The organism is Xanthomonas sp. 60, from assembly GCF_011761925.1.
The window spans coordinates 1-57,521 of the sequence record NZ_JAASQW010000008.1; the positions used below are offsets into that span (position 1 = coordinate 1).

General features: G+C 67.4%; 50 protein-coding genes (1 of these 50 running past the window's edge). 28 read left to right on the forward strand and 22 right to left on the reverse strand.

Going from position 1 to position 57,521, the window contains the following annotated elements:
- Window positions 1-262: 262 nt before the first annotated feature.
- Entirely contained in the window at window positions 263-1,474 is a 1,212-nt protein-coding gene (gene tyrS / locus FHY09_RS14725; RefSeq protein WP_166927661.1) for a tyrosine--tRNA ligase, read from the reverse strand.
- 170 nt (window positions 1,475-1,644) lie between these two features.
- On the opposite strand from tyrS, the gene FHY09_RS14730 reads away from it, so the two are divergent.
- Both FHY09_RS14730 and FHY09_RS14735 read left to right on the forward strand, forming a co-directional pair.
- Window positions 1,645-3,093, forward strand: a complete 1,449-nt coding sequence (locus FHY09_RS14730) for a peptidoglycan DD-metalloendopeptidase family protein (RefSeq protein ID WP_166927662.1) — start codon at window positions 1,645-1,647, stop codon at window positions 3,091-3,093.
- Between the two features lie 63 nt (window positions 3,094-3,156).
- The gene (locus FHY09_RS14735; RefSeq protein ID WP_166927663.1) at window positions 3,157-4,284 is read left to right on the forward strand and encodes an anhydro-N-acetylmuramic acid kinase; all 1,128 of its coding nucleotides are present in this window, start codon (window positions 3,157-3,159) and stop codon (window positions 4,282-4,284) included.
- A gap of 67 nt (window positions 4,285-4,351) precedes the next feature.
- On the opposite strand, the gene FHY09_RS14740 is transcribed toward FHY09_RS14735, so the two are convergent.
- The 4 genes from FHY09_RS14740 to FHY09_RS14755 form a co-directional block, all read right to left on the reverse strand.
- Entirely contained in the window at window positions 4,352-5,725 is a 1,374-nt protein-coding gene (locus FHY09_RS14740; RefSeq protein ID WP_166927664.1) for an AmpG family muropeptide MFS transporter, read from the reverse strand.
- On the reverse strand, window positions 5,722-6,522 hold the full coding sequence (locus FHY09_RS14745) for an exodeoxyribonuclease III (RefSeq protein WP_166927665.1): 801 nt from the start codon (window positions 6,520-6,522) through the stop codon (window positions 5,722-5,724). The genes FHY09_RS14740 and FHY09_RS14745 overlap by 4 nt, the downstream gene beginning before the upstream one ends.
- A 280-nt stretch (window positions 6,523-6,802) precedes the next feature.
- On the reverse strand, window positions 6,803-6,946 hold the full coding sequence (locus FHY09_RS16370) for an integrase core domain-containing protein (RefSeq protein ID WP_208407929.1): 144 nt from the start codon (window positions 6,944-6,946) through the stop codon (window positions 6,803-6,805).
- Between the two features lie 662 nt (window positions 6,947-7,608).
- The gene (locus tag FHY09_RS14755) at window positions 7,609-12,249 is read right to left on the reverse strand and encodes an RHS repeat-associated core domain-containing protein (RefSeq protein WP_166927666.1); all 4,641 of its coding nucleotides are present in this window, start codon (window positions 12,247-12,249) and stop codon (window positions 7,609-7,611) included.
- A 426-nt stretch (window positions 12,250-12,675) separates the two neighbouring features.
- Here FHY09_RS14755 and pyrE point away from each other — a divergent pair, with 426 nt between their 5' ends.
- The 8 genes from pyrE (at window position 12,676) to FHY09_RS14795 (ending at window position 22,144) form a co-directional block, all read left to right on the forward strand.
- On the forward strand, window positions 12,676-13,335 hold the full coding sequence (gene pyrE / locus FHY09_RS14760; protein ID WP_166927667.1) for an orotate phosphoribosyltransferase: 660 nt from the start codon (window positions 12,676-12,678) through the stop codon (window positions 13,333-13,335).
- A 24-nt stretch (window positions 13,336-13,359) separates the two neighbouring features.
- The gene (locus tag FHY09_RS14765; protein WP_166927668.1) at window positions 13,360-14,025 is read left to right on the forward strand and encodes a hypothetical protein; all 666 of its coding nucleotides are present in this window, start codon (window positions 13,360-13,362) and stop codon (window positions 14,023-14,025) included.
- A 194-nt stretch (window positions 14,026-14,219) separates the two neighbouring features.
- Entirely contained in the window at window positions 14,220-14,318 is a 99-nt protein-coding gene (locus FHY09_RS14770) for a potassium-transporting ATPase subunit F (RefSeq protein WP_208407931.1), read from the forward strand.
- Window positions 14,319-14,330: 12 nt separating this feature from the next.
- Window positions 14,331-16,043, forward strand: a complete 1,713-nt coding sequence (kdpA, locus tag FHY09_RS14775) for a potassium-transporting ATPase subunit KdpA (protein WP_166927669.1) — start codon at window positions 14,331-14,333, stop codon at window positions 16,041-16,043.
- A complete protein-coding gene (kdpB, locus tag FHY09_RS14780; RefSeq protein ID WP_166927670.1) occupies window positions 16,040-18,085 on the forward strand; it encodes a potassium-transporting ATPase subunit KdpB in 2,046 nt (681 codons plus the stop codon). The genes kdpA and kdpB overlap by 4 nt, the downstream gene beginning before the upstream one ends.
- An 8-nt stretch (window positions 18,086-18,093) precedes the next feature.
- Window positions 18,094-18,741: a potassium-transporting ATPase subunit KdpC gene (kdpC, locus tag FHY09_RS14785; protein ID WP_456362839.1), complete on the forward strand. Its 648-nt coding sequence runs from the start codon at window positions 18,094-18,096 to the stop codon at window positions 18,739-18,741.
- 36 nt (window positions 18,742-18,777) lie between these two features.
- Window positions 18,778-21,429 carry a sensor histidine kinase gene (locus FHY09_RS14790; protein WP_166927672.1) on the forward strand — a complete coding sequence of 884 codons (2,652 nt, stop codon included), beginning with the start codon at window positions 18,778-18,780 and terminating at the stop codon, window positions 21,427-21,429.
- Window positions 21,419-22,144 (forward strand): response regulator transcription factor, encoded by a 726-nt coding sequence (locus tag FHY09_RS14795; RefSeq protein ID WP_166927673.1) that lies wholly within the window; start codon window positions 21,419-21,421, stop codon window positions 22,142-22,144. The genes FHY09_RS14790 and FHY09_RS14795 overlap by 11 nt, the downstream gene beginning before the upstream one ends.
- A gap of 30 nt (window positions 22,145-22,174) precedes the next feature.
- Here FHY09_RS14795 and FHY09_RS14800 read toward each other — a convergent pair whose 3' ends face one another.
- From FHY09_RS14800 to coaBC, 3 genes are read right to left on the reverse strand one after another with little or no spacing between them, the layout of a single operon-like run.
- Window positions 22,175-24,508, reverse strand: a complete 2,334-nt coding sequence (locus tag FHY09_RS14800; RefSeq protein ID WP_166927674.1) for a phosphomannomutase/phosphoglucomutase — start codon at window positions 24,506-24,508, stop codon at window positions 22,175-22,177.
- A gap of 17 nt (window positions 24,509-24,525) precedes the next feature.
- Window positions 24,526-24,999 (reverse strand): dUTP diphosphatase, encoded by a 474-nt coding sequence (gene dut, locus FHY09_RS14805; RefSeq protein WP_166927675.1) that lies wholly within the window; start codon window positions 24,997-24,999, stop codon window positions 24,526-24,528.
- A complete protein-coding gene (gene coaBC / locus FHY09_RS14810; protein ID WP_166927676.1) occupies window positions 24,996-26,252 on the reverse strand; it encodes a bifunctional phosphopantothenoylcysteine decarboxylase/phosphopantothenate--cysteine ligase CoaBC in 1,257 nt (418 codons plus the stop codon). Before coaBC ends, dut begins: the two co-directional genes overlap by 4 nt.
- A gap of 187 nt (window positions 26,253-26,439) precedes the next feature.
- Between coaBC and FHY09_RS14815 the strand changes: the two genes are divergently transcribed.
- The 4 genes from FHY09_RS14815 to FHY09_RS14830 all read left to right on the forward strand — a co-directional run bounded on the left by FHY09_RS14815 (window position 26,440) and on the right by FHY09_RS14830 (window position 30,536).
- Complete coding sequence (locus FHY09_RS14815) at window positions 26,440-27,084, forward strand: response regulator transcription factor (protein ID WP_166927677.1); 645 nt, start codon at window positions 26,440-26,442, stop codon at window positions 27,082-27,084.
- A gap of 58 nt (window positions 27,085-27,142) precedes the next feature.
- Window positions 27,143-27,856: a RadC family protein gene (gene radC / locus FHY09_RS14820; RefSeq protein ID WP_166927678.1), complete on the forward strand. Its 714-nt coding sequence runs from the start codon at window positions 27,143-27,145 to the stop codon at window positions 27,854-27,856.
- Between the two features lie 95 nt (window positions 27,857-27,951).
- On the forward strand, window positions 27,952-29,640 hold the full coding sequence (gene argS / locus FHY09_RS14825) for an arginine--tRNA ligase (RefSeq protein WP_166927679.1): 1,689 nt from the start codon (window positions 27,952-27,954) through the stop codon (window positions 29,638-29,640).
- Window positions 29,641-29,660: 20 nt separating this feature from the next.
- Window positions 29,661-30,536: an SPOR domain-containing protein gene (locus FHY09_RS14830; RefSeq protein ID WP_166927680.1), complete on the forward strand. Its 876-nt coding sequence runs from the start codon at window positions 29,661-29,663 to the stop codon at window positions 30,534-30,536.
- 74 nt (window positions 30,537-30,610) lie between these two features.
- Here the strand turns inward: FHY09_RS14830 and FHY09_RS14835 are convergent, their stop codons facing one another.
- Entirely contained in the window at window positions 30,611-31,363 is a 753-nt protein-coding gene (locus FHY09_RS14835; RefSeq protein WP_166927681.1) for an SDR family NAD(P)-dependent oxidoreductase, read from the reverse strand.
- A 110-nt stretch (window positions 31,364-31,473) separates the two neighbouring features.
- Between FHY09_RS14835 and FHY09_RS14840 the strand changes: the two genes are divergently transcribed.
- Together FHY09_RS14840 and FHY09_RS14845 are read left to right on the forward strand one after the other, a co-directional pair.
- Window positions 31,474-31,947: a DUF1456 family protein gene (locus tag FHY09_RS14840; protein ID WP_166927682.1), complete on the forward strand. Its 474-nt coding sequence runs from the start codon at window positions 31,474-31,476 to the stop codon at window positions 31,945-31,947.
- Between the two features lie 50 nt (window positions 31,948-31,997).
- Window positions 31,998-32,387, forward strand: coding sequence for a DUF6165 family protein (locus FHY09_RS14845; RefSeq protein ID WP_166927683.1), 390 nt, complete (start codon window positions 31,998-32,000; stop codon window positions 32,385-32,387).
- A 99-nt stretch (window positions 32,388-32,486) separates the two neighbouring features.
- On the opposite strand, the gene FHY09_RS14850 is transcribed toward FHY09_RS14845, so the two are convergent.
- Window positions 32,487-33,059, reverse strand: coding sequence for an OmpO family porin (locus tag FHY09_RS14850; RefSeq protein WP_166927684.1), 573 nt, complete (start codon window positions 33,057-33,059; stop codon window positions 32,487-32,489).
- Between the two features lie 227 nt (window positions 33,060-33,286).
- The gene (locus FHY09_RS14855; protein ID WP_166927685.1) at window positions 33,287-34,015 is read right to left on the reverse strand and encodes a histone; all 729 of its coding nucleotides are present in this window, start codon (window positions 34,013-34,015) and stop codon (window positions 33,287-33,289) included.
- A 404-nt stretch (window positions 34,016-34,419) separates the two neighbouring features.
- Between FHY09_RS14855 and FHY09_RS14860 the strand changes: the two genes are divergently transcribed.
- The 7 genes from FHY09_RS14860 to FHY09_RS14890 all read left to right on the forward strand — a co-directional run bounded on the left by FHY09_RS14860 (window position 34,420) and on the right by FHY09_RS14890 (window position 40,585).
- Complete coding sequence (locus tag FHY09_RS14860; RefSeq protein ID WP_166927686.1) at window positions 34,420-35,847, forward strand: Do family serine endopeptidase; 1,428 nt, start codon at window positions 34,420-34,422, stop codon at window positions 35,845-35,847.
- 140 nt (window positions 35,848-35,987) lie between these two features.
- Complete coding sequence (locus FHY09_RS14865; RefSeq protein ID WP_166927687.1) at window positions 35,988-36,353, forward strand: hypothetical protein; 366 nt, start codon at window positions 35,988-35,990, stop codon at window positions 36,351-36,353.
- 5 nt (window positions 36,354-36,358) lie between these two features.
- Window positions 36,359-36,829: a phage holin family protein gene (locus tag FHY09_RS14870; protein WP_166927688.1), complete on the forward strand. Its 471-nt coding sequence runs from the start codon at window positions 36,359-36,361 to the stop codon at window positions 36,827-36,829.
- On the forward strand, window positions 36,826-37,299 hold the full coding sequence (locus FHY09_RS14875; RefSeq protein WP_166927689.1) for a protein sip-5: 474 nt from the start codon (window positions 36,826-36,828) through the stop codon (window positions 37,297-37,299). The genes FHY09_RS14870 and FHY09_RS14875 overlap by 4 nt, the downstream gene beginning before the upstream one ends.
- A 67-nt stretch (window positions 37,300-37,366) precedes the next feature.
- Window positions 37,367-38,464, forward strand: a complete 1,098-nt coding sequence (locus FHY09_RS14880) for an AI-2E family transporter (protein WP_166927690.1) — start codon at window positions 37,367-37,369, stop codon at window positions 38,462-38,464.
- Between the two features lie 31 nt (window positions 38,465-38,495).
- Window positions 38,496-39,221: an HAD family hydrolase gene (locus FHY09_RS14885; RefSeq protein ID WP_166927691.1), complete on the forward strand. Its 726-nt coding sequence runs from the start codon at window positions 38,496-38,498 to the stop codon at window positions 39,219-39,221.
- On the forward strand, window positions 39,218-40,585 hold the full coding sequence (locus FHY09_RS14890; RefSeq protein WP_166927692.1) for a leucyl aminopeptidase family protein: 1,368 nt from the start codon (window positions 39,218-39,220) through the stop codon (window positions 40,583-40,585). Before FHY09_RS14885 ends, FHY09_RS14890 begins: the two co-directional genes overlap by 4 nt.
- Window positions 40,586-40,629: 44 nt before the next feature.
- Here FHY09_RS14890 and FHY09_RS14895 read toward each other — a convergent pair whose 3' ends face one another.
- The 6 genes from FHY09_RS14895 to FHY09_RS14920 form a co-directional block, all read right to left on the reverse strand.
- The gene (locus FHY09_RS14895) at window positions 40,630-41,163 is read right to left on the reverse strand and encodes a cytochrome b (protein ID WP_166927693.1); all 534 of its coding nucleotides are present in this window, start codon (window positions 41,161-41,163) and stop codon (window positions 40,630-40,632) included.
- Window positions 41,160-42,263, reverse strand: coding sequence for a catalase family peroxidase (locus tag FHY09_RS14900; protein ID WP_166927694.1), 1,104 nt, complete (start codon window positions 42,261-42,263; stop codon window positions 41,160-41,162). Before FHY09_RS14900 ends, FHY09_RS14895 begins: the two co-directional genes overlap by 4 nt.
- A gap of 113 nt (window positions 42,264-42,376) precedes the next feature.
- Window positions 42,377-42,979: a response regulator transcription factor gene (locus tag FHY09_RS14905; RefSeq protein ID WP_166927695.1), complete on the reverse strand. Its 603-nt coding sequence runs from the start codon at window positions 42,977-42,979 to the stop codon at window positions 42,377-42,379.
- Window positions 42,976-44,211: a sensor histidine kinase gene (locus FHY09_RS14910; protein ID WP_166927696.1), complete on the reverse strand. Its 1,236-nt coding sequence runs from the start codon at window positions 44,209-44,211 to the stop codon at window positions 42,976-42,978. Before FHY09_RS14910 ends, FHY09_RS14905 begins: the two co-directional genes overlap by 4 nt.
- A 6-nt stretch (window positions 44,212-44,217) precedes the next feature.
- Window positions 44,218-45,009, reverse strand: a complete 792-nt coding sequence (locus FHY09_RS14915) for an ABC transporter permease (RefSeq protein ID WP_166927697.1) — start codon at window positions 45,007-45,009, stop codon at window positions 44,218-44,220.
- Window positions 45,006-45,911, reverse strand: a complete 906-nt coding sequence (locus tag FHY09_RS14920; protein ID WP_166927698.1) for an ABC transporter ATP-binding protein — start codon at window positions 45,909-45,911, stop codon at window positions 45,006-45,008. The genes FHY09_RS14915 and FHY09_RS14920 overlap by 4 nt, the downstream gene beginning before the upstream one ends.
- 200 nt (window positions 45,912-46,111) lie before the next feature.
- Between FHY09_RS14920 and FHY09_RS14925 the strand changes: the two genes are divergently transcribed.
- The 4 genes from FHY09_RS14925 to FHY09_RS14940 all read left to right on the forward strand — a co-directional run bounded on the left by FHY09_RS14925 (window position 46,112) and on the right by FHY09_RS14940 (window position 50,683).
- Window positions 46,112-47,350 carry an efflux RND transporter periplasmic adaptor subunit gene (locus FHY09_RS14925; protein ID WP_166927699.1) on the forward strand — a complete coding sequence of 413 codons (1,239 nt, stop codon included), beginning with the start codon at window positions 46,112-46,114 and terminating at the stop codon, window positions 47,348-47,350.
- Between the two features lie 142 nt (window positions 47,351-47,492).
- The gene (locus FHY09_RS14930) at window positions 47,493-48,182 is read left to right on the forward strand and encodes an ABC transporter ATP-binding protein (RefSeq protein WP_166927700.1); all 690 of its coding nucleotides are present in this window, start codon (window positions 47,493-47,495) and stop codon (window positions 48,180-48,182) included.
- A gap of 14 nt (window positions 48,183-48,196) precedes the next feature.
- The gene (locus tag FHY09_RS14935) at window positions 48,197-49,354 is read left to right on the forward strand and encodes an ABC transporter permease (protein WP_166927701.1); all 1,158 of its coding nucleotides are present in this window, start codon (window positions 48,197-48,199) and stop codon (window positions 49,352-49,354) included.
- Between the two features lie 9 nt (window positions 49,355-49,363).
- Window positions 49,364-50,683 (forward strand): ABC transporter permease, encoded by a 1,320-nt coding sequence (locus FHY09_RS14940; protein WP_166927702.1) that lies wholly within the window; start codon window positions 49,364-49,366, stop codon window positions 50,681-50,683.
- 12 nt (window positions 50,684-50,695) lie between these two features.
- Here the strand turns inward: FHY09_RS14940 and FHY09_RS14945 are convergent, their stop codons facing one another.
- The 3 genes from FHY09_RS14945 to yedA all read right to left on the reverse strand — a co-directional run bounded on the left by FHY09_RS14945 (window position 50,696) and on the right by yedA (window position 53,473).
- On the reverse strand, window positions 50,696-51,559 hold the full coding sequence (locus tag FHY09_RS14945) for a hypothetical protein (RefSeq protein WP_166927703.1): 864 nt from the start codon (window positions 51,557-51,559) through the stop codon (window positions 50,696-50,698).
- Window positions 51,560-51,668: 109 nt separating this feature from the next.
- Window positions 51,669-52,577, reverse strand: a complete 909-nt coding sequence (gene rarD, locus FHY09_RS14950) for an EamA family transporter RarD (protein ID WP_208407937.1) — start codon at window positions 52,575-52,577, stop codon at window positions 51,669-51,671.
- Window positions 52,574-53,473: a drug/metabolite exporter YedA gene (yedA, locus tag FHY09_RS14955; RefSeq protein WP_166927704.1), complete on the reverse strand. Its 900-nt coding sequence runs from the start codon at window positions 53,471-53,473 to the stop codon at window positions 52,574-52,576. Before yedA ends, rarD begins: the two co-directional genes overlap by 4 nt.
- Window positions 53,474-53,596: 123 nt before the next feature.
- Here yedA and FHY09_RS14960 point away from each other — a divergent pair, with 123 nt between their 5' ends.
- Window positions 53,597-54,907: a uracil-xanthine permease family protein gene (locus FHY09_RS14960; protein ID WP_456362840.1), complete on the forward strand. Its 1,311-nt coding sequence runs from the start codon at window positions 53,597-53,599 to the stop codon at window positions 54,905-54,907.
- A gap of 33 nt (window positions 54,908-54,940) precedes the next feature.
- On the opposite strand, the gene FHY09_RS14965 is transcribed toward FHY09_RS14960, so the two are convergent.
- Both FHY09_RS14965 and FHY09_RS14970 read right to left on the reverse strand, forming a co-directional pair.
- Window positions 54,941-56,593 carry a M28 family metallopeptidase gene (locus tag FHY09_RS14965; RefSeq protein ID WP_166927785.1) on the reverse strand — a complete coding sequence of 551 codons (1,653 nt, stop codon included), beginning with the start codon at window positions 56,591-56,593 and terminating at the stop codon, window positions 54,941-54,943.
- Window positions 56,594-56,668: 75 nt separating this feature from the next.
- Window positions 56,669-57,521, reverse strand: partial view of an MBL fold metallo-hydrolase gene (locus FHY09_RS14970; protein WP_166927786.1) — the 3' portion only. It continues 83 nt past the right edge of the window; 853 of the gene's 936 nt are visible here — the last part of the coding sequence; its start codon lies beyond the right edge, outside the window; it ends in the stop codon at window positions 56,669-56,671.

Sequence of the window (57,521 nt, forward strand, 5' to 3'; positions counted from 1 at the left end):
CGAAGGCGTTTCGTCGTTGCGAGCCGCCTATTATGCCGGACTTTTCGAGTCCGTCAACACCTTCGTTCGATCAGATCGTCCGGCGGTGGTGGCGTCCCTCATGCCGCTGAAGCCCCTTGGTGGCGACCCCTGCGACGGGGGAGGTGAAGTATGTCCCTTTTGTGGCGCCTTGGGAAGGGGGTGTGACGATTTTTTTCACACCCCCTTCTCGCCCGGCGCGGCGGAGGCTCACCCGCCGACGCTACGCCCCTACGTGAGGTGATCAGGCCGCCACGAGACGCACCCGTGCAAAGGTGCGCTTGCCCACCTGCAGCAAACCTTCAAATCCCGGTTGCAGGACACGCTGGCCGTCTTGCACCACCTCGCCTCCGATCTTCACCGCACGCTCCTTGAGCTTGCGGTTGGCTTCGGAATTGCTGGGCGTCAGGCCGGCCGCGGTCAGCAGGGCGGCGATGCGCAGGCCGTCGGCGGGGACTGCCACGTCCTGCAGCGGCAACTGGGTGATGTCACCCTGCCCGGTAACAGCCGCTTCCCAGCCCGCCACGGCCTGTTCGGCCGCCTCGCCGTCATGGAACCGGGCGGCCAGTTCGCGCGCCAGGCGCAGCTTCACCACGCGGGGGTTGAGGGTGCCGGCTTCTACTTCGCCGCGCAGCGCGGTGGCCTCGTGCTGGCTGATATCGAAGGACAGCAGTTCGATCCAGCGCCACATCAGCGCATCGTCCACCTTCATGGTCTTGGTGACGATGTCGATGGCCGGCTCGCTCACGCCGATATAGTTGTTGAGCGACTTGGACATCTTATTGACTCCGTCCAGGCCTTCCAGCAGCGGCATGGTCAGCACCACCTGGGGCTTCTGGCCGTGGTGTTCCTGCAGCCCACGGCCCATGAGCAGGTTGAACTTCTGGTCCGTGCCGCCCAGTTCGACATCCGCCTCCAGCGCGACCGAGTCATAGCCCTGCACCAGGGGATACAGGAACTCGTGGATGGCGATGGACTGCTGGGCGGCATACCGCTTGGCGAAGTCGTCGCGCTCGAGCATGCGCGCCACGGTGTGCTGGCCGGCCAGGCGGATCATGTCGGCCGCACTCATTTTCCCGAACCACTCCGAGTTGAAGCGCACTTCGGTCTTCTCCCGGTCCAGCACCTTGAAGACCTGCTCTTCATACGTACGTGCGTTGGAGAGCACGTCTTCGCGGCTGAGCGGCTTGCGGGTGAGGCTCTTGCCGGACGGATCGCCGATCATGCCGGTGAAGTCGCCGATCAGGAAGATCACCTGGTGGCCGAGGTCCTGGAACTGCCGCAGCTTGTTCAGCAGCACGGTGTGGCCCAGGTGCAGGTCCGGTGCGGTGGGATCGAACCCGGCCTTGATGCGCAGCGGCGTTCCACGCTCCAGGCGCGCGCGCAGATCATCGACCTTGAGGATCTCGTCGGCACCGCGGCTGATCAGGGCGAGGGCTTCATCGATGGAGGACACGTTCTTCTACTCCCGGCAATGCCGTATTTCGTGTGGGGTGTTAAGAGGTAGTTAACCGCATCGGCTTCACAAAAGCCAATGGGCACAAGGGTTTGACGCGCTTTTCATACCCCTCTAAGGTACCCGACGTTCAAGCCCGCGCTCCCGGGCATGCAAGGAAACCCCGTCTGATGCTCAATACCGATCATGGCCGCGCGCGCAAACAGCGCTTCAAGGAACGGCTCCACGTCCTGCACGACAACGCCCTGCACCGGAAACTCAGGCAACATCTCCCCGCCGCGTTCAATGAGCGCTGGACCCGCCGCCACTGGATGCACGCCAGCCTGTTTGCGACCATCGGCGCGCTCGTGGCCACGATCGTCCCGGGTTTTTCGAGCACCATCGATGCCTCGCCCTTCCCCGCCGCCCACACCAGCCTGGCATTGCCGCTGCCGCCGCTGGCCGATGCGCGCCGCCAGGCCATCCCCGGCGACAGCTGGCAGGTGCTGCAGGTCAAGCGCGGCCAGACCCTGAGCGATTTGTTCGATGCGGCCGGCATTCCGGCCACCACACTGCACCGTGTGCTGGACCACCCCGGCGTGCGCGACGCGCTGGTCAAGCTGCGCCCGGGCACCGAGATCGCCTTCGACGTGCCGCTGTCCGGCGAGCTGCGCAGCATCCGTTTCAACCGTGATGGCGACCACCGGGTGGAGCTGTCGCTGGTCGGTGACCAGATCCGCGAGACGGTCAGCAAGCGCGAGACCAGCACCCGTACCGTGGTCACCAGCGGGGAGATCACCAGTTCGCTCTACGCGGCCGCGCGCAAGGCCGGCCTTTCGCCCTCGGCCATCGCCACGATGACCGACGAAATCTTCAAGTACGACATCGATTTCTCCAAGGAAGTGCAGCCGGGCGACCGCTTCAGCGTGGTCATGGATGAAACCTGGCGCGAAGGCGAGCGGGTGGATACCAGCAAGATCCTGGCGGCCACTTTCACCAGTGGCGGCAAGACCTATTCCGGCTTCCGCTTCGATCGCAACGGCAAGTCCGAGTATTTCGATGCCGATGGCCGGCCGCTGAAGAAGAGCTTCATCCGCATGCCGATCCAGTTCGCGCGGCTGAGCTCCACCTTCGGCGCGCGCCGCCACCCGGTGCTGGGCAAGATGCGCATGCACAAGGGCGTGGACTACGCCGCACGTACCGGCACGCCGATCATGGCCGCCGGCGATGCGCGCGTGCAGTTCGCCGGTACCCAGCGCGGCTACGGCAACGTGGTGATCCTGGACCACGGGCGCGGCCACACCACCCTGTACGGGCACATGTCGCGCTTTGGCAAGATCAAGACCGGCCAGCGTGTGGAGCAGGGTACGGTGATCGGGTATGTCGGCTCGACGGGCTTGGCGACCGGGCCGCACCTGCACTACGAATTCCGCGTCAATGGCGAACACCGTAATCCGCTGAGCGTGACCATGCCGCCGCCGGAGCCGCTGAAGGGGGCCGAACTGGTGGCGTTCCGCGCGCAGACCAATCCGGCGCTGGCGCGTATCCAGGGCATGGAGAAGATGATGTACGCCGAGGCCAAGCCGGCGACCCGCGTGGCCAGCAAGCCCGCCGCCGGCAGCGGCAACAGCCGCGGCTGAGCACATTGACGGCAGGACCGGAGGGCGCCCAAGCTGGCGCCCTTCTCTTTTCCGGTAACCGGCATGGCGATGGCGTTCGATCCACGGGCTGATCTGTATCTGGGGCTGATGTCGGGCACCAGTGCCGACGGTATCGATGCGGCGCTGGTGCAGTTCCCGGCAGCGGGCGGCTGCCACTTCGTCGATGGCCTCACCCATGCCTGGCCCGCTGCGCTGCGCGAGCGCCTGGTGGACCTCGGCCAAGGCGGCGAGCTGGCTTCGCTGGACGAGCTCGGTGATGTGGACGCGCGGATCGGGCTGCACTTCGCCGAAGCGGCCAACGCGCTGCTCGCACAGGCCGGGGTGCAGGCTTCAGCCGTGCGTGCGATCGGTTCGCACGGGCAGACGGTGCGGCACCGGCCAGGTGCCCTGCCCGCCTTTACGTTGCAACTGGGCGATGCGAACCGGATCGTGGAAGCCACCGGCATCACCACGGTCGCGGACTTCCGTCGGCGCGATGTGGCCGCTGGCGGCCAGGGCGCTCCGCTGATGCCGGCCTTCCACCTGGCGATGCTGGGGACGACCGATGAGGACCGCGCCGTGCTGAATCTGGGCGGCATCGCGAACCTGAGCCTGATCCCGCGCGATGGCCGCCTGCTCGGCTTCGATACGGGTCCGGCCAATGCGTTGCTGGATGCCTGGTGCCAGCGCCATACCGGTGCCACGTTTGATCGCGACGGGGCGTTCGCCGCAAGCGGCAAGGTGGACGAGGCGCTGCTGGCGCGCTGGTGCAGCGATCCCTGGTTCGCCCTGCCCCCGCCGAAGAGCACCGGCCGCGAGCAGTTCCATCTGGCGTGGGCGGAGGGGTTTGCCGGCGACGATGTGCGTGCGCCGGCGGATGTGCAGGCGACGCTGCTGGAACTGACGGCAGCAACGGTGGCCGAGGCCCTGCTGCGTGGGCTGCCGTCGGTGCACCGGGTGCTGGTCTGCGGGGGCGGGGTGCGCAATGCGCAGCTGCTGCGCCGGCTGGCGGCGCGGCTGCCGGGGGTGGTGGTGGAATCCAGTGCGCTGCATGGGCTGGATCCGGATTACATGGAGGCGATGGGGTTTGCGTGGCTGGCGCAGCAGACGCTGGCCGGCCTGCCAGGCAACCTTCCGAGCGTGACCGGCGCGCGCGGTCCGCGGGTTCTCGGGGCCATCCACCCCGCTTGACCTGGCTGCGCCGCGGGTCAGGTAGCCGCCGCGCAGGTACAGGCAGCAAGCCTGCGTACAGCGCGCGTCAGCTCGCCAGCGCGCGGTTCTGCCGTCGCTGCTGGGCGATCAGCAGGGCACACAGGATGACCACCGGAATGGCGATCAGCGCCGTTCCGATGAAGAACAGTGCGTAGCCCTCCATCAGCGTGCGTCCCTGTGCGAGTGTCTGCACGGACCAGCCGGACAGGCCCTTCAGTGCCTTGCCGGGCATGGCGTAGAACGAGCTCAGCAATGCGTACTGCGTGGCCGTGTAACCGATGCTGGTCAGGCTGGACATGTAGGCGATCAGTGCCGTGCCGGCGAAACCGCCGGAGATGTTGTCCACGGCCATGGCGATGGCGAAATGCGTGGCGTCCGGGCCGCTGTAGGCCAGCCAGGCGAAGGCCAGGTTGGATGCCGGGCCGAGTACGGCCCCGACCATCAGCGCGACGAGCACGCCCCAGCGCACCGAGACCAGGCCCGCGGCAGCGATGCCGATGAAGGTGGCCACCAGGCCCACCGAGCTGCGCACCGTACCGACGGTGTCTTCGGCAAGACCGAGATCGACATAGAACGGGTTGGCCATCGGTCCCATGACGAAGTCCGCCATGCGGTACACACTGATTGCCAGCAGGATCAGGATCGCTCCGCTGCGGTGCTCGCGCACGAAGGCCACGAACGGCCCGACGATCGCGTCGAACAGGCCGCGCGGCGTCCACAGCGCAACCGCCTGCCGGCTCACCGCGATCTGCGCGCGGACCGGTTCACGGGCCATCACCACCGCGGCCACGCCGAAGGCCATCAGCACGGCCATGATCTCGTAGGACAGCTGCCAGCCCACGCGCGCGGCGATCAGCAGGATCAGGGCATCGGTGACCAGCAGCGCGGTGCGGTACCCCAGCGCGGCCGAGGACGTGAGCAGGCCGAGCTGCTCACCGTTCTCGGCGCTTTCAATGCGCCAGGCATCGATGACGATGTCCTGCGTGGCAGAGGCGAAGGCCACCACGGTGGCCATGATGCCGAACACCAGCAGGTGCTCCCAGGCCAGACCGAGGAACATGAAGTGCCCCCCTTTGGGCTGCACCAGGGCCATGCCGACCAGGGCCGCGGCAACCACCAGCTGCGAGAGCAGCATCCAGCCGCGGCGGCGGCCGAGACGGGCGAACAACGGCACATCGGTCTTGTCCACGACCGGCGCCCAGATGAACTTCATCGAGTACGCCAGGCCCACCCAGGACAGGAAACCGATGGTGCTCAGATCGATGCCTTCCTTGCGCATCCAGAAGCCGAGCGTGTTGCCCACCAGGTAGATCGGCAGGCCGGAGCTGAAGCCGAGCAGCAGCATGGCCAGCACCTTGCGCTGGCGCAGGTTGGCCAGCACGTCGCGCCATGTGCGCCGGGGCCTGGCCGCGGCGGTCACGGTGCGTAGTCCACGGTGAAGGGCGCATGGTCGGAAAAGCGCTGTTCGCGGTAAATCGAGCAGCCGCGCAGGCGGTCACGCAGGCCGGGGCTGACGAACTGGTAATCGATGCGCCAGCCGACGTTGTTGGCGCGTGCGGCGCCGCGGTTGCTCCACCAGGTGTAGTCCTCGCCGGTGGGGTGCAGCAGGCGGTAGGCGTCGGCCCAACCGCGGCCGCTGTCCAGATCGGTGGCCTGGCCATGGTCGGCGCACAGCGCGTTGAGCCAGTCGCGCTCTTCGGGCAGGCAGCCCGAGTTCTTCTGGTTGGACTTCCAGTTGCGGATATCCAGCGCCGATCGGACGATGTTCCAGTCACCGCACAGCACGTAATCGCGGCCGCTGTGCAGCCACTGGTCCAGGATCGGCCGCAGCCATTCCATGACCTCGAACTTGAAACCCTGGCGCAGGTCGCCTGAGCTGCCGGACGGAATATAGAACGACACTACGCTGAGGTTGCCGTAGCGCGCCTCGATGTAGCGGCCTTCCTCGTCGAAGGGCGCCCAGCCGAGGGAGGTGATCACCTGGTCCGGCTCGCGGCGGCTGTAGATCGCCACGCCGCTGTAGCCCTTCTTGGTGCTGGCGTCGCGGTAGAAACAATGGTGGCCGTCCGGGCGGAACATCGGGTCGGACAGCTGCGCCTCCTGGGCCTTGGTTTCCTGGAGGCACAGGACATCGGCATCCTGTTCGCCGAACCAGTCCAGGAACCCCTTGGTGGCGGCGGAACGGATGCCATTGGCGTTGAAGCTGATGATGCGCAAAATTATCGCAACCTCTTGTACGTGAGAGAGTTTTCAGTCTGCCTTGGCCGCGCATTGACAGCACGACCCGCTACGCGTGTGGTCGCGCAAGCGCCGCCGTGGCGGTAAGCCTACTTCCCGCGGTTCGCCATTTCCACAGCCGCCCGGCACTGCAGCCGTCAGGCTTGCTGCTAAGGACGCTCTGAACAATCCCCCGGTAGTGCCGGCCACTGGTCGGCAGCTTGATAGACAATAGCGGCATGTTGAGGAGCCTGTAATGATCCACCGGCTTCTGCTCAGGTCATGCAACTAATGTAGCGACATAGGCCGCATCCGGGGTGATCACCTTCAGCGACTGCTGAGGGCGCTGTTGATTGTAAAAGTTGATCCAGTCAGCCATCACCCGCATGGCATGGGTCTGGCTCTCGAAGCGATGCCGGTGCACTCATTGTTCCTTCAGTGTGCCCGCCGCACGCGGCGCCAGGAAGCGCGGCCCGGCACCGAAAGTTCAGTAGCAGCTCGAATAGATCGAAGCGCTGCCCGAGGCCAAGCAGCGCGTCGTCAGCCAGATGATCAACGCCAGCGGCTAAAGCAGAAGGCCCGCACTTGGCGGGACTTCGGGGAAGTCATTTCCCACCGCATACCTCAGCTTGATCTGGATATGTCGAATGGCACCATTCAGCCCATTTATCGCGATTTTCTTCGCGATTCTGGTGCGTAGCGCCATTGTAGACAAAGACGAAACTCTGACCTGTAATCTGATTGAGGATTGCGGCCAAGGCATCGTGCACCGTATCAGGACTGTAATGTCGAAGCCCCTCAAACGAATTTAAGGCGCTATTGGTAAGGCTAATTTCCGATCTAGTCAAGGGCCGCATGTCGCCGAGGTGACCAACAAGATAAGGCACCGCTGGCTGTCCGAGCCTTCCAAGTTCCGACAGTGCCTTTTCTTGTGATCTTGCCGACATGGTTGCTTCATTAACAAGCCTAGAGACGCGATTCGATAGTGAGTCGTGAGCACTACTACTTGCGCACCCTGACAAGACACTCAGCACTATGAGCGCTGCAGAAAATCTATTGATCATTCTCATTGGTTGTCGTCGCTCCTTACTTGCAGCCGAATGCATCTAGTATTCCTTGTCGATCAGCCGGCGTTACCGCGCCCATGTGTTCGGCCATGATCGTTCCGTCCCATCCAGGTTGTGGGGTAGTGACTCCGGGGCTGGTCTCGGTGTAGCGATCATCCAACCTCATGAGGTGGCCCGCCTCATGTGCTGAAACCCAAGGGTCTTCGCCTCCATACCACGTCCCACCATTTCCTTGAACGAAAGAACGGCCAGGCCCAGCTGGGACATTGATCGTTGAGGCGCGCCATCCGCCAATGCTTGTCGTGACATTGAATCCAGCCGCAGACCAGCGGCTTTCAATCGACGACCTCATGGCGGCGATTACTTCGGCTGTTGCACCATCCCCTCTGAAATTGAGATTGATATTAATATTGGCTCTACCGCTGCCCGTGCATTCGCACTTGGCGCGTAAACCCAACGGATCAATGCGGCTAAGCGGATTCCCCCCAACGTAAGTATACGTACTGAGTCCACCCGCCAATCCAATCGGATCACTCTGCACATACCGGCCAGCCTGCGCATCATAATCCCGCTGATAGTTGTAATTCAGCCCAGTTTCCGCCGTGTAGTATTGTCCGGGGAAACGCAGCGGGAATTCGAACTGCACCCCATCACCATCCGGATCCTCGTTGGCCACGTCTGCGCCAAAGGGCTCACCCTGCAAGTCCCATTGCCATATCGAGACATTCCGCACTGCATCGATGATGTTGCGTGGCGTGCCGAGATGATCGGGCTGGATATAAGCCAATGCGGGCGCGGCTGTGCTCTCCGGCCCAAACACTGCGATAGGGTAATTCTCCAGCCAGACAACCTGCTGACGCGCCTGCCCTGACGGCGTGTAATCGCCCAGCCACTGAGCGTCCTCATCGTAAAGCGTCAACACTGTCGTCCCATGGGACTGTCGCAGGACGCGCTCGCCGCGGTGGTTGTACGCGTAACGCGCAACCACCGCCCCGGCCTGCCTCACCTGGCTAAGGCGTCCTGCATTGTCATGAACCAAGTCCTGCCCGTCTCTCCGGATCGTGCTACCGTCGGCGTTGTAGACCCGCATCTGGTCGCCAACGCTTATTAGGTGATGATTGCCGTCAGCGTAGTGGTATGCCTCAGTGCCGGCGCTGCCACCGGCCTGCAATCGGTTGCCGGTCGCATCCCAGCCATACGTGTGAGTTGGCATGCCTGCAGCATCTACTGAGTTCAAAAGGCGTGCCATTCGGTCATACGCATACTTAGACAAGACAGCATTGGTATCAGCGGATCGAAGCTCGGTCACTGACCCCGCCGGATCGTAGCCCAAGGCTATCGAAAGACCCGCGCTGGCCATGTCATGCACAGCCGTCGGACGGTAGTTCTGGTCCACAGGACGATCCAGGCGCCGTCCATTGCCCAAGGTCCAACCGGTGATCGGACCAAAAGGGGCATGGGTTATGGTGTTAGCGATGACATGCCGCGCCGCGCCGGCCCGCTGGAGTCCCACTTCGGTGACGCGGCCTTGCTTATCGCGAACGTAATCTGCAGTGCTGCCATCCGGATAGGTCACCGACTTCACGCGCCCGCCGGCGTCATGCCTGTAGCGCACCGTCAGTGAATTGCCATTGAGGATCTGCACCTTGCGCGTGAGTTGGCCAAAACGGTCATGACAGTACTGCGTGCTTCCGTTCTGGTGGATCACGCTGCCGAGACGGCCGACATTGAAGCGCTCGCCGCTGCCGCAGGCGCTGGCCGAGACGTCATAGGTCAATGCGACGTCCTGGGTCGGATCGGGGAAGGCGATCGAGGTCAGGCGGTTGAGCGCGTCGTAGGCAAACGTTGCCGTCACGCCGCGTGCATCCGTCCGGCTGATGGTATTTCCGGCTGCGTCCACGACCATGTTGACGGTTCCCGTGTCTGGACTGATGACCTGTAACAGGTCGCCAAAAGCGTTATAAGTGTAATGTGTGTGAAGTCCCTTGGGATCAGTCACGCGTTTCAACTGGCTATCGGCGTTGTACTGCACTTGGGTGACGGCCGCTATGCCGTCCGCGTCCTGCACGTTTTGCTTAAGTCGATTCAGTGAATCGTAAGCGGACTGGCTCACGCTGCCTGACGCATTTGTTACCGTACTGAGGTTGCCATTTACATCGTGTCCGAGGTCGAGCGGATTACCCGCCGCATCCGCTTGCGTGGTCAACTGACCCAGCTGATTGAAGATTCGCGAGAGCGTGCGCGTGATGACGCCATCGTTGCCAACTGTGTCCTCTCTCAGGCGATTTCCGGCCTTGTCCAAGGTATAGACGATATGGTTTCCGAAGCCATCTTCGACGCGGACCAGGCGTCGCGCTCCGTCGTACGTGAGAGTGATCATGCTGCCATCCGGCGACGTGACTGTTTTGACATCACCGACGTTCCAATAGCTGATGCGGGTGAGGCGGTCGTCTTCGCCCGTACCGTCATTTCCATGAATCCTCTGTGTCGTCATCCAGCCCCTGGGATGGTATTCAAGGTCGGTGACCACGCCATTGACGTCCTTGCTGGAAAGAACCCTTCCCAGCGGGTCATAGGCCAGAATTTCAGTCACTCGACCCAGGGCGTCGGTCGTCTTCCAAAGGTCGCCTCTACGGTAACGGCAGTTCGCGCCTCCCGCCAACGCGCACCCGGCGTCATCCGCAGCGCGGTAAGCGAATTCGACGACGTCACGTACATCAGAGCGAGGTCCGTCAACGGATCTCAAGAGCCCAACGATTGGGCAGCTCCCGTTCGACGCTGACGCGTCGCCGGATTCACAGTATGAAAGCGTCGTGGTGCGCGTTACATTGGACGCCAGGTCACTGACGGTGATCGCCGTAGGTTGGAGGCGGTCGTTACGAAGGATGTCGACGAGACGATCTCCACTTTGCACAAAGAGCACCCGGTTTGACAACGCGTCTGAGCCCGTGACCGTGGTCCGCTCCTCCGGCAGTCCAAATGCTTCCTGCACCGTGTTCATGTCCACCGCCATGCCACCCTCATCGGCCGCAGTGTAGCCGTATCTCGTAACTACACCGGCGCGATCTGTTGAGGTTTCAAGCCGACGCCGGAAGTCTTGGGAGGCACGGTGGTATGTGTAAGTCTCGGTGCCCGCCTCGGTTGTCACTGAGGCTACTTTGGGGGATCCGCCGCCCGCTGTTGTCATCATGTACTGGGTCTGCGAACCGAGTGCATCAGTCACCTGTGTGCCGTTGGGGCTGTATGCCAAGGTGACGCCTCCCGCACCACCGGCGCGGTAACTGGCAACCGCCCTACCACGGGTGTCGTACACAAATGTACTGAAGCGCTGACCGTCCTCTGCCGTGATGCCGGTGAGGTGACGCGGGAAGCGCGCATCCTCGTAGTGGTAGATACGACTGCCAGCTTCTGGGTACGCCACCGATTCAAGGCGACCTCCCTGGTAGGTGTAGCTGGCAAGCGTGACGCCGGCGGAGGTGATGGCGGTTATCAGGCCGCTGTAGGTCTCCGCCGCGTAATGAATTGCAATGGAGCGACCTTGCGATGAAGTGATGCTCCGCAACCGATCGAGGTGATCATAAGCATAGGTCAAGCCACTTCCGTTTTCGCCCACGCGCGATAACAGCTTTCCAGTCTGATCAAATGTGTACATGGCATCTGATCGGTACAGGTGCCACCGGTTGCCACTGGCAAAAATACGCTCGCCGGTGCCATCCGCAGCGAGATAGTTGTCGCCTTGCTGCGGGAGTGTTGCAACGTAACCGCTACCTTCGATCACGCTGATTGAAGACGGGCCGAAGCTGAGTTGTAGCTGATGGGAGTGCGACCATCCGCCACCGAAACCGCCAGAGCGCAATGAGGCGCCTGAGCGATAGTGGCGCACGAAGTCGACCCAGCCCAAATTGAAATCGACCTCACTTTCCAGTTTTTCACCGGTTTTGACGTCACAGGGATTGCCGACCCGTCCGCTGGGCGCAGAGGTGCCGCGATCACAGGATGGTTTTTGCGTGACGATGGTGGCGACTGCCCAATCGTTCACGCATGCGCTGTGCGCATCCATCCAATACGTAAAGTCCTGTTCAGGGGGACACTCGAAATACCTTGATCTTGTAATTGAGGTCCGACCCGACGATTCATTGCAGTTCTCATCCCGGTAGTTTACCTGGTAGTCCTTGAACTCGGCTTTCCCGCCGGATTCACTAGGAAATTGAGGATGCCAGACGTTCAATGGCGTTTTCGTGGCCGCCCCGCATCCAAAGTTGTAGGTTTGAAGAACATCCGCCAATGCGTCATCTTCGCTATCAAAGCCGCGCTCCGCCTCGCCCCGATAGACCCAGTCCTTGTCGGCAGGCTGGAATTTTCCCATCCAGTAATTTATGCGGATTGTCCCGTCTCCCGAGTCTTCTATATCCTTGATCTGCGTGACGTAGGAAAATATTCCCTCGAAGAATGGGAAGGGAGCAGGAAACGTGGAGATACGTGAAACCGCTTCATCCTGGGAGTCGTAGACACCCACCTGCCGGCCTTCATCATCGAAAAGCGTAAACGTCTGCTCGCTCTCCTGCGCCATCAGCGGGTAGAGGACCATCAAACCCAGCAAGCTCAGCGCCAGGCGGCACGCCCGGCTGCAGGCGAAGAGACTGAATTGCAATCCTTGCATCGGATGACTCCTGTGATTTTTCACTGCAGTGGTGAGCGCTGCCACGCGCAAGGCGATGCGCAAACTCGGCCTCTCTGAGACGGGACGCGACAGACCTGTCGAAGACGGATGGGTATTCGTTACTGGGGTTGACGGCGGAACTCACCTGGGGCTTCTGCTCCTACGTCCTGTGGGAACCGGAACCAGCCGAGGCCGGCCAATGCCAGTGACCTAACCATTGCATTCAGGCAGACATCAGCGATGAGATGGATCTCTCAATTACGGGTCGGGTCCGGCTTTTCCTACACGATTTCGCACCGGTAAGACAAAGACCTGGCCGGTGTCACGCGGGCGGGAGCCAACGGCGTCAGTGCAACCCCACCAGGGACGACCGCCGCGTCCATGCGATACCCTTCACACTCCAAAGACGAAGATAGATCGAGTTAGATGAGCGACCATCGCCACCGTTTCCTGCAGCTGGCCCTGACCGCCGACGCCCTGCGCTTCGGCCAGTTCACCCTGAAGTCCGGCCGCATCAGTCCCTATTTCTTCAACGCCGGCCGTTTCGATTCCGGTTCCAGCCTGGCCCAGCTCGGCCTGTGCTATGCCGACGCGGTCGATGCCGCCGGGCTCAAGTACGACGTGGTGTTCGGCCCGGCCTACAAGGGCATCCCCCTGGCCACCGCGATGGCCTGCGAGCTGGCCCAGCGCGGCCGTGACCTGCCGGTGTCCTTCAACCGCAAGGAAGTGAAGGATCATGGCGAAGGCGGCCAGCTGATCGGTGCCGACATGACCGGCAAGCGCGTGCTGATCGTCGACGATGTGATCACCGCGGGCACGGCCATCCGTGAGGCGCTGGCCATCATCCGCGCCGCCGGTGGCACGCCGGCCGGCATCGTGGTGGCCCTGGACCGCCAGGAAATCGCCTCGGAGGCGGACACCCGTTCGGCGGCACAATCGGTTTCCGAAGAAGCCGGCATTCCCGTCGTGGCCGTGGCCACCATGGCCGACCTGCTTGATTTCGCCTCCGGAAACCCGGAACTTGTCGGCTACCGGCAGCCGCTGGAGGCCTATCGCGCCACATACGGCAGCCGTCCCGCACGCTGAACAGACCCAAGGGGAACGGTCGCCATGTCCAGGGTTGTGTCCTTCCTGACTGCCGCGCTGCTGCTGGCCACACCGTGGCTGGCCGAAGCCCAGCAGCAACAGCGTCGCCCGGCCCGCGCCGAGGTGGCCAAGAAACTGTACTGCTGGAACGAGGGCGGCGGCCGCATCTGCAGTGATGCACTGCCGGCCGAGGCGGTGAACAACGCACGCGAGGAATTCAGTGCGTCCACCGGGCTGCGCCGCGGGGAAGTGCAGCGCGCGCTCACCGAGGACGAGCGCGCTGATGCCGCAGTGGCTGCTGCGCAGGCCCGGTTGGACCTGATGGCGCAGCAGACCCGTCAGCGCACCGAGCAGGCGATGCTGTCCAACTACGCTGACGAAGCGGCCCTGCGCCGGGTGTTCAGCGAACGCATCGCGATCTTGGACAACAACGTCACCACGGCGCGGTTCAACGTGGCCAGCATGCGCGATGCGCTGATCAACGCGCTGGCCGTGGCCGGCGACCGCGAACTGGCCGGGGGCAAGGTGACGGACAAGCAGGCCGCCACCATCGGCGAACGGCATGGTGAACTGGTGGCCCAACGGCGCATGCGCACGACCTTCGAGCGCGAACGTGCGGCCCTGGCGGTGGAGATCGAGGAGACCGTGCAGCGCTTCCGCCTGTTGAAGGGGCTGCAGCCGCCGGTCTGACGCACGGCCCGGTGCGACGGGACGGCGCGTTGTTTACGCCGACTTTATGCGCGGGCGCGCGCGGTGCCATGGCCTCTTTACGGCGGCCGGGCGGAGGATGACGACCTCCGGTGGAGCGGTTCCACCCAGGTCCTTCTTCACATGAAACCTTCCTGTTTCCCGCTCTCCTGCCTGCCCGCCCTGCGGGCCGGGGGTTGAGCATGCCGTTCCGGCTCTCGCTGCTGTGTGGTTTCCTCGTGCTGCTCGCCGCCGGCTACCTCGTGTACGTCGTGCTGCGGCCCGACGCGTTCTGACGGAGCCCGCAGATGACCGAACTTCTTCTTCTGCTGGCCGCCAGCGTGCTGCTGGCGTGGCCGCTGGGCCTGTATCTGGCGCGGGTGATGCGCGCAGCGCCCATGCGCGTGGATCCGCTGTTCCGCTGGATTGAAACGCCCCTGTACCGCGTGCTGGGCACCGACCCGGCAATGCCGATGTCCTGGCGCGGGTATGTCGGCGCGTTCGTGCTGAGCAACGTGGTGATCGCGCTGCTGGTGCTGGCCGTGTTCATGACCCAGGCCTGGCTGCCGCTCAATCCCGACCACGTGCCGAACATGCGCTGGGATACCGCGCTGCACACCATGATCTCGTTCCTGACCAACACCAACCAGCAGCACTACTCGGGTCAGGCGCAGCTCTCCTATCTTTCGCAGATGACCGGCATCACCGGGCTGCAGGTGGTGACGCCGATGATGGGGCTGGCATTGGCGGTGGCAACGCTGCGTGCGTTGTTCAGTGCGCCCGGCAGCGGGTCATCGGTACAGGGGGACCGGCACATCGCCGTGGGCAATTACCACGCCGACGTGGTGCGCCTGTGCGTGCGGGTGATGCTGCCGCTGTGCCTGCTGTGGACGCTGTTGCTGGCCAGCCAGGGCGTGCCGTCCACGTTCGCTGCCGGGCCCGAGGCCGTCCCGCTGGACGCCAGCGCGGGCATGGCGGTGCAGAAGGTGCCGCTGGGCCCGGTGGCGGCGATGGTGGCGGCCAAGCAGCTCGGCGCCAATGGCGGCGGCTGGTATGGACCCAACAGCGCGTTTCCGCTGGAGAATCCGACCCCGCTGTCCAATGCCCTCGAACTGATCGGCATCCTGCTCATCCCGATCGCGATCATCTTCATGATCGGCGCGTTCACCGGACGGCGCCGCTTCGGCTGGCTGGTGTTCGGGTGCATGGCGAGCATGTCGGCAGTCTCGGTGGCGGCGACGGTGTGGTTCGAATCCCACGCCCCGGCCGCTGCCTCATCCCTGTTGATGGAGGGCAAGGAAGTCCGCCTCGGCGCTGATGCCACCGCCCTGTGGGCTGCGGTGACCACGCAGGTCTCCAACGGTTCGGTCAACGGCATGCTGGATTCGCTGGCTCCGCTGGCCGGTGGGACGGCGCTGGTGAACATGCTGGTCAGCGCCATCTGGGGCGGTATCGGCTGCGGGCTGCAGCAGTTCATCGTCTACCTGCTGCTGGGCGTGTTCCTTGCCGGGTTGATGACCGGCCGCACGCCCGAACTGCTCGGCCGCAAACTGGAAACACCGCAGGTGCGGCTGCTGGCCGTGCTGGTGCTGCTGCAGCCCATCACCCTGCTGACCCTCACGGCGATCACGCTGGCTGTTCCGGGCCTGTCCGGCATCTCCAACCCTGGTTTCCACGGCATCAGCCAGGTGTTCTACGAGTACGCCTCGGCGTATGCGAACAATGGTTCGGGCTTCGAGGGGCTGGGCGATGCCACGCCCTGGTGGAACCTCACCTGCAGCCTGGTGCTGTTGCTGGGCCGCTTCCCGCTGCTGGTGATTCCGCTGGTCATCGCCGCACAGCTGGCGGCCAAGCGGCAGGCCCCGGAGTCGCCGGGAAGCCTGCAGATCGAAACGCCGACCTTCGCCCTGACCCTGCTCAGCGTGATCGTCATCCTGACCATCCTGCAGTTCCTGCCGGTACTGGTGCTTGGCCCGGTGGCCGACCACCTGAGCCTGGGCCTGCTTCGAGGCACACCATGAATCCCGTCGCTGCATCCGTTCCCCGCCGGCCTGCGCTGCTTGATGCAGCCGGCCTGCGCCAGGCCCTGGTGGCCTCGCTGCGCAAGCTCTCGCCGCTGCACCTGCTGCACAGCCCGGTGATGGCCGTGGTGATGGCCGGTACCGTGCTGGCCTTCGTCGTCACCCTCAGTGGCAGCGCACCGATGGGCTTTGGCCTGGCCGTCAGTGCGATCCTGCTGCTGACCGTTCTGTTCGGCAACTTCGCCGAGGCCGTGGCCGAAGCCCGCGGGCGTGGCCAGGCGGCCTCGCTGCGGCGCGCACGCAAGGACCTGATGGCGCACAGGCTGCCTGATGCCGACCCTTCGGCGGCCCATGAGGTGGTCGCGGCGGCCACGTTGCGTCCCGGCGATCATGTCCGGGTCGGTGCGGGCGAGGTGGTGCCGGCCGATGGCGAAATCGTGCAGGGCGTAGCGACCATCAACGAAGCGGCGGTGACCGGCGAGTCGGCACCGGTGCTGCGCGAGGCGGGCACCGACCGCTCCGGTGTGATCGGCGGCACAACGGTGCTGTCCGACCAGATCGTGGTGCGCATCACCGCCGAGCCGGGGCACAGCTTCCTGGACCGCATGATCGCGCTGGTGGAAGGGGCCAACCGCCAGAAGACGCCCAACGAGGTGGCGCTGACGCTGCTGCTGGCAGCGATGACCTTGACCTTCCTGGTAGTGGTGGCCACGCTGCCGGCCATCAGCGCGGCGGTAGGCGTACAACTTGATCCGCTGCTGCTGATCGCCTTGCTGGTATGCCTGATCCCCACCACCATCGGTGGGCTGCTGCCGGCGATCGGCATTGCCGGCATGAACCGTGCACTGGCGGCCAACGTGCTGGCCAAGTCCGGCAAGGCGGTGGAAGTGGCGGGTGACGTGGACGTGCTGCTGCTCGACAAGACCGGCACCATCACCCACGGCGACCGCCAGGCGACCGCTTTCCATGCCCTGGCCGGCATCGATGCCGCGCAGCTGCGTGATGCCGCCCTGCTCTCTTCGCTGGCCGATCCAACGCCGGAAGGCCGCTCGATCGTGCGCCTGGCCCGCGAGCAGGGCTGCCCGCTGCAGGAGCCGACGCAGGCGCACTACCTGGCCTTCAGCGCGCAGACCCGCATGTCCGGCGTGGACCTGGCGGGCGAGCGCCGCATCCGCAAAGGGGCGGCCGATGCGGTCCGTGCCCATGTGGAAGCTGCCGGCGGCCACGTACCGGCCGAGCTGACCGCACGCGTGGAGCAGGTGGCACGGCTCGGTGCCACGCCGCTGGTGGTGGCCGAAGGCCGACACGTCCTGGGCGTGGTGGCGCTGTCGGACGTGGTCAAGCACGGCATGCGCGAGAAGTTCGCGCAGCTGCGGGCGATGGGCATCCGCACGGTGATGATCACCGGTGACAATCCGCTCACCGCTGCGGCCATCGCAGCCGAGGCCGGTGTCGACGATTACATCGCCGAGGCCCGGCCGGAAGACAAGCTTGCCCGCATCCGCCAGGAGCAGGCCGGCGGCCGGCTGGTGGCGATGGTCGGCGATGGCACCAACGATGCCCCGGCCCTGGCCCAGGCGGATATCGGCCTGGCGATGAACTCGGGCACCCAGGCCGCGAAAGAGGCCGGCAACATGGTCGACCTGGATTCGGATCCGGCCAAGCTGCTGGCGGTGGTGGAGGTGGGCAAGCAGCAGCTGATCACCCGCGGCGCGCTGACCACCTTCTCGCTGGCCAACGATGTGTCCAAGTACTTCGCGATCCTGCCGGCCCTGTTCGCCAGCACGCTGCCGGCGATGGCCGCGCTGAACGTGATGCAGCTGTCCAGCCCGCGCAATGCCGTGCTGGCCGCGTTGATCTTCAACGCGCTGGTGATTCCCGCGCTCATTCCGCTGGCGCTGCGCGGCGTGCGCTTCCGCCCGGCCACGGCCACGGCGCTGCTGCGCCGGAACATGCTGGTGTACGGCCTTGGCGGCGTCCTGCTGCCCTTCGTGGCGATCAAGCTGATCGACCTCTCCCTCCTGATGGTAGTTGGCGCATGAACCGTTCGATGATCCACCGCGCGCAAGCGCCAAAGCAGGACCCGCATTCGCGCGATGCCGACGGCGCAGGGCTGCAGCACAGCGCTGCGTGGCGTCCGGCGATCGGACTGGGCGTTGCCAGCCTGCTGCTGTCCGGTGCCCTGTATTCGGCCCTGGCCACGGGCGCGGCCGGGCTGCTGTTCCCGGAGCTGGCGGGCGGCAGCCTGATGCGCGATGCCAGCGGCCAGGTGCGCGGTTCGCGCCTGCTGGCCCAGCCTTTCGCCGGTGATGGCTGGTTCCAGGCCCGTCCCTCCGCGGCCGGCTACGATCCGATGGCGGCGGCCGGTTCCAACCTGGCGCGCAGCAATCCGGCCTTGGCCGCGCGGGTGGCCGAGGCCACCGCCGCGGTAGCCAGGCGCGAGGGCATCGCCACCGCGCAGGTACCCTCGGACCTGGTCACGCAGTCCGGCGGCGGGCTTGATCCCGAGCTGTCACCGGCGGCCGTGCAGCTGCAGGCCGCACGCGTGGCGCGGGCACGCGGGTTGCCGCTGGCGCAGGTGCAGGCACTCGTCGACGCGCACGTGCAGGCGCCGTCGGCGGGCGTGCTGGGCCAGCCACGGGTGAACGTGATGGCACTCAACCACGCCGTGCAGGCGGCCGCCGATGCTGCGCGCTGATACCGCCCCGGCACGGCGTGGCGCACAATCGCCGGCATGATCGATTCCCGCCGCCGACAGGCCGATGCCCTTATTGAAGGCCTGCAACGCGATGCCGGCGGCAAGCTGACCGTGTTCCTCGGCGCCGCGCCCGGCGTCGGCAAGACCTGCGCGATGCTGGCCCGTGCGCAGGAACAGCAGCGGCGCGGCGTGGACGTGGCCGCCGCCGTGGTGGAAACCCACGGCCGTGCCGAGACGCAGGCGCTGCTTGACGGTCTGCCGGTGATACCGCTGCTGACCGTGCACTACCGCGAGCGCACGCTGCGCGAGCTGGATCTCGATGCGGTCCTCGCGCGCCGGCCCGCATTGGTGCTGGTCGATGAACTGGCGCACCGCAACGCTCCCGGCAGCCGCCACGAACGGCGCTGGCAGGATGTGATGGAACTGCTGGATGCAGGCATCGACGTGTGGACCACGGTCAACATCCAGCACCTGGAGAGCCTCAACGATGTCGTGCTGCGGATCACTGGCATCCGGGTCACCGAGACGGTACCGGACGCGGTATTCGACCGCCTGCACGACATCGTGCTGGTGGACCTGCCGCCGCGCGAGCTGATCGCACGGTTGCAGCAGGGCAAGGTCTACGTGCCCGAACAGGCCGCCCAGGCGCTGCAATCGTTCTTCTCCACCGCCAACCTGACCGCGCTGCGCGAGCTGGCGATGCAGGAAGCCGCCGACCGGGTCGACAGCAGCCTGCGCGAAGCGCGCAACGCCCGCGGCGAAGCCAACCTGCCCCTGCGCAGGCGGGTGCTGGTGGCGATCGACGGCGCGGGGCAGAGCGAGTATCTGGTCCGCATGGGACGGCGGCTCGCCGAGCGCCGCGATGCGCCATGGACGGTGGTGACCGTGCAGCGCCAGCGCGGCGACGCCGCCACCGCGCGCGAGATCGATGCGGCCTTCGCCCTCGCCCGGCGGCTCGGCGGCGAGGCGGAGCTGCTGCAGGGCACCAGCGTGGCCGACGCACTGCTCGATCATGCCGCGCACAACGGGGTCTCGACCCTGGTGCTCGGCAGGACGCGCGAGCGACCGGTGGCGCGCATGTTCAACCGCACGCTGACCCAGCGCCTGATCCAGCAGGGCGCCCACTACGAAATCACCATCATCAGCACGCCGCAGGCACGTGCGCGCTCGCGCCGCGAGCGCATTCCCGTGCCCGGTAGTGGACACGGGCAGGACCTGCTGCTGTCCCTGGCAGCCACCGCGCTGGCCTGCCTGGCCGCGTGGCTGGCCGAACGCTGGGTCGGCATGGCGGACCTGTCGATGGTGTTCATCGTGGCGGTGGTGGTGGTGGCCGCGCGCACCCGCGCCAGTGCTGCCGCCGCGACGGCGATCCTGTGTTTCCTGGCCTACAACTTCCTGTTCATCTCACCGCGCTTCACCTTCGCCATCAGCGCGCGGCAGGGGGTGACCACGGTGTTCCTGTTCCTGGCAGCGGCCCTGGTGGCCGGGCGCCTGGCCTCGCGGCTGCGCATGCAGGTCGTGGCCCTGCGCGCGGCCAACCGGCATGCGCACGCGCGGCAGCGGCTGGGGCGCGAGCTCGCCGTCGCCGCCGGCAACGAGGCCGTGGTGGCCGCCGGGCGACAGGCCCTGGAGCAGGCGCTGGAGGCGCCGGCGTGGCTGCGGATCGGCACCGAGATTTCGGTCAGCAGCCAGGCGCTGCCAGGGGATACGGACCTTGCCGCCGCCGATTGGTCACAGCGCCACGGCCAGGCCAGCGGACGCTTCACCGATACGCTCGCCGGGGCCCGCTGGTGGTGCATCGCACTGCTTGATGGCGATGGCCATGGGATCGGCGTGGCCGCGCTGCGCTTCGATGCGGCGCTGGCCCGGCTGGTACCGGAACAGCGCCAGCTGGCCGAGGCGATGGTGGATGACATCGCCCAGGCGGCGCTGCGCACCCGTCTGGTCGCCGAACTGGAGCAGGCACACGTCAGCAACGAGACCGAGCGCCTGCGCTCGGCCCTGCTGTCTTCGGTCTCCCACGATCTGCGCTCACCGCTGGCGGCGATGATCGGTTCGGCCGACACGCTGGCCAGCTACGGCGAAGCGATGGGCGCCGATGATCATCGCGCGTTGCTGGATACGATCCGCGTGGAAGGCGAGCGCCTCGACCGCTACATCCAGAACCTGCTCGACATGACCCGGCTCGGCCACGAGGGCCTGACCCTCAACCGCGACTGGATCGGTGTGGATGAGCTGCTGGGCTCGGCCGCGCGGCGGCTGCAGCGCTACCAGCCCGGCGTCCGGCTGGAACTGCAGCTTCCCGAGGCACTGCCACCGGTGTGGGTGCATCCGGCACTGGTGGAGCAGGCGGTGTTCAACGTGATGGAGAACGCAGCGAAGTTCTCGCCACCTGGCGTACCGGTGCGGGTCAGCGCGCAGCTGGGCGCCGGTGGGCTGCGGATCGATGTCAGTGACGAGGGGCCAGGCATCCCCGCCGATGAGCGTGCGCGGATATTCGACATGTTCTATTCGGTGCAGCGCGGTGACCGTGGGCGCCACGGTACGGGGCTGGGCCTGACCATCAGCCAGGGCATGATCGGCGCGCACGGGGGCAGCGTGGAGGCGCTGCCAGGCGCACACGGACGCGGTACGCTGATACGCATCACCCTGCCCTTGATGGCACCTGCCGGACACCATGAGCACTGAGCCTGCCGACCGTTCCACCGCATCCAGCGTGCCGCCGCCGCGCGTGCTGGTGGTGGACGATGAGGTGCAGATCCGGCGCTTCCTGGACATCAGCCTGCGCGCGCAGGGCTACCAGGTGCTGCAGGCGGCCACCGGGCAGGAAGGGCTTGAATGCCTGGCCACCGAAGGCGCCGAACTGGTGATCCTGGACATCGGCCTGCCCGACCGCGAAGGCCACGACGTGCTGGCCGAGCTGCGGCAGTGGAGCCAGGTGCCGGTGATCATGCTCACCGTGCGTGCCGGTGAAGCGGAGAAGGTGCGTGCACTGGATGCCGGGGCCAACGACTATGTGACCAAACCCTTCGGCACGCAGGAGCTGATGGCACGTGTGCGCGCCCTGCTGCGGCAGCGCGCGCTGCCCACCGACCGCCACCCGCCGCTGTTCGACGACGGGCACCTGCACATCGACCTGGTGCGTCGCCAGGTGCAGCTGGACGGCGTGCCGGTGGCGATGACGCGCAAGGAGTGGGCGCTGCTTTCCCTGCTGCTGGCCAACGCGGGGCGCGTGGTGACCCAGCCGCAGATCCTCAGGGAGATCTGGGGGCCCACCCACCAGCATGACACGCACTATCTGCGGATCCTGGTGGGCAAGCTCCGGCAGAAGCTGGGCGACTCCGCGCTGGCCTCGCGGTACCTGTTCACCGAGCCCGGCGTGGGGTTGCGGTTCAAGGGGTGAGGCGGCGCCGGGCGTCCCGGCACCGGCCCCTCAGAAGCCCAGCGGTTGTGCGCCCAGCAGCGGCTGCAGCTGCGCGCGGAACAATGCCTTGATGCGTTCCAGCGCCGCGTCATCGTCGGCCTCGAAGCGCAGCACCAGCACCGGCGTGGTATTGGACGCCCGGACCAGGCCCCAGCCATCCGGGAAGTCCACGCGCAGGCCATCGATGGTCGACAGGCGGCCGCCCACGAAGGGCGGATCCTCGCTCTTGGCCGCGCTGACCACCAGCGATACCAGTGCGTGCGGCATGCCATCGGCCACCGGCACCTTGATCTCCGGCGTGGACACCGCGTTGGGCAGCGCCTCCAGCACGTCCTGCGGCGATTCATCGCGCAGCGCCAGGATCTCCAGCAGGCGTGCCGCTGCATACAGGCCATCGTCGAAACCGAACCAGCGCTCGCGGAAGAAGAAGTGGCCGCTCATCTCACCGGCCAGTTCGGCATCGGTCTCTGCCATCTTCGCCTTCACCAGCGAGTGGCCGGTCTTCCACATCAGCGGGCTGCCGCCATGGCGCAGGATGAAGTCGGCCAGTTTCCCCGTGCACTTCACGTCGTAGATGACCATCGCACCCGGGTTGCGTCCCAGTACGTCGGCGGCGAACAGCATCAACAGGCGGTCGGCATGGATGATCGTGCCGTCCGGGGTGACCACGCCGAGGCGGTCACCGTCGCCATCGAAGGCGATGCCCAGGTCGGCGTCGAACCGCTTGACCGTCTGCACCAGGTCTTCGAGGTTGTGCGGCTCGCTGGGATCGGGGTGGTGATTGGGGAAGGTGCCATCCACATCGCAGTACAGCGGAATGACATCGGCGCCGATCGCCTGCAGCAGCGCTTCGGCCAGCGGGCCGGCCACGCCGTTGCCGGCATCGGCGACGACCTTCAGGGGACGCTCCAGCTGCACGTCGTCGGCAATGCGGCGCACGTAATCCTCGCCGACCTCCTGGGTGCGGTAGTCGCCCGGGGCATCGGCGTGGGTCAGGCGCCCCTCGATGATGCGGCGGTACAGCGCGGTCACGGCATCGCCGCTCAACGCCTGGCCGGCGATCACCGTCTTGACGCCGTTGTAGTCGGGCGGGTTGTGGCTGCCGGTCACCGCCACGCAGTTGCCGCTGCGCAGGTGGTGGCTGGCGAAGTACACCACCGGCGTCGGGGCCAGGCCGATATCGATGACATCGCACCCGGCCCGGCGCAGGCCTTCGCTGAGTGCGGCGCTCAGCTCCGGTCCGGAAAGCCGGCCGTCGCGCCCGATCACCACCTCGCGCAGCCCCTGCTCGCGCACTTCGCTGCCGATGGCCTGGCCGATCAGCGTGGCCACCGCCGGCGTAAGCTCGCTGCCGACGATGCCGCGGATGTCGTAGGCACGGAAGATGCCTGCGGGGACCGTGTCCTGGAGCGCCGCAACGGCCGCATCGTCGACCGCCGCGGGTGCGGCAGGCACCTCGGCGTGGGCGGCCTGTTCAAGACTTTCGCGTAGTGTCGGGCCTTCCTCGGGCACGACGGCGGTACGCCGGGGCAGGCCCTTCGGCAGGGGAATGCGGCTGCGTCCGAGCAGCAGCAGCAGGGCGATCAGGCCCAGCAGGCCGGCCACGATCACCGCAGGCACGGCCCCCAGCCCGAGCGGACCGCGTTCGATGGAGGGCACGGCAGCGGCCAGGCGCAGGCCGGTACCGGCGATCGGACGGGCGAGGATTTCGCCCCCGTCGGCCAGCGAACGATCGCCGCGCTCGGCCACGTTGAAGCCGCCCTGGCGCAGGGCCAGGTAACCCGAACCCGGCGCGGGCGCGGCATCGAGCGCACTTTCGAGCACGCGCAGCGGCCGGCGGGCATAGACGACGGCCGGGCCGTTGTCGCCCAGCATGACCTGCACGGCCACGCCCAGCCGTATGGCATCGGCCTCGCGCACCACGCGCAGGGCGGGCTCGTCCTGGCCGAGTGCGGTTTCCAGCAGTGCCAGGCGCGCGTAACCGAATGCCGCCGGATCGGCATACGCCGCCTCCAGGGCCATCGGCAGCACCTGCACCTCGTCCACGCCCGTCCACGCCTCGCGCAACGCGGCCGCCGCCGCGGTGGCATCACCGGCGGCCAGCGCGGCCTGCACGCGGGCATCGGACACCTGCTTCTGCAAGGCGGTCCGCTCGGACGCCACCGCCTTCTGCAGCTGTGCCACGGCGCCATCGCGCGCCTCTTCCAGTGCCTTGCCGGCGGCCGCCTGGCGCGACTGCTGCAGCGCGCTCCAGCCGAACCAGCCGGCCAGCAGGATCAGCAGCACCGCCAGCAGTGGGCCGGTCCGTCCGCCAATCGCCAACTTCCCCTTGCCGCTGATCATCGGTTCCCCCCGTTGGTTCAGCGTACCCCGGTATGGCCGAATCCACCCGATCCCCGAACGCTGTCGGTAAAAGTATCCACCACCTGCAGGGCAACGCGCACGATCGGCAGCACGACCAGCTGCGCGATGCGGTCACCCGGCTCGATGGTGAAGGGGTCGCGGCCACGGTTCCACACGCTGATCAGTAGCGGCCCCTGGTAATCGGCATCGATCAGGCCGGTGCCGTTGCCGAGCACGATGCCGTGCCGGTGGCCCAGCCCGGAGCGTGGCAGGATCACCGCGCACAGGCCCGGGTCGCCCACGTGGATGGACAGGCCGCTGGGCACCAGCGCGGTGTCGCCGGGTTGCAGCTGCAGGGCGGCATCCAGCGCCGCGCGCAGATCCATGCCCGCACTGGCTTCCGTCGCATAGGCCGGCAGCGGCCAGGAATCACCGAAGCGCGGATCGAGCAGTTTCACCTGCAGCGGCTGGAGCGGAGATGCAGCGGTCATGCCGTGAGCCTTTCCGCCACCAGGGCGAGGAGTTGTCGGGCCAGTTCGGTCTTGGAGGTGGCCGGGAAATGCTGTTCGCCTTCCAGCCAGTAGGCGGTGGCGGCGTTGTCATCGCTTTCGAAACCGCCGGACGCCTGCCCCACCTGGTTGGCGATCACCAGGTCCAGGCGCTTGTCCACCAGCTTGCCGCGCGCGTACTTCTCCACATCGTGGGTTTCGGCCGCGAATCCGACCACCAGTTTCAGGGCCTGGGTCTGCGCGGCCACCTCGGCCAGGATGTCCGGCGTACGGACCAGTTCCAGCACCAGCGCCTGGCTGTCGGCGGTCTTCTTGAGTTTCTGTGGGGCTACCTTGCGCGGCGTGTAATCGGAGACGGCGGCGGCACCGATGTAGATGTCGGCCGGCAGCGCGTCGAACACGGCCTGGCGCATCTGCGCGGCCGAGCGCACGTTGATCCGCTGCACGCCGGCAGGCGTGGCGAGCTGCACCGGGCCGCTGACCAGCACCACCTCGGCACCCTGGCGGACGGCCGCAGCGGCCAGCGCATACCCCATCTTGCCGCTGCTGCGGTTGCCGACATAGCGCACCGGATCGATGTCTTCGTAGGTCGGGCCGGCGCTGATCACCACGCGAAGGCCCGCCAGCGCCTGCGGCGTCCCGCCCGCGCCGCGATCGTCCTCGCTGGCGACCAGTGCCGCGAGGATGTGCTGCGGTTCGGCCAGCCGGCCGGGGCCGGATTCGCCTTCCGCCAGCGGACCGTCCTCGGGTCCGATCACCTGCACGCCGCGACCGCGCAGCAGCGCCACGTTGGCCTCGGTGGCCGGGTGCTGCCACATGCGGTGGTTCATCGCCGGGCACACCGTGACCGGTGCGGTGCTGGCCAGGCACAACGTGGTGACCAGGTCGTCGGCGTGACCGTGCGCCAGCCGCGCGAGCAGGTCCGCGGTGGCCGGGGCGATCACGATGCGGTCGGCCCAGCGGGCCAGTTCGATATGCCCCATGGCCTGCTCGGCCGCGCTGTCCCAGAGGGTGGTGCGCACAGGCTGTCCCGACAGCGCCTGGAAGCTCAGCGGGGTGACGAACTGCTGGGCGCCGGCGGTCATGGCGACCTGCACCTGCGCCCCGGCGTCGCGCAGGCGCCGGACCAGTTCCAGCGCCTTGTAGGCCGCGATACCGCCGCCCACGCACAGCAGCAGCCGACGTCCCTGGAGGGCGTGCGGCTGGGAGGGGGACCCCAAGGGTGTGTCAGCCACCGGAAAATCCTGTGCTTGCAAAGGGCTTTAGCTTACCCGATGCACCACTGGCGGCCTGATGCCCTCGGATATGACCGCAGGACATAAGTACATGTAGAAGGCGACTGGCAGGATGAAAACGTCCCGATGGCGCGTCCCCAGCGCCGTCCTCTTTCCCCCCACCGTGGCACACCACAGGCAGGCCCGCGTGTACCTCCGCGCCATCATCGCCGACGACCATCCGATCATCCTCAAGGGTGCCGGCGTGCTGCTGCGCGCCGCACAGATCGATGTGGTGGGCGAAGCCACCGGCGGCGTGTCGTTGCTTGCACTGCTGCGGGAGCGCGCGTGCGACGTGGTCCTCACCGACCTCACCATGCCCGACGAAGGGCTCGATGGGCCGGAGCTGCTGGCACGCATCCAGCGTGCGCACCCTCAGCTGCCCGTGGTGGTGCTGACCGCGACAGCCAGCCCCAGCGTGCTGGCCGCGCTGCTGCGGCAGGGCGTGCGCGGCGCGCTGGACAAGACCGCCGATTTCGAGGAGGTGGCGGCCGCGGTGCGCGCCGCGGCCGGCAACCAGACCTATGTCTCGCAGCACCTGCGCACCCATCTTCAGGCGCGCGACCTGACCCATCGCGACGCACCGGCGTCGCTGTCACAGGGCGAACAGGAGGTGCTGGACGGGCTGCGTCGCGGGCTGAACATCAATGCCATCGCCCGGCAGCGTGGGCGCAGTCCGAAGACGGTAAGCCGGCAGAAATCCGATGCGATGCGCAAGCTGGGACTGGCCGGAAACCATGAGCTGCACCAGTTCCTGAGCACTTACCCCACCGCCAGCGGCGAGCGCCACTGACCACGCTCCGGGCGAGCGGGCCATGGTGCGGCTGCAGCGACGCGACGATGCTGGCTGCATGGCAATCCACGAGTGGCCCAAGACCGAACGTCCCCGCGAGCGCCTTCTGGCCCACGGCCCTGCCGCACTGTCCGATGCCGAGCTGCTGGCCCTGTTCCTCGGTTCAGGCACCCACGGCCGCGACGCGGTGCAGAGCGCACGGGCGCTACTGGCCGAGCATGGCCCGCTGCGTCGCCTGCTGGACCTGCCGGCCACCGCGATGGCGCGCCTGCCCGGCATGGGGCCGGCGCGCAGCTGTGCGCTGGCGGCCGGGCTCGAACTGGCGCAGCGGCACCTGGCCTCCACCCTGCGTGAAGGTGATGCCGTGGGCGCCTCGCTGCAGGCGGCAAGCCGCTACCTCCAGCAGCATCTGCGCTCGCGCCCGAACGAGGTGTTCGCCGCGCTGTTCATGGACAACCAGCACCGCCTGCTCGCGTATGAAGAGCTGTTCCAGGGGACGGTGAACGCGGCCACCGTGCACCCCCGCGAGGTCGTGCGCCGCGCCCTGGCATTGAACGCCGCAGCGGTGATCGTCAGCCACAACCACCCGTCCGGCGACGCCGAACCCTCGGCCGCCGACCGCCAGCTCACCGTGGCGCTGGGCCGGATACTGGACGTGGTGGACGTGCGCCTGCTTGACCACATCATCATCGGCGAGGGACCGCCGGTGTCATTCGCCGCGCGGGGCTGGCTCGGGCCGTTCGATGCGACCGCCTCCAGCCCCCGCACCTGAACCCCCCATTGTCCTTTGCCCCGCCGCGAACCCCCGCCCCGTCTGGCAGATCGGCTAAAATGGGGGATTCCGCCGCTCACTTCACAGCAGGCCTCGTGAAAAATCTCCTCCGCGCCCTGATCAGCCAGGGCATCCAAGCCTTGCGCGCCAATGGCACCCTGCCCGCCGACACCCTGACGCCGGAGTTCGTGGTCGAGCGCCCGAAGACCCGCGAGCACGGTGATTTCGCCACCAATGCGGCCATGCTGTTGGCCAAGGCCGCGCGCAGCAATCCGCGCGCGCTGGCGCAGGCGCTGGTCGAGGCGTTGCCGACCAGTTCCGATGTGACCCGTGTGGAGATCGCCGGGCCGGGCTTCATCAATTTCCACCTGTCGCCGGCCGCGTACCAGCGCGAGGTGGCCCTAGTGATCAAGGAAGCGGCCGACTACGGGCGCAACCTGTCCGGCAATGGCCGCACCGTGGGTGTGGAATACGTCTCGGCCAACCCGACCGGACCGCTGCATGTCGGTCACGGCCGCGCCGCGGCGATCGGCGACTGCGTGGCCCGCGTGCTCGATGCCAATGGCTGGGCGGCCAAGCGCGAGTTCTACTACAACGATGCCGGCGTGCAGATCGAGAACCTGGCGCTGTCCACGCAGGCCCGCGTCAAGGGCATCCGGCCCGACGACGCAGGCTGGCCGGAAGGCGGTTACCGCGGTGACTACATCGCCGACGTGGCCAAGGCCTACATGGCCGGCGACAGCGTCGATCTCGAGGGCACCCTGGTGGTGGGCGCGAAGGATCCGGAGGACATGGCCGCGATCCGCCGCTTCGCCGTGGCCTACCTGCGCAACGAGCAGAACCTGGACCTGGCGGCGTTCGGCGTTGATTTCGACATCTATTTCCTCGAAAGCTCGCTGTATTCCGACGGCAAGGTCGCCGAGGCCGTGGCCCGGCTGCAGGCCTCCGGGCACACGTATGAGGACGGGGGGGCGCTGTGGCTGCGCTCCACCGATTTCGGTGACGACAAGGACCGCGTGATGCGCAAGTCCGACGGCACCTTCACCTACTTCGTTCCCGACGTGGCCTACCACCTGTCCAAGTGGCAGCGCGGGTACGAACGGGCCATCACCGAACTGGGCGCGGACCACCACGGTTCGCTGGCGCGCGTGCGCGCCGGCCTGCAGGCCCTGGAAGTGGGCATTCCCAGCGGCTGGCCGGAATATGTGCTGCACCAGATGGTGACGGTGATGCGCGGCGGCGAAGAAGTGAAACTGTCCAAGCGTGCGGGCAGCTACTTCACCCTGCGCGATCTGATCGAAGAAGCCGGGCGTGATGCCACGCGCTGGTTCCTGATCGCGCGCAAGCCGGATTCGCAGCTGACCTTCGACATCGACCTGGCCCGCCAGCAGAGCAACGACAACCCGGTCTTCTACGTGCAGTACGCGCATGCGCGCGTCTGCAGCCTGCTGCGGCAGGCGCAGGAGAAGGGCCTGGCGTACGTGCAGGAACAGGGCCTGCCCGGCCTGACCTCGCTCGACGATGCCGCCTCGCTGCTGCTGATGACCGAGATCGCGCGTTATCCGGAGGTGGTGGAAGCCGCCGGCACCGCGCTGGAACCGCACTTGATCGCACAGTATCTGCGTGAATTGGCACACGCCTTCCACACGTGGTATCACGGGACGCCGGTGCTGGTGGACGCCGCCGCCGAGCGCAACGCCAAGTTGACGCTGGCCTGCGCGGCACGTCAGGTGCTGGCCAATGGTCTGGAACTCCTGGGCGTCGGCGCCCCGGAAAAAATGTAAGTTCAGGAGAAGCGGTAGACATGGCAGCACGACGCGGCAAGAGTCAGGCACGGCGCAACAGCAGTCAGGGCACGCCTGGGTGGGTGTGGCTGATCGCGGGTGTCGCCATCGCGGCCGTCGTGTTCCTGGCAGCACCGAACCTGCTCAAGGGAGGCGATGACGGCTTCCTCCGCGCAGGTCCGCGACCCAATCCGGACGCCCAGCCCGCCCCGGTGGCCGACAGCGATGTCGGCACCGAGCCGGCGCCGGCCCCTGCGCGTCCGACGCCTGCCGACGCCAAGCCGGCAGGTACGCAGTACGATTTCTACACGCTGCTGCCCGGCAAGGAAGTGGAGATGTCCGACGCCGAGCTCGCCGCCAGCGCGCGTGCGGAAGCCCAGCGCACCGCACGCACCGAAGCGCAGCGCGCGCAGGCGGCGCTGGAAGGCCGTCCCCTGCCACCCGCGGCGACGGCTTCCGGCACGGCCACGCCGGTCGCGTCGGCCCCTGCAGCCAGCAGTGCACTGCCGCCGCCGTTGAATGAGCGCCCCACCACTCCGGCAGCGGCCCCGGCCGCCACCAGCAGCACGCCTGCGGCCGCCCCGGTGGCAGGCACGACGCCCGCTCCGGCGACCACCGCCCCCGCACCCGCCGCCGCTGCATCGGCGGCACCTGCGTCGGGCAACGTGCGCTATATCCTGCAGGCCGGTGCCTTCGGTGCATCCGGCGATGCCGAAGCAACCAAGGCCAAGCTGGCCATGATCGGCCTGGCGGCCCGGGTGGAATCGGCGCAGATCAACGGCAAGACGGTCTACCGCGTGCGGATGGGGCCCTATGGCACCGCCAGCGATCTCGCCGAGGCCAAGCAGAAACTCGATGGCAGCGGCCTGCAGGCCATGGCGATCAAGGCCCAGTAAGGTGGCGGGCGGCCCGTTGACCGGGCAGCCCGTGCAGTGGTCGCGTCAGCCCTGGCAGGGCAAGGCGCCCGGCGTCATCCGCCGCGCGCCACCTGGAAGCCGGCATACGACTGGCTGACCGGCATCACTTCCAGCCGATTGATGTTCAGGTGCGGCGGCAGGTTGGCGATCCACAGAATCTGCTCGGCGATGTCATCGGCCGTCATCGGGTTCGCCCCGGCATACAGCGTGTCCGAGGCGGCCTGGTCGCCATGCGTACGTACCACGGTGAACTCCGTTTCCGCCATGCCGGGCTCGACCGTGGTCACGCGCACGCCGGTGCCGTGCAGGTCAGAACGCAGTCCCAGCGAGAACTGGCTGACGAAGGCCTTGGTGCCGCCGTAGGTGTTGCCGCCGGGATAGGGGTAGACGCCGGCCACCGATGACACGTTGATGATCGCTCCGCGCCGCTCGACCAGCTGCGGCAGCAGGTGATGGGTCAGGGTGACCAGCGCGGTGATGTTGGTGTCGATCATGGTGCGCCAGTCGTCCAGGCTCGCGCGCTGCGCCGGGGCCGTGCCCTGGGCCAGGCCGGCGTTGTTCACCAGCAGGTCGATCGGTGCGAACGCCGCAGGCAGCCCGGCGAGCGCGCGCTGCATCGCCGCGGCATCGCGGATGTCGAAGGCCGCCGCGTGCACCGTGTCCGCGCCGTAGGCGTCCACCAGCGGCTGCAGACGCTCGGCGCGGCGCCCCGTCGCGATGACCTTCCACCCGGCCTTGGCGAAACGATGGACGGCAGCTGCGCCGAAGCCGGAGGTGGCGCCGGTGATCAGGGCGGTACGGGTCATCATGCAACTCCAGTGGGATCAAGGGCGTCATTCTGGCACCGCAACGCGCATCGCGCAGGCGGCGCTACACTAGCGGCCACGGGCAGTGCCTGCCCCCTGCGTGGAACCCCATGATCAACAACGACATACTGCGCAGCCTGCGCTTCGCCCTGGACCTCAGCGACAACCACATCGTGGTGCTGTGCGAGCTGGCCGATCCTGCCTTCCCCGTCACCGGCGAGCAGGTCCATGCCTGGCTGCGGGCGGAGAACGAGCCCGGACACGAAGCGTGCAGCGACGCGGCGCTGGCGCATGTGCTCGATGGGTTGATCGTGCACCTGCGTGGACGCGATGAAAGCCAGCCGCAGCGTCCGGTGGAAACGCGACTGGACAACAACGCGATCCTGAAGAAGCTGCGCGTGGCGTTCCAGCTGCGTGACGGCGACCTGCACGGGATTTTCGAGGCGGCGGGTTTCCCCGTGTCCAAACCCGAGCTGTCGGCCCTGTTCCGGCAGCGCGACCACAAGCATTTCCGTCGCGCCGGTGACCAGCTGATGCGCTACTTCCTGAAGGGTCTGGTGCTGCGGGTCCGCGCCCAGTCCTAGGCCCCCACCCCGGCGCGCTATCATGCGCGCCTGTTCAACGGAGGCCGTGCGTGGACACGATCCTGACCCCGGTATCGATCGGCGAGCTGATCGACAAGATCACCATTCTGGAAATCAAGGCCGAGCGCATCACCGATGCATCGAAGCTGGCCAATGTGCGTGCCGAGCTGGAAGGCCTGCTGCCGCTGCAGCAACAGCAGCTGCAGGCGCAGTCCGCGCTGGGGCCGCTGAAGGACGAACTGAAGACCGTCAACGAGCGGATGTGGGATATCCAGGACCGCCTGCGGGACAAGGAAGCGGCGCAGACCTTCGATGAGGACTTCATCGCGCTTGCGCGGGGTGTCTACCAGACCAACGGTGTACGCGTGCAGATCAAGAACCGCATCAACCAGGTGGCCGGCTCGGTGCTGGTGGAAGAGAAGCAGTACGAAGGCGAGTAGCGTTCTGACCAACGCCGGCGCTGGAAACGCAACAGGCCCGGCTTTCGCCGGGCCTGTTGCATTGGGCACGCTACGCGCGCGTAACGTGCGCCGATGGTCTTACCAGCTGAAGCGCGGGCCGACCGACCATTCCTTGTTGCCGTCACGGTCCATCTTCAGGTCGCCGCTGACACCCCAGTTCTGGTTCAGCTTGACCTGGCCACCGAGGCGACCATAAACCTCGCTCTCCGGGTTGATGCCGTACTTCTTGTTGTAATCCTCGTAGCCGGCCAGGGCGTACACCTCGACGTGCTCGCCGAAGGCGGTACGGATGCCTGCTTCGGTGCTGAAACCGTTGAAGCCGCGGCCGTCACGCTGCTCGGCGCGGTTGTACGCGGCACGCGCGACAAAATCGGTCGACGGGGCGATCTCGACGTTGTAGCCGGCACCCACGCGCCACTGGTCGATGTTCTTGTTCGAGTTGTCGACGTTGCGCTGGCTGTAGTCAGCGAACACGTGCATGTTCGGAAGAACGCCGTAGGAGCCCTTCACGCCCCAGCCTTCGTTCTTGCCGGCATCGGTGTCGGCACGCTGGTAGTTGCCTTCCGCGTAGTTGTAGGAGAGGTTCTCGGCTGCCGAAGCGGAGAACGGCAGGGCGGCAGCAAGAGCCAGGGCAATCAGGGACGTCTTCATGGGGGAAACCTCTTTCTTGTTGTACGGCGGCGGCTGCGGAAGAGCGCCATCGCTGCGGGGTATGTAAAGTTTCCGTTTTTTGACACAACGCTCCCTGAAAGCACAGCGGCGTTTTTTGGCTTGTATTCAGCTGAAATCAGGCACGCGGGCGGGCGTGGCGACGAAGGGCCTGCCAGAAACGTCACTGGAAGGCGCGCCTCTCCCGTGATGGAAAGGCGCGTTGCCGGTCAGCGTGCGCGTTTGGCGACAGTACGGCGCGGGGTGGCTTTCTGGGTGGCAGACGAAGCAGCCGTCTTTTTCGCCGCAGCGGGCTTGCCAGCCGCAACGGTTTTCTTCGCGGCCGTCTTCCCGCCGCTGACGGAGCGGGCGGCTGCCTTCTTCGCTGCCACCGGCTTTTTCGCCGCGTGGCCGACGGGCCCGGTCGGTCTGCTCGCCGCAGTGGATTTCCGGGCGGCGGTTTTCGTCACCGCCGCCTGCTTCGTAGCGGTCGTTGTGGCAACGGACCTGCGGGCTGCCGTCTTCGTGGCGGCCGCTTTCTTCACCGCCACGGGCGTGCCGGGCACGGTGCTGGCGACAGCGGCAATGGGGGCCGTGCGACGGCGTCCTGCGGTCCCGCCAGCGACCTTCTTCGCTGCCGCACTGCGCGCGGGCGCAGCGTCGCCTGGGGTGCGTGCGGACGTGCGCTTCTGGCGTCCTTCGGCCTTCTTCTTGGCGACCTCCTTCTTCAGCGTGGCGGCCTGCGCCTGTGCGTTGGCCCTGGCCACTTCCAGTGCCTGGCGCGCCTTGGACAGGGTGCCGCTCACCGCGGCTCCAACCTGCCTGGCTACCCGAGTTTCCACGCTGACGAGGGACTGCTTCACCGCGGCAGCCCGCGTGCCACCGGCCTTGCGTGCGCGCCCGACCGTCTGCTCCACGAGCGACATGGCGCTCTCGGCGACCTTCGTGAGCGAGCCCACGCTGCCATCGCCTGCGTCCTTGATCGCTGCCGAAGCGGCCCTGCGCTTGCTTGCCACTGGATTGTCGTTGCTCATCAGGGCCCTCCTCGGGGCGCACGGGTTTCGAACGGGGCGATGCTATACCGCAGCGAAAGAACGTGAAACGCTGCACATTGGCGCGCAACGCTTACCCTGCCCGTTTTCTGCAACGATCCACAGCGATGCGCGCGTGGATCGTGCGGCATCCGGTGGACGGCGGTGGTGACGCAGCAGGTCCACAGGCCGATGCCCAGCGCCCGCAACAGCGCCCTTGCACGCGACATCGCCTCGTTGTTTTCATGAGGTTTTCAGCCGGTCCGCGACACACTCGTTCAGCTTGGCTTACCGTACGCACTGACGGCCCGCCCACTGACGAGACCCTATCCATGCGACCGCTTCCGACTCTGCTTACGCTGGCACTGGCCGCTGCCTTTGGCGGCTTCGTGGCAACCGGCATCAATGCCCATCTGGACAACCGTGCCTCTGCGGCGCCCGCTGCCAGCGTGCTGCCTGCGACGGCTGCGCTGCCTGCTGCTGTTGCCGGCCAGGCCGTGCCTTCACTGGCACCGATGCTCCAGGGCGCGATGCCTGCCGTGGTCAGCGTCAACACCAAGCAGGTGGTGCGTGTGCGCAACCCGTTCTTCGATGACCCGTTCTTCCGCCGCCTGTTTCCCGATGTGCCGCAGGAACGCATCAACGAATCGCTCGGCTCCGGGGTGATCATCGATGCCGCCAAGGGCCTGGTGCTGACCAATCACCATGTCATCGAGAACGCCGACGACGTGCAGGTCACGCTTGCCGACGGGCGCACGGTCAAGGCCGAGTTCCTGGGTTCGGACCGGGATACCGATATCGCGCTGATCCGCATTCCCGCCGAAGGCTTGACCGCGTTGCCGCTGGGCAACAGCGACCAGCTGCGCGTCGGGGATTTCGTCGTGGCGATCGGCAACCCCTTCGGCTTCAGCCAGACCGTCACCTCGGGCATCGTGTCGGCGGTGGGCCGCAGTGGCATCCGCGGGCTTGGCTATCAGAATTTCATCCAGACCGATGCGTCCATCAACCCCGGCAATTCCGGTGGCGCGCTGGTGAACCTGTCCGGCCAGCTGGTGGGGATCAATACCGCCAGCTTCAATCCGCAGGGCAGCATGGCCGGCAACATCGGGCTGGGGCTGGCCATCCCCTCCAACCTTGCCCGCAATGTCGTGGAGCAGCTGGTGACCAAGGGGGAGGTGGTGCGCGGCACGCTGGGCGTGGAGAGCCAGAACCTGACCCCGCAGATCGCCCGCGGCCTGGGGCTGTCAGAGAGCCGCGGCGCCCTGGTCGCGCGGGTGCTCGCCGGATCGGGTGCGGCAGCAGGCGGCCTGCGCCCCGGTGACGTCATCGTCAGCGCCAACGGGCAGCGCGTGGACAGTGCTCAGGCTCTGCACAACATCGAGGGCCTGGCGGCGGTAGGCAGCACGCTCACGCTGGAGGTCCGCCGCGACGGCAAGCCGGTGCAGGTCAAGGCCGTCCTGAAGGAGCAACCGCGGGCGCTGGCAGGCGAAACCCTCGATCCACGCCTGAGCGGTGCCACGTTCGTTGACCTGCCCGAGTCCCTGCGCCAGTCGGGGCTCAGTGGCGTGCAGGTTGCCGAGGTGGCCAATGGCAGCCGGGCTGCCGCTTCTCGCTTGGCCAAGGGCGACATCATTGTGGGAGCGACCAGCGGCGAGTTTTCCGATCTGGCGGGCTGGAAGGCCGGTTTCCAGCAGCGTCCGCCGCAACTGGTGCTGCAGATCATCCGCGGCAACGCCCAGGGCCAATTGGTGATGCGCTGATTGAATACCGTACCGTAACGTGCCCTATACCCGGGCGGTGGTATCCATGGTCACCCCCGGTCGCATCTGCCACGTGCATCTGCCACCGGTCACGGACACCCAACGCCGTTACGGCCTTACTGATAGCTAGGAGAACGCCGATGAGCCCCACCAATACCGAAAACCTGAAGGACCACCTGGGCGAAGCCGGTTCGCACCTCAAGCAGGCGGCCACCGCTGCCGGCGGCGCGATCAAGGGCGCCACCGGTGCGGCCGGCGACGAACTGCGCATTGGCAAGGCCAATGTGAAGGCCGAGCTGTCCGATACCGCGCTCTCGGGCCTGGCGGCTGCCGAGTTCGGCGGTGCCGCTGCCAAGGAGCAGGTCGATGCGCTGATGGACAAGGGCAAGGATCTGGTCGACAGCGCTGCCGAGCTGATCCGCGAGCGACCGCTGGCCTCCTTCGGCGTGGCCTTCGCGGCGGGCTGGCTGATTGCCAAGCTCGGCGCCAACGGCGGCGACAAGTAAGCCGCGTGAGCGATCAATCCGCACGCGCCGACGATCCGACGGCGACGCCGTCGCTGGATGAGAGCGTCCGTCAGGTCAGTCATGCCGGCAAGGCAACGGCGGAGGCAGCGAAACACTCGCTGCGTTCGCTGCGGCGGCTGGCCTCGGCGGACTTCGCGCTGGCGCGCAGTGCCTTCGGGCGCGCGCTCGCCTGGGCCGGCGTTGCGATCGTGTTCGGGGGTTCGGCGTGGCTGCTCACCGCAGCCACGCTGATCGCCCTGATGCAACGGATGGGCCTGTCCTGGCTGCAGTCGCTGCTGATCACCTCGATCGCCAGCCTGATCGTAGCGGCGGTCGCGGCGTGGCGCGTTTCCTATTTCTTCCAGCACACCGGCATGCATTCGACGCGGCGCCAGCTGTCCCGGCTGGGGCTGTTCGATGAACCTTCGGATGAAGATCCGGATGCCGATGTAAAGATTCCGGAGGACCTGCGATGAGGTTCAGTGCATTGCAGCGGCGCGTGAAGCGGGCCGAGCAGGTCGTGGTGGTCCGCATGGACGACACACAGCACAACTGGTCGCAGCTTGGCCAGGCGTGGCAGACCGGCTGGACGCCCCTGCGCATCGTCGTCGCCGGCTTGGCCGGTGGCTTCGTGGCCGGCAAGCTGGAACTGCCGGGCAAGCTCAATGGCGCCCGCTGGCTGCAGATGATCACCTCGGTCTCCAATCTGTTCACCGGCGCGCAGGCCGCGTTCGCCTCGGCCATGGCCGCGCACGCCGCGGGCACGGCGGAGGATGCGGCCAACCAGGCGGATGCTGCCGCCACCAAGGCCGACGATGCCGCCACGACGGTCGCCGCGCAGGATCCCATCGCGTCCGCAGCGGCGTCCCATCGGGACATGCCGCGCGGTCCATCCGGTGCCGGCCCGCGCCCGGCCGAAGCCGCTACGGAATTGTCGGAACGTTGACATGAGCACCCCGCCGCGTTGATCGCGGCGGGCCCATAATGGGTCACTTGTCCTGGCCGGTGCATCAATGAGCGTCCCTGTAACTGCCTCGGCGGCGCCCGCCGATCCCACGCTCGCGCACCCTCCCCGCCCCCGTGCTCCCATGTCCCTGGTGGTCCTCGCCTCGCTGGCGATGGCCTTCACGCTGTGGGCGGCGCAGTCGCTGATCCTGCCGATCCTGCTGGCCATGTTCTTCGCCCTCGTGGGCAACCCCATCCTGCGCCTGCTGGAACGCCTCTGGGTTCCCCGCGCGATCGGTGCGGTGCTGGTGATCGGGCTCGGGCTGGGCGCGACCTCGGCGCTGGCAGTGCAGTTGATCGGTCCGACCATGGAGTGGGCGCAGGAAGCGCCGCAGCAGATGCGCAAGATCGGCCGGCAGGTACAGAACCTGACCAAGCCGATGCAGCAGGCCAACCAGGCCGCGGAGAACTTCGCGCGCGTGGCCGCCGGGGAGGGCAGCCGACGCGTGGAAGTGGTCCGCACGCAGCTCGATGACCCCTACAAGGTGCTCACCCGCGCCCCCCGCCTGCTGGCGTCGGTGCTGGCGGTGGTGCTGCTGACACTGTTCTTCATGATCTACGGGCAGTCGCTGCAGCGGCATGCCATCGCGCTGTTTCCCACCCGGCACCAGCAGCGTTTCACCACCGAGATCCTCAAGTCCATCGAACGGGAGGTCTCCCGCTACGTACTCACCATCACCGTCATCAATACCCTGGTCGGCCTGGTGTTTGCCGGCGTGCTGATGCTGCTCGGACTGGAAATGCAGAATGCGCTGCTGTGGGGCACCGCCGCGGCGCTGCTGAACTTCGCGCCGTACGTAGGCCCGTTGATCGGCGTGGTGATGATGCTGCTGGTCGGCTTCGTCGAGTTCAACGAACCGCTGGCCGCGGTGCTGCCTGCCGCGGCCTATCTGGCGCTGCACACCCTGGAAGGCCAGCTGGTCACGCCGATCGTGCTGGGGCGGCAGATGAAGATCTCGCCGCTGGTGCTCATCCTGGCGCTGATGGTGTTCGGCTGGCTGTGGGGCATCATCGGGCTGCTGCTGGCGGTGCCGATGCTGGTCTGCATCAAACTGGTGCTGGCGCGCCTGGACGGCATGCACGGCTGGGCCCGGCTGCTGGAATGAAAGCCATCGGGCGCGGGCGTAGAATGGCGGGGTGAATCCAACCATCCAAGCCATCACCCTCGATCTCGACGATACCCTCTGGCCTTTCGCGCCCATCGGCGCGCGCATCGACCGCGTGCTGCACGAGTGGATGCTCGAACACAGTCCTGCCACCGCCGCCATGTTCCCCGGGCAAGCAATGCAGGCACTGCGCGAACGGGCCTACGTCGACAACCCCCACCTGCACCACGACCTCAGCGCGCTGCGCCGGCTCGCGCTGGAGATGGCCCTGCGTGAAAGCGGGGCCGACATCGCCCTGGCCGAGCCGGCCTACGAGGCGTTCTTCGCCGTGCGCAACCAGGTGACCTATTACCCTGACGCGCTCGATGCCCTGCAGCGCATCGCCGCACGCGTGCCGGTGGCCGCACTCAGCAACGGCAATGCGGACCTGCAGAAGATCGGCATCGCCCCCCTGTTTGCTTTCCAGCTGGGCGCGCGCGAACACGGCAGCGCCAAGCCCGATCCTTCCATCTTCCTGGCCGCCTGTACCCGGCTCGGCGTGCCGCCGGAGCAGGTGCTGCATGTCGGCGACCATGAGGAGATGGACGTGGTGGGTGCGATGTCCGCCGGCCTGCGGGGCTGCTGGATCAACCGCGAAGGCGCCGCATGGAAGCACCCGGTCCTGCAGCCGGACCTGCATTTCGAGACCTTGGCCGGGCTGGCCGACTGGCTCGATACCCACGACATCACCGCCGCTTCCCGGAGCAACGACGCATGAGCGAGATCACCGGTTTCACTTCCAACCCGGCCCAGGCCCTGCCGCTGCACGTCGTGGACCGCAGCGGGCTCGCCGCATGGCGGGACGCGCAGCCTGAGGCCACCCGGGCCTGGCTTGCCGCGCAGGCGTTCGATGGCGCCGCGCACAGCGTTGCGCTGCTGCCGGGCGCCGAGGGCCTTGCCGGCGCGGTGCTTGGCGTGGGCGACCGTGCCGATGCCTACAGCTACGCACACGCCCCGCAGGCGCTGCCGGCCGGCTCGCGCTGGTCACTTGCCACTACGCTGCCCGAAGCGGAGCAGGCCCTGCTGCAGCTGGGCTGGGGGCTGGGCAGCTACCGCTTCGACCGCTACCGCAAACGCAGCCGCGCGCCGGCCGAGCTGGTCGCAACGCCTTCGAGCGAAGTGTGCGATCTGATCGCCGCCAGCCTGCGCGTGCGTGACTGGGTCAACACCCCCACCGAGGACATGGGCCCGCAGCAGCTGGAAGAGGCCGCGCGCACGCTCGCCTCCACCCATGGCGCGGCGCTGGAGTCGATCACCGGCAACGCCCTGCTCGAACAGAACTTCCCGGCCATCCACGCGGTCGGCCGTGCCTCGCACCGCGCGCCGCGCCTGATCGTGCTGCGCTGGGGCAAGGAAACGGACCCGGCGCTGGTGCTGGTGGGCAAGGGCGTGTGCTTCGATACCGGAGGGCTGGACATCAAGCCGGCCGATGGCATGCGCAACATGAAGAAGGACATGGGCGGGGCGGCGCATGCGCTGGCGCTGGCCGGTCTGGTGATGGCGCAGGCGCTGCCGGTGCGGCTGACCCTGCTGCTGCCCGCGGTGGAGAATGCGATCGGCCCGGATGCCTTCCGGCCCGGCGAAGTCATCGCCACCCGCAAGGGACTGAGCGTGGAGATCGACAATACCGACGCCGAAGGGCGGCTGGTTCTGTGCGATGCGCTGACCTATGCCTGCGAACAGTCGCCGGACCTGGTGCTGGATTTCGCCACGTTGACCGGTGCGGCGCGCATTGCGCTGGGCCCCGACCTGCCGGCGTTGTTCAGCAACGACGACACAGTAGCCAACCAGTGGCTGCAGGCCGGCGAGCAGACCCGCGACCCGGTATGGCGCATGCCGTTGTGGCGGCCGTACCTGCGCTACCTCCACAGTGGCATCGCCGATCTGGCCAATGCAGGTTCACGCATGGCCGGTTCGGTGACCGCGGCGCTGTACCTGGAGCGCTTCCTTGCCGATGACCAGCGTTGGGCGCACCTGGATGTGTACGCCTGGAACGATGGCGAACGGCCGGGTCGCCCGGCCGGTGGCGAGGCACTGGCGCTGCGCTCGGCGTGGGCAATGCTCAAGGCACGGTACGCCTGAGCGCCGGCAGGCCCGCACCGCGCGGGCCGTCTTGAGCGGGCGCGTCAGCGCCCCTTGGCCATCGACTGGAACACGCCGTCGCGCCGTACCCAGAGATGGAACAGCGCTGCGCCTACGTGCATCAGTACCGTGGCGAACAGCAGGTAGGCCAGAACGCTGTGCGCACCACGCAGCGCCGCATAGGCCGACGGCGTATGCGGCGCGATGGGCGGCAGGTGCAGGCCCTCCCACAGCACGATGGGGTAGCCGCCGGCCGAAAGCATGGCCCAACCGACCACCGGCATGGCCAGCATCAGGCCATACAGCAGCCAGTGTGAGACCTTCGCCGCCAACCGTTGCCACGCCGGCAGGTCCGCCGGCAACGGCGGCGGCCGGTGCCGCAGACGGTTGTACAACCGCAGCAGCGCCAGCACCCCGATGGAGATGCCCAGCGGGCGGTGCAGGTCCACCAGCATCGGCCGCAGCTGCACCGAGGCGACCATGGCCACGCCGACGAACAGCATCGCCAGGATCATCACCGCCATCGTCCAGTGCAGCAGACGGGCGGGCAGATTGAAGTGTCCATCGCGCGCCTTCATCGTGATCCCTCCGGTGCCTGTTCGATCGTGCCCTTCGCGCGTTCGCGCTCACGGCGGTTGAAGGACTGCGAGTACACGGCCGATCGGGCGGCGAGGATCGGGTCCGCGCTGCCGCGCACGCCACTGGGCACGATCAGCGGATCGAAATTCAATTCACCGCACGGGCCCCCTTCCTGTGGCTGCATGCGGTCCAGGCTCAGCACACCGGCCACGACCTGCTCGCGGTCCTGCGGCCAGGCGACCGACGGATCCTCCACCACGTCACCTGCACCGGCCAGGGTGACGACCAGGTTCCAGCGGACCGGGCCGGCGGCCAGCCGCTGCTGCAGATCGGCGCTGAGGAAATCCACATCCGCCGAGGCGCGGGCAGCGGCATCCATCGCTTCGAAGGCGGCCTGCGGCTGCCAGCGCCAGCGCACCGCACGGCGCTCGCCCTGCGCGTTGGTGAACCAGAAACTGTTGATGCCGTTGAACGTGGTGTTGGCCCAGCTGGTGCTCCACGGCGCTGTCCTGGCCCAGTGCTGGAACGCCTTCGCGCTGGGGTATTTCTCCAGCACCGCCGCCATCGCAGCGGGATCGGGCTTGCCGGTGGCCGGGTCCGGGCGCTGCGCGCGGGTCTGCTCGAAGAACGCTTCGGCCGTGGGAACGGCAAAGAACGGGAAACTGTTCATGGCCATGCGCCACTGCTGGCCGTCATCGCTGCTCAGCTGCACCGCGATGCTGCGCACGCGCGCGGTGTTGTCCGCACCGTACGGGTCGCCGCCGCCGATGGAGAGGCGTCCAAGCACCGGCACCCGGGCCTGCGAGAACGCGCGTGCGGAGGACAATGTGGCGGCCTGCGCGCTGGGCTCGAACACCCCGCTCACGCACACCCCCTTGCTGTGCGCGCGGCGGAAGCCGGGGTGCTTGCCGCCGCTGGCCTCGATGGCATCGGTGAAGCGCTGGGTGGTCAGCCGGTTGCCGATCCAGCCCGCGAGCCAGGCGAAGGTCAGCGCCGCGATGCCCAGGATTAGCGCGATCAGCGCGAGCCAGGGCAGTGGCGAATGTGCCCGCGGCGTGCGCGGCAATCCGCCTTCACGGCGGAAACGGAACAGGGACATGGGCGTGGCAACCGGAAGGGGAGGCGTCCGCATCGTCGCAGATGACGTGTATGGCCGGTATTCAAATTTTCGACAAGACTCCGCTGCCCGTGCACCCGGGCAGGGCCCGTGCGCTAGAGCCAGCCCTTCTGCCGGGCCAGCCGGTAGGCTTCGATGCGGTTGGCCACGCCGAGCTTGCCGATGCACTCGGACAGGTAGTTGCGCACCGTGCCATGCGAGAGGCCCAGCTGCTCGGCGATGTCGGTGGCCGAGCGCCCTTCGCCGGCCAGCCGCAGCACCCTGCGCTCGCGATCGGTGAGCGGATCGGCCTGGGACCAGGCATCGAGCGCGAGCTGCGGATCGATGGCCCGCGCGCCCTTGTGCACGCGGCGCAGTGCGTCGGCCAGGTGCTCGGCCGGGGAATCCTTGAGCAGGTAGCCGCGTACATCGGCCTCCAGCGCGCGGCGCAGGAACCCCGCACGGGCGAAGGTGGTCACGATCACCACCCGGGTCGGCAGCGCGTGGCGGGCGATGCGCTGGGCCAGCTCCAGCCCGGTCAGGCCAGGCATCTCGATATCGGTGACCAGGATGTCCGGTTGCAGCTGCTGCAGCAGGCGCCAGGCCGCTTCACCGTCAGCGGCGCTGCCCAGCACCTCGATGTCCGGCTCCAGCGCCAGCAGCGCGGTCAATGCACCACGCACCATCGCCTGGTCCTCGGCCAAAACGATCCGGATCACGGCCGCACCGCCTGCAGGGCATGGACGGGCGCAGGCGTGTCCAGCGCCGCCGCCGGCGGCTCGCTGCGCGCGGGCAACGGCACGTCCGCGCTGAGGTGCGTGCCGGCACCGCGACCGGTGGTGATGGCCAGGCTGCCGCGCAGTGCGGCGATGCGCTCGCGCATGCCCGACAGTCCGTTGCCCTCGACCCCGTTGCTGCCCTGGCCGTCGTCGCGGATATCCATGCGCAGCCGGCCCGCGTGCACCTGGAAGGCGACCTCAGCGCGGCTGGCGCGGGCATGGCGGGCAATGTTGGTGGCCGCCTCGCGCAGCACCAGCGCCAGTGTGCGCTCGATCTCCGGCGGCAGCGGTGGCGGCGGTGGGTACTGCAGCAGCACGCCCTGGCATTCGAGCAGCAGGCGCGCTGCCGCCAGTTCGCCGGCCAGGTCGCTGGAGCGGATGCCGGTCACCGCGCTGCGCACCTGCGCCAGCGCTTCGCGGGCCACCGCCTCGGCCTCGCCGATCTCCAGCCGCGCCCGCGCGTCGCCGCGGTCGTGCAGCTTGCCGGCCAGCTCCAGCTTCAGGGTGATCAGGGACAGGGTATGGCCGAGCAGGTCATGCAGGTCCCGTCCGATGCGCTCGCGCTCGGCGGTGGTGGCCAGGCGCCGCACTTCTTCCTGGCTCAAGCGCAGCTCGGCCTCTTTTTCCTGCCCGATCGCGGTCACGTTGATGCACACACCGATGATCAGCGCCATCAGCGGCACCCACACCAGCGCCTGCCAGGGGTAACCGGACAGCGCTGCCACGAGCACGAACAGCGCATTGGCCAGCAGCAGTTTCAGCAGGTAACGCACGGCGCCGTGGCCCCAGCTGCGCAGCATCACGCAGCCGAAGATGAAGTAGCTCACCGCCGAGGGGTACCACGGCAGCAGGAGAAGGCCGAGCGCCATCATCGCTTCGGCATAGCGCGGCGCATGCCGGCGCGGCACCACCTGGGCCCGGGCATACAGCAGCAGGAACAGCGGGTAACTGAGCAGCGTGAGCAGGCCCCAGCGCCAGGTGTAGCCGGCCGCGGAAAACAGCGGCGTGGTGAACACCCACGCGGTCCACAACAGGTGCACGGCACTGGCGTGCGGCGAAATGCCGCGTGCCCTGTCTTCGGCCACCGCCGAGTCCGGTGCCGGATGCAGCAGGCGGGCCACGCGTGCCGGCAGGGCCACGCGCAGCCGGCGATGCAGGCGGGTGTCAGCCATCGGTGCTCACCCGACGCGGCGCAGCCGGCGCATGGCCAGCACGGTGAAAACGCCGGTCACCGCCAGCATCGCGGCGGCGTGCACCCAGGGATTTCCGCCGTCCAGGCCGACGGTGGGCATGGCCAGCTGCGCGGCATGCCAGGTCGGCCACAGCGGCGCCAGGGTGGTGAAGATGTCCGGCATCTGTTCCAGCGGCAGCCACAGCCCCGAAAGCAGGGCCATCGGCAGGTACACCACGTTGACGATGGCGGTGGAGGCATCGGCGCTGGAGGTGGCGCCGATGAGCAGGCCGATGGCACCGATCGGCAGCGCGGCGAAGGCCGCCACGCCGAACAGGATCAGCACGTGCGGCAGCGTGAGGTCCACGTCGGCGATGAAGTGACCGGCGAGCATCAGCAGGCCGGCCACGCCGAGGGCGAACAGCACCGCCATGAGCAGGCGTGCCACCAGGGGTGCGAGCGGCGGCACCGGCAACGCGCGGCGCAGCGCGAACATGCCCTGCTGGCGGTCGAACGCCAACTGCACGCCGAAGCCGAACAGGGCCGGTCCCATCGCACCGAACACGCAGTACGTGGCGAGCAGATAGCTGGCGGCGTCGCCATCGCCGATGAGCACGCCGAACAGCAGATAGAACCCGACCGGGAACACCAGGCAGGGCAGCACGAAGGCCGGCGTGCGCTGCATGCGCAGCAGTTCGGCACGCGCCTCTGCAAGATACGGACGCCACCATGGGCGGCGCACAGGTACACATGCGGCAGCGGCCTGCTCTGCGCGGGTGGTTTCCGTGGGGGTCCTCATGCCGCCTGCTCCCGGGTCAGTTCTTCGAAGGCGTCGGCCAGGCCGCCACCACGGACGTCCAGCTCGCTGAGTGCCGGATCAGCAGCCAGCAGGCGTGCCACCACCGCTTCGGCCGGCTCGGCCAGCAGCACCAGACGGTCGCCTTCGCGCTGCGCATCGCGTACTCCCGGCCAGGCCTGCACCTCCTGCAGTGGCAGGCTGCTGCGGCAGCGGATGCGCCGGGGCGCCAGCTGGGGGCGGAACTGCGCGAGCGGGCCGTCGGCCAGTACCCGGCCCTTTTCCAGCACCACCACCCGGTGGGCCAGCGCCTCGGCCTCTTCCAGGTAATGCGTGGTGAGCACGATGCCGCAGCCCTCGCCGACCAGCCGCCGCACCGCACGCCAGATCGCCTGCCGCGCCTGGATGTCCAGGCCCGTGGTGGGCTCATCCAGGAACAGCAGGCGCGGTCGCCCGCACAGCGCGATGGCGAACTGCACGCGGCGCTGCTGGCCGCCGGACATCTGGCCGTAGCGCCGGTTCGCCAGCGCCTCCAAGCCGGCGATCTCCAGGCATTCAGCCAGCGGCCGCGGCTCGGGGTAGCTGGCGCTGAACAGGTGGATGAGTTCGGCCACGGTGAGCTTTTCCGGCAACGAGGTGTCCTGCAGCATCACCCCGACATGCTCGCGCTGGCGACGGTCCTGCGGGTCGCCACCAAGCAGCAGGGCCTGGCCGGCATCCGGGACACGCAGCCCGAGCATCACCGCGATGGCGGTGCTCTTGCCGGCCCCGTTGCGACCCAGCAGGGCCAGCACCTGACCGGCGTCGATCTGCAGATCGATCCCGCACAGCGCGTCATTGCCGGCATAGCGCACCTGCACCTGGTGCAGGCTGGCCAACGGGGGCGAAGCAGAGGGAACGGTCATGACGGAACTCCAGGCAGATGCAGCAAGCGTAACCGGACTGCATGACCAGCAGCAGGGCCGGGCATCACGGCGGGCGGATGACAGCTGTCACTGCCACGGCACGGTGTCCCCCGCCATGCTGTGGGCCGTCCGGGGTGCCCTGATTTGCCCGGCCCGCAGGGTGCGGTCACACTCGGCCCGATCCAACGTCCTGGTTGCCCATGAACGCTTCCCACGAACTGCTGAAGGAACTCCGCATCGATCGCAAGGCTGCGCCGACGCCTCCACCGGGTGGACGTCGCTGGCTGTGGATCGTCCTGGCCATCGTGCTGCTGCTGATCGCCGCGATCGCAGCGTGGCGGGTGCTCAGGCCCCAGCCCGTGGAGGTGAGCACCGCACCGGCGGTGGCCGTCGGCAGCGGTGGCACCAGCGCCTCGGTACTGGATGCCAGTGGCTACGTGGTCGCGCGGCGCATGGCTACGGTCTCGGCGAAGATCACCGGCAAAGTGCGCGAAGTGCTGATCGAGGAAGGCATGCGGGTGGAGGAAGGGCAGGTCATGGCCACGCTGGACCCCATCGATGCCAATGCGCAGCGCGCGCTTTCCGCTTCCCAGGTGCAGTCCGCGCGCAGCCAGGTTGCCGGCCTGCAGGCACAGCTGACGCAGGCCTCGGCCGAGGCGCAGCGGCTGCAGCCGCTGGTGCAGCAGCAGCTGGTGTCACGCTCGCAGTACGAGCAGGCCGTCGCCCAGCGCGACAGCCTGCGCGCGCAGCTGCAGACCGCCCAGCGCAACGTGCTGGTCGCGGGCGACCAGTTGGCCATCGCAGAACTCGGCGTGGACAACAACACCGTGCGTGCACCGTTCTCCGGCGTGGTCACGGCCAAGGCCGCACAGCCGGGTGAGATCGTCTCGCCGCTGTCGGCCGGTGGGGGCTTCACCCGCACCGGCATCGGCACCATCGTGGACATGGACTCGCTGGAGATCGAGGTCGAGGTGGGTGAGGCGTTCATCGGGCGTGTGCAGCCGAAGATGCCCGTGGAGGCCGTGCTCAACGCCTATCCGGAATGGAAGATTCCCGCTGAAGTGATCGCCATCGTGCCCACCGCCGACCGCGGCAAGGCCACGGTGAAGGTACGCGTGGCGCTGAAGACGAAGGATCCGCGGATCGTGCCGGAGATGGGCGTACGGGTCAGCTTCCTCGAACAGCCGCAGGCGCCGGGGGCCGAGGAGCCAAAGGGCGTGCGCGTGCCGGCCGAGGCCGTGGTGGAGAAGGACGGTGCCACGGTGGTCTACGTGGTCGATGCGCAGTCGCGCGTGCGGCAGCGCCCGGTCCAGACCGGCATTGCCATGAACAAGGATCGCCAGGTACTGGAGGGCCTGCGCGCCGGCGAGACCGTGGTGCTGCGCCCGCCCGAGGCCCTGGCCGATGGCAGCCCGGTGGTCGAGGCCGGCGGCCCCTGAGCGAGTTCAACGGCCGCGCCCGCGCGTGGCCTGCTGCACCGTTGCAGGCCACTGCGGTGGCCCATGAACCGCACGCGCGGCCGCCGGCCGCCGCGTGCACCCCGTTGTCCGGATGCTCCACCCGAACCTGCCGAGGACTGCCATGTCGACCCTGGTTTCATTGCGCAACATCACCAAGACCTACCAGCGTGGCCCGGAGCAGGTGCAGGTGCTGCACGGCATCGACCTGGACATCGAGCGTGGCGATTTCGTCGCGCTGATGGGTCCCTCCGGTTCGGGCAAGACCACGCTGCTCAACCTGATCGGAGGCCTGGACTCACCCAGCGGCGGGGAGATCAGCATCGAGGGCGAGCGCATCGACCAGATGGGTGGCGGACAGCTCTCCACCTGGCGCAGCCACCACGTGGGCTTCGTGTTCCAGTTCTACAACCTGATGCCGATGCTCACCGCGCAGAAGAACGTGGAGCTGCCGCTGCTGCTGACCCATCTCAACGCCGCGCAGCGCCGCCGCAACGCCGAGATCGCCCTGACCCTGGTGGGCCTGGCCGAGCGCCGGAGCCACCGGCCCAATGAGCTCTCCGGCGGGCAGCAGCAGCGCGTGGCGATTGCCCGCGCGATCGTGTCCGACCCGACCTTCCTGATCTGCGATGAGCCCACCGGCGACCTGGACCGGCAGTCGGCCGAGGAGGTCCTGCACCTGCTGCAGCAGCTCAACCGCGAGCACGGCAAGACCATCATCATGGTCACCCATGACCCGAAGGCGGCCGAGTACGCGACCCACACCGTGCACCTGGACAAGGGCGAGCTGGCCAGCGCGCCGCTTGGCCACTGAGGGAGACGACGGCGATGAAATACTTCTCGCTGGTCTGGGCGCAGCTGTTCCGCAGCCGCACCCGGACCCTGCTCACGCTGCTCTCGGTGGTGGCGGCCTTCCTGTTGTTCGGCATGCTCGATTCGGTGCGCGTGGCCTTCACCTCCGGTGGCAGCGTGGAAGGTGCGAACCGGCTCATCACTGCCTCGCGTCTGTCGCTCACCCAGTCCCTGCCGATCCGCCTGGAGGCGCAGATCCGCCAGGTGGCCGGCGTACGTGACGTCACCTACGGCATGTGGTTCGGCGGCATCTACCGCGACCCCAAGGACTTCTTCGCCAACTTCTCGGTGGCGCCGAACTACTTCGATGTCTACCGCGAACTGCAGGTCGCACCGGACCAGCTCAAGCGCTTCCAGGAAACCCGTACCGGCGCGATCGTCGGCGAAGGACTGGCCGCGAAGTACGGCTGGAAGATCGGTGACACCATTCCGCTGCAGGCCACCATCTTTCCACGCGGCGGCAGCAACGACTGGCCGCTGGAACTGGTCGGCACGTTCCGTTCGAAGGATCGCACGGCGGCCGGCAATGAAGAGCAGCAGCTGATGATGAACTGGAAATACTTCGATGAGTCCAACGATTTCATCAAGAACCAGGTCAGCTGGTACACGATCACGCTCGACAATCCGGCCCAGGCCTCGCGCGTGGCGCAGGCCATCGATGCGATCTCGGCCAACTCGGACCACGAGACCAAGACGCAGACCGAGTCAGCGTTCCAGCAGGCGTTCGTCAAGCAGTTCGCGGACATCGGGCTGATCGTCACCTCGATCATGGGGGCGGTGTTCTTCACCCTGCTGCTGCTGACCGGCAACACCATGGCGCAGGCCGTGCGGGAGCGCATCCCGGAGCTGGCCACGCTGAAGACGCTGGGGTTCCAGGATCGCACGGTGCTTTCGCTGGTGATGGTCGAAGCCATCCTGCTGGTCGGCCTGGGTGGTGCGATCGGCATGGGCCTGGCCGCAGTGATCCTGCCGGTACTGGCGCCGCAGACCCGTGGACTGCTGCCTGCGCACGTACCGACGGCGACGTGGCTGATCGGCATCGCGCTGATCATCGTGATCGGAATCGTGGTGGGCCTGCTGCCGGCGCTGCGCGCCAAGCGGTTGAAGATCGTCGATGCGCTGGCCGGACGCTGAGGAGCGGACATGAAGAGCACACTGAAGAAATGGTGGGTGAACGCGGCGACCCTGCTCGTGCTGGTCATTGGGCTGGCCCTGTGGATCTGGTTGCCGTGGTGGGGCGTGCTCGGTGCAGCCGTGGCCATCGCGCTGTGGCTGGTGCTCACCCGCAGTGGCCGGCTGGCGCTGGCAGCCACGCGCATCGGCATCGCCAGCCTGCCGCAGCGCTGGGGGGCATCCTCGGTGATCGTGGTGGGCATCGCCGGCGTGGTCGGTGTGCTGGTGGCGATGCTGGCCATGGGCGAAGGCTTCCAGGCCACGCTGGACAGCACCGGCGATGACACCACCGCGATCGTCCTGCGCGGCGGATCGCAGGCGGAGACCAACTCGGTGATCACCCGTGCGCAGGTGCCGTTGCTGGCTGCCCTGCCCGGCGTGGCCCGCGATGACAAAGGCCGTCCGCTGCTGTCGCCGGAACTCTCACAGGTGGTCAACCTGGTTTCAAAGACCGATGGTACCGACGTCAACGCGCAGTTCCGCGGCGTCGGCGAAATGGCCTGGGGCGTGCATGACAAAGTGCGCATCATCGAAGGACGCCGGTTCGAGACCGGCAAGCGCGAGATCGTTGTCGGCCAGGCGGCGCAGGGCCAGTTCAAGGACCTGGCGGTGGGCCGTACGCTGACCCTCGGCAACCAGGCCTGGACGGTGGTGGGCGTGTTCGCCGCCGGCGACGCGCACGATTCGGAGCTGTGGACCGACGCTGAAACACTCGCCACCACCTACCAGCGCACCACGTTCCAGTCGATCAACGCACGCACCGAAGGCGCCGCTGGTTTCAAGCAGTTCAAGGCTGCCGTCGCCGCTGATCCGCGGCTCAAGCTCGATGTGGAAACCACGCGTGTCTACTACGGCAAGCAGGGTGGCGGCCTGACCACGCTGATCAACATCCTCGGCAAGGTGATCGGTGCGATCATGGCCATCGGCGCGGTGTTCGGTGCGCTCAACACGATGTATGCCGCCGTAGCCACGCGCGCGCGCGAGATCGCCACCATGCGCGCCATCGGCTTCCGTGGCACGCCGGTGGTGACGGCGGTGATGCTGGAAACCATGCTGCTGGCCCTGCTGGGCGGGCTGTTCGGCTGCGGGATCGCCTGGCTGCTGTTCAACGGCTACAGCGTGTCCACCATCGGCAGCAATTTCAGTGCCGTGGTGTTCAAGTTCCATGTCTCGCCGGAGCTGCTGTGGAGCGGGTTGAAGTGGGCGTTGGGCATCGGCCTGGTGGGCGGGCTGTTCCCCGCCCTGCGTGCGGCGCGTCTGCCGATCACCACCGCACTGCGGGAGACGTGAAGTGACGAATCGTTACCGTGAAAGCGTGCAGCTCCTGTCACTGGCGCTTTCGGTACAGAGGAAGGTCACCTCGCGCCCAGGCGTCAGTTCGCCAATGATTCGAACCCCCGCCCATCGTGCGCGCTCGATGAAGTAGTCGGCCAGGAGCGTTTGCGCGGAGGTGTACGTGAACATACGGCGCCCGGTGGGTCCGGTGAAGTCTGCGGCGGATTCGGGTATCTCGTTGCAGTAGTCGCTTGCCTGCAGGTAGTGCCATGAGCCCGAATCATGTTCATAGACATAATCGACATTTCCAAGGCGCATGGAGCTGGGATAAAGTCGCGCAATGGTGGGTATGAACGCCCCTGCCGACGTCTGGAAGCGCAGCAGGCGACCATGTTCGACATCTGCTGTGAGGTAGGGCAGCACGAGCCGCTGCGAGATGTGACGTCGCGCAATTTCGCGTGCCTGTCCATGCAGGATATTCAGTGCTGTCGTGTGATGTCCCCACAGGTACGCATCGCTGCGGGTATGCGGCCTGCCGGGGGCGAACAGATTGACGTTCGTCATCATGTGCACGAACGCGCCGCTGACGGGATCGTAAACCTCCAGCATCGCTAGAAATTGCCTCATCACCCATTGCGGTGGTGCGAAGCCTGCGGCGCCGAGGTTGGCGCCCTGCTGTGTGACGACAAAGCCATGGATCGCGTTCCTGGACTGATCGTACACATAGTGCTCGCCTGCGCCCTTCGACAGCGCGACAGCTTCCATTTCCGGATAGCTGCAGTAGTAGCAGGGATAGGCGATCGGATCGGGAGGTACCGCAGAAGCGGCGGCGGCAGGGGAAGAAACAACCAGCAGGCCGAGTGCGGACAGTGCAAGCATCAGGGACTTCATGGGCGGATCTCTCACGTCAGTGTGAGCGGTCATTGGGACGCTTGCGCCGCTCCTGCGCTTGCAGAAAACGGTCTTTTAGTTGATTGGTCTATCACCCAATCGATACTGATCAGGAACGACGATCGCGCGCCCGCCGCAGCCCATCGAATACGAACAGCCCCAGCCCCATCCAGATCGCCACGAAACCCAGTGCACGCCCACCGTCGAACGGCTCGTTGAAGAAGAACACGCCCAGCAGCAGGCCCAGGCTCGGCGCGATGAACTGCAGCACGCCTACCGTGGACAGCGCGATGCGCTTGACCCCGTACGCGAAACCGATCAGCGGCGCGGCGGTGACCACGCCCCCGAAGACCAGCAGCAGATCGTTGCGCCAACCCCAGCCGCCGAAGAAGCCGCCGCCCTGGCCGTTCTCGCTCCACAGCGCGAAGCCCAGCGCCGGCAGGAACAGGTACAGGCTCTCCACCGCCAGCCCGGCCACCGGATCGACCGAGATCATCTTGCGCAGCAGGCCATACAGCCCGAACGAGCCAGCCAGACCCAGCGCGATCCACGGCGGTGCACCGGCCTGCACTGTCAGCCACGCCACGCCGAGCGCCGCGCACACAACGGCCAGCCATTGCAGGCGCCGCAGCCGTTCCTTGAGTACCACCACGCCCAGCACCACGCTCACCAGCGGGTTGATGAAGTAGCCCAGGCTGGTGTCGATCACATGGCCGGCATTGATGGCCCAGATGTACAGGCCCCAGTTGAACGCGATCGCCACGCTGCTTACCGCCAGCGTCGCCAGCGCGCGCGGCTGTGCAGCGATGGCGTGCAGCCAGCGCAGGCGGCTGCTGAGCAGCAGCCAGCCCACCACCAGCACCGTGCTCCAGATGATCCGGTGGGCGATGATCTGGAACGAAGGCACCTCGCGCAACAGGTGCCAGTACACCGGCACCAGGCCCCACAGCACGAACGTGCCGGCGGTGATCAGGAAGCCGCGGCGCTGTTCCTGTTCGGTAAGGGTCACCGGACTCATCGTCGCGTCCTCGCCAGGGTCAGCACCAGCACGCCGGCGAGGATCACCGACATCGCCAGCAGGTCACGCCAGCCGAAATGTTCGCCGTTGAGCAGCGTGCCCAGCAGCACGGCGATCACCGGATTGACGTAGGCGTAGCTTCCGGCGAGGGTCGAGCGCACGTTGTGCAGCAGCCACACATAGGCGGTGAAGGCCACGATGGAACCGAACACGCACAGATAGGCCACCGCGACCAGGCCATCGGCCGACGGCAGCGTGGTGGGTCGCTCACCGGCCAGCAGTCCGGTCAGCACCAGCAGCACCCCACCGCAGAGCATCTGTCCGGCCGCGGTCATGAAGGGGCCCGGGAGGTCCTGGCCACGCACCCATACCGAGCCGAACGCCCAGCCCACCGGTGCGATGAGCAGCAGGACCAGGCCCATCGGCGAGGCAGCCAGGCTGCTGCCCGCGTTGAGCCAGACCACGCCGAGGAACCCGATGGCGATGCCCAGCCACTCACCGCGGCTCGCGTTCTGCCCGCGCACGGCGGAGAACAGCGCCATCCACAACGGCACCGAGGCCACCGCGGTGGCCGCCAGGCCGGAGGAGACCTCGCGCTCGGCCAGCACCACCATGCCGTTGCCGAGCAGCAGCATGGTGAAGCCCATGATCATCAGGTTGCGCCACTGCCGCCATGTCGGGCGCGGCATGCGGCGGGCCACGCGCAGCACGCCATACATCAGCGCCCCGGCCACGATGAAGCGCGCGCCGGAGACCGAGGTCAGCGGCAGCACGCCGCCCTGCAGGGCCTTGGCGATGGCCAGGTAGGTCGAGCCCCAGACCACGTAGACCAGCAGCAGGGCCAGGACAACAGCACCGGGACGCGGCGCGGCGGGAGAGTGTGTCACGACGGCCATGGGCCACCAGCATGCGGGGGAGGAGGGATTCTAGGCCTTTGCGGCGCGGCGGGCAGCCAATAAGGCGGCAGGCTGTTTTCCATCGGTGTGGGCGCTGCCGTGAAGCGCCTTATCATGGCCCGGATTCCCGCGCACGAATGCCTCGTCCGGGACCTGATCGAGGAAGGCCGCACCATGCAGGACGAATTCAACGACCCGCTCTGGCGCCAGATGCTGACCGGTGCGCAGATGCTCTTCGTGGCCTTCGGTGCGCTGGTGCTGATGCCGCTGATCACCGGGCTGGACCCGAACGTAGCCCTGTTCACCGCCGGCCTGGGCACCCTGCTGTTCCAGCTGGTGACGGGGCGCCAGGTACCGGTGTTCCTGGCGTCGAGCTTCGCGTTCATCACCCCGATCATCCTGGCCAAGGAGCAGTTCGGGCTGGCCGCCACGATGGGCGGGGTGATGGCGGCCGGCTTCGTCTACACGTTCCTGGGCTTTGCGGTGAAGCTCAAGGGCACCGGTTTCATCGACCGCCTGCTGCCGCCGGTGGTGATCGGTCCGGTGATCATTTCCATCGGCCTGGCGATGGCGCCCATCGCAGCCAACATGGCCATGGGCAGATCTGCCGACGGCAGCGAACTCATCGCCTACCGCACCGCGATGCTGATCTCCATGCCGGCGCTGCTGACCACCCTGGTGGTGGCCGTGTTCGGTCGCGGACTGTTCCGGCTGGTGCCGATCATGGCCGGCGTGCTGGTCGGGTTCGCGTTGTCGCTGTACTTCGGCGTCATCGACACGGCGAAGATCGCGTCCGCACCATGGATCGCACTGCCCCATTTCACCGCGCCGGCGTTCAACTGGCAGGCGATCCTGTTCCTGCTGCCGGTCGCCCTGGCGCCAGCCATCGAGCACATCGGCGGGGTGATCGCGGTCGGCGGCGTCACCGGACGTGATTACCTCAAGACCCCGGGCCTGCATCGCACGTTGTTCGGTGATGGGGTCGCCACCACGGCCGCCGGGCTGTTCGGCGGCCCGCCCAACACCACCTATGCCGAAGTGACCGGTGCGGTGATGCTGACGAAGAACTACAACCCGAAAGTCATGACCTGGGCGGCGATCTTCGCCATCGTGCTGGCCTTCGTCGGCAAGTTCGGCGCGCTGCTGCAGAGCATTCCCGTGCCGGTGATGGGCGGCATCCTGTGCCTGCTGTTCGGCTCCATCGCCGCGGTCGGCATGAACACGCTGATCCGCCACAAGGTGGATCTGGGCGAAGCGCGCAACCTGGTCATCGTCTCGGTGACGCTGGTGTTCGGGATCGGCGGGGTGCTGGTCGGCACCGGGACCGGCCCGGATGATTTCGGCCTCAAGGGCATCGCGCTGTGCGCGGTGGTGGCCATCGCGCTGAACCTGCTGCTGCCGGGCAACGCCGGGTGGACGCGCGAGCGCCCGTGACCCCCCGGTTCCACCGCGGATGCCCGGCCGTACTCAGCGGCGTGCCGACTCGCTCTTCTCGCGTGCCTTGCGGAACTCCGAATCGGCTTCCCAGCTCGGCCACGTGCGGCTGTTGGCCAGCTCCAGGCCCAGGTCATAGACGAGCAGCGTATCGGCCGCATGGCCGGCCGGGTCCCAGGACGGCGTCCAGGCATCGCAGGGCTGGTGGTAGCAGTTGGCGAAATAGGTGTCGCGCAGCGCCTTGCCCGCCTCCACGCCGCCTTCCAGCTTGTCCAGTCCCGGGCCGATGGTGATCGCAGGAACACCCAGCCGCGCGAACGCGAAGTGGTCGGCGCGGTAGAAGAAGCCAGCCTCCAGGTTCGGGTCGGGGCTGTAGCTGCGGCCGCGGGCCCGGGCCACACGGGCCAGGTCACCTTCCAGCGAAACCCGGCCCTTGCCCCACGAGGCGATGTCACGCGTGGCGCCATCCGGACTGAACATTTCGATATTGATCACCGCCGCGGTCTTTTCCAGCGGCGCCAGCGGATGGGCGGCGTAATAGCTGGCGCCGAGCAGGCCCTTTTCCTCGGCCGTCAATGCAACGAAGTAAAGGCTGCGCTGCGGGGTGGGTCCGGCGGCGAACAGACGGCCGAGTTCAAGCACGGTGGCTACGCCGGTGGCGTTGTCGATGGCGCCATGGCGCACGCGCTTGCCCTGCGCGTCGGGCAGGCCCACGCCGAACGCATCCCAGTGCGCGGAGAAGATCACCGCCTCCTCCGCATGCGCCCCGCCAGGCAGTTTCGCCACCACGTTGTGCGTCACCACGGACTCGCGCTTGAGCGCGAAATCAACGTTGAGCCTTGCATTGTCGAGCGCGACCGGCTTGAACCCGCGGGTCATCGCCTTGCGCTTTTCCGCATCGAAATCCAGGCCCGCGTCGGCGAAGATCGCCTCGGCCAGCGAACGCTGCATCCAGCCGCGCAGCGGCGTGTGCTGGGCCAGGGCGTCCTCGCGGCTGCGCTGGATATCGAACAGGGGCGAGGTGCCCGAACTCTTCACCGTGGCCCAGCCGTACGCGGCCGGCGCGGTCTCGTGCACGATCAGCACGCCTTCGGCACCGCGGCGCGCGGCTTCCTCGAACTTGTAGGTCCAGCGGCCGTAGTAGGTCACCGCCCTGCCATCGAAGGCGCCGGGGGCATCGGCCTCGAAATCGGCATCGTTGATCAGCATCACGGCGATCTTGCCGTGCAGGTCCACGCCCTTGAAATCATCCCAGCCGCGCTCGGGCGCATCGATGCCGTAGCCCACGAACACCAGCGGCGCGTCCTTGATCTGCACCCGGGCACGCGGCTGCAGGCTCTGCAGCGTGACATCCTCGCCGTTGGCGAGCGTGCGCCGCCCGCTCTTCAGTGCCAGCGTGGCCTTGGCCGCGCCGTCCAGCTGCGCACGCACCAGCGGCACCGGCTGCACCCAGCTGCCGTCCCGGCCCCCCGGCTGCAGGCCGTAACTGCGGAACTGCTCGATGAGGTAGTCCACGGTGCGCGCTTCACCGGCCGTGGCCGGCGCACGCCCTTCGAAGGCTTCCGACGCCAACTCCTGCACATGCCGCGACAGTGCTTCAGCGTCGATGCCACCGCCCGGGAGGTCGTTGGCTGCGTGTGCCACGCCACCGACGAAAAGGCAGGAAGAGAGCAGCAACACGCGCATCGGATTCACGGCAATACCATGGCAGCAGAAGGTCGGTCCGCAGTGTAGCGCGACCCAGCGCATGGCAGCGGCGGCTCAGCGGTGCGCGCGGTCCAGCCAGCACGCCAGCCCCTGCGCGTTGAGCTCGATGTCCATTGCCAGCACGGCCTCCACGCCGGCTTCCTCGAGCACGCCGCCATGTGCCTGCGCGCGCGCGAGATACAGCGCGCGCAGCATGGCCACCAGGCAGTGGTGCCGGTCAGGCCGGCCCTCGCACTGGCGCCCGATCGCCACCATCGCATCGATCTGCTCAAGCAGATCCCCGCCCAGCCGCTGCACGTCCTGCACCGGGCCGAAGTGGGTGAGGTACATCGTGCGGGGGCGGCGGGCCAGCAGGCGCTGGATGGACGCCTTCAACGGCTCCGGATCAAACTGCACCGGCGAGGAGGTGGGAATGATGAAGGGCCCCTGCGCAGTGTCCAGCTCGCGGTAGGACAGACCGAAGGTATCGCCGGTGAACCAGCTGGCGCTGCGTGCATCCCACACGCAATAGTGGTGCAGCGCATGGCCCGGCGTGTGCACGCACTCCAGCGCACGGCCCGCCAGCCAGGCCACGAACCCGTCCTCGGCCACCACGATGCGCTCGGCGGGTACGGCTTCGATGGGGCCGTAGCTGCGTGCGATTTCCTCGGCCCCGTACACCGCCGTGGCGCCGGCGATCAGCCGCGCCGGATCGATCATGTGGGGCGCCCCGCGCGGGTGCACCACCAGCTGCGCGTTCGGCAGATGCTGCATCAGCAGGCCCGCGCCGCCGGCATGGTCCAGGTGCACGTGGGTCAGCAGCAGCCAGCGCACGTCGCTTGGCTGCAACCCGGCAGCGTGCAGTGCACCCAGCATGGCAGGCACGGCCAGGCCCGTGCCGCAGTCAACGAAGGCGCCCTGCCCGTCT

Excerpts from the sequence above, each read along its gene's own strand:
- FHY09_RS14895 (WP_166927693.1), bottom strand. The coding sequence starts at position 41,163 with ATGAAGGCGCGCGATGGACACTTCAATCTGCCCGCCCGTCTGCTGCAC.
- radC (WP_166927678.1), top strand. The coding sequence starts at position 27,143 with ATGGCAATCCACGAGTGGCCCAAGACCGAACGTCCCCGCGAGCGCCTT.
- yedA (WP_166927704.1), bottom strand. The coding sequence starts at position 53,473 with ATGGCCGTCGTGACACACTCTCCCGCCGCGCCGCGTCCCGGTGCTGTT.
- pyrE (WP_166927667.1), top strand. The coding sequence starts at position 12,676 with ATGAGCGACCATCGCCACCGTTTCCTGCAGCTGGCCCTGACCGCCGAC.
- FHY09_RS14920 (WP_166927698.1), bottom strand. The coding sequence starts at position 45,911 with ATGACCGTTCCCTCTGCTTCGCCCCCGTTGGCCAGCCTGCACCAGGTG.
- kdpB (WP_166927670.1), top strand. The coding sequence starts at position 16,040 with ATGAATCCCGTCGCTGCATCCGTTCCCCGCCGGCCTGCGCTGCTTGAT.
- FHY09_RS14790 (WP_166927672.1), top strand. The coding sequence starts at position 18,778 with ATGATCGATTCCCGCCGCCGACAGGCCGATGCCCTTATTGAAGGCCTG.
- FHY09_RS14735 (WP_166927663.1), top strand. The coding sequence starts at position 3,157 with ATGGCGATGGCGTTCGATCCACGGGCTGATCTGTATCTGGGGCTGATG.
- kdpC (WP_456362839.1), top strand. The coding sequence starts at position 18,094 with ATGATCCACCGCGCGCAAGCGCCAAAGCAGGACCCGCATTCGCGCGAT.
- rarD (WP_208407937.1), bottom strand. The coding sequence starts at position 52,577 with ATGAGTCCGGTGACCCTTACCGAACAGGAACAGCGCCGCGGCTTCCTG.
- FHY09_RS14765 (WP_166927668.1), top strand. The coding sequence starts at position 13,360 with ATGTCCAGGGTTGTGTCCTTCCTGACTGCCGCGCTGCTGCTGGCCACA.
- FHY09_RS14865 (WP_166927687.1), top strand. The coding sequence starts at position 35,988 with ATGAGCCCCACCAATACCGAAAACCTGAAGGACCACCTGGGCGAAGCC.
- FHY09_RS14795 (WP_166927673.1), top strand. The coding sequence starts at position 21,419 with ATGAGCACTGAGCCTGCCGACCGTTCCACCGCATCCAGCGTGCCGCCG.
- FHY09_RS14965 (WP_166927785.1), bottom strand. The coding sequence starts at position 56,593 with ATGCGCGTGTTGCTGCTCTCTTCCTGCCTTTTCGTCGGTGGCGTGGCA.
- FHY09_RS14945 (WP_166927703.1), bottom strand. The coding sequence starts at position 51,559 with ATGAAGTCCCTGATGCTTGCACTGTCCGCACTCGGCCTGCTGGTTGTT.
- FHY09_RS14830 (WP_166927680.1), top strand. The coding sequence starts at position 29,661 with ATGGCAGCACGACGCGGCAAGAGTCAGGCACGGCGCAACAGCAGTCAG.
- FHY09_RS14800 (WP_166927674.1), bottom strand. The coding sequence starts at position 24,508 with ATGATCAGCGGCAAGGGGAAGTTGGCGATTGGCGGACGGACCGGCCCA.
- FHY09_RS14835 (WP_166927681.1), bottom strand. The coding sequence starts at position 31,363 with ATGACCCGTACCGCCCTGATCACCGGCGCCACCTCCGGCTTCGGCGCA.
- FHY09_RS14935 (WP_166927701.1), top strand. The coding sequence starts at position 48,197 with ATGAAATACTTCTCGCTGGTCTGGGCGCAGCTGTTCCGCAGCCGCACC.
- FHY09_RS14930 (WP_166927700.1), top strand. The coding sequence starts at position 47,493 with ATGTCGACCCTGGTTTCATTGCGCAACATCACCAAGACCTACCAGCGT.
- dut (WP_166927675.1), bottom strand. The coding sequence starts at position 24,999 with ATGACCGCTGCATCTCCGCTCCAGCCGCTGCAGGTGAAACTGCTCGAT.
- FHY09_RS14730 (WP_166927662.1), top strand. The coding sequence starts at position 1,645 with ATGCTCAATACCGATCATGGCCGCGCGCGCAAACAGCGCTTCAAGGAA.
- kdpA (WP_166927669.1), top strand. The coding sequence starts at position 14,331 with ATGACCGAACTTCTTCTTCTGCTGGCCGCCAGCGTGCTGCTGGCGTGG.
- FHY09_RS14910 (WP_166927696.1), bottom strand. The coding sequence starts at position 44,211 with ATGGCTGACACCCGCCTGCATCGCCGGCTGCGCGTGGCCCTGCCGGCA.
- FHY09_RS14890 (WP_166927692.1), top strand. The coding sequence starts at position 39,218 with ATGAGCGAGATCACCGGTTTCACTTCCAACCCGGCCCAGGCCCTGCCG.
- FHY09_RS14900 (WP_166927694.1), bottom strand. The coding sequence starts at position 42,263 with ATGTCCCTGTTCCGTTTCCGCCGTGAAGGCGGATTGCCGCGCACGCCG.
- FHY09_RS14755 (WP_166927666.1), bottom strand. The coding sequence starts at position 12,249 with ATGCAAGGATTGCAATTCAGTCTCTTCGCCTGCAGCCGGGCGTGCCGC.
- FHY09_RS14850 (WP_166927684.1), bottom strand. The coding sequence starts at position 33,059 with ATGAAGACGTCCCTGATTGCCCTGGCTCTTGCTGCCGCCCTGCCGTTC.
- FHY09_RS14925 (WP_166927699.1), top strand. The coding sequence starts at position 46,112 with ATGAACGCTTCCCACGAACTGCTGAAGGAACTCCGCATCGATCGCAAG.
- FHY09_RS14875 (WP_166927689.1), top strand. The coding sequence starts at position 36,826 with ATGAGGTTCAGTGCATTGCAGCGGCGCGTGAAGCGGGCCGAGCAGGTC.
- FHY09_RS14940 (WP_166927702.1), top strand. The coding sequence starts at position 49,364 with ATGAAGAGCACACTGAAGAAATGGTGGGTGAACGCGGCGACCCTGCTC.
- FHY09_RS14880 (WP_166927690.1), top strand. The coding sequence starts at position 37,367 with ATGAGCGTCCCTGTAACTGCCTCGGCGGCGCCCGCCGATCCCACGCTC.
- FHY09_RS14840 (WP_166927682.1), top strand. The coding sequence starts at position 31,474 with ATGATCAACAACGACATACTGCGCAGCCTGCGCTTCGCCCTGGACCTC.
- FHY09_RS14915 (WP_166927697.1), bottom strand. The coding sequence starts at position 45,009 with ATGAGGACCCCCACGGAAACCACCCGCGCAGAGCAGGCCGCTGCCGCA.
- FHY09_RS14860 (WP_166927686.1), top strand. The coding sequence starts at position 34,420 with ATGCGACCGCTTCCGACTCTGCTTACGCTGGCACTGGCCGCTGCCTTT.